This is a genomic window from Streptomyces typhae, from assembly GCF_009755605.1.
Classification (GTDB): domain Bacteria; phylum Actinomycetota; class Actinomycetes; order Streptomycetales; family Streptomycetaceae; genus Streptomyces; species Streptomyces typhae.
In genome coordinates this window covers 1-57671 of record NZ_WPNZ01000020.1, presented here as the reverse complement: position 1 = coordinate 57671, position 57671 = coordinate 1, and the positions used below count along the sequence as shown (strand labels likewise).

Sequence of the window (57671 nt, the reverse complement as noted above, 5' to 3'; positions counted from 1 at the left end):
ATCAGCATGCGGCTCCGCAACGGAGCCAGTCTCCGAAGGGAATCCCTCACCATGAAGAAGATGCTGGCAACCGCCGCCATCGCCGCCGCCGGAATGACCGCGTTCGCGGCGCCTACGGCGCTCGCCATCGGCGACGACACGGGCACCGCGTCCATGAGCGGCAACGGCGCGGAGCAGTCGTTCGGCAACTCCGGCACCAAGGGCAACATGAGCCCGCAGATGACGCTCGTTCAGGGCTCCCTGAACAAGCTCTGTGCCGGTATTCCGGTCGACGCCAACGTCGGCTCCCTCGTCGGCCTGGTCAACATCGCCGTCCAGGACGTCCCGATCCTGTCGGCGGAGCAGAAGCAGATCTGCACCGAGAACTCCACGCAGGCCAAGGGCGACGAGCCGCTGTCGCACATCCTGGACGACATCTCGGCCCTCTCGGGCAACGGCGTCAACAACCACTGACGCCCCCCCGGGGGCCCGCCCAGCCCCTGCCCCTCCCGGCTCCGCACCAGGTGGCCGCCACATCTCCTCGTGGCGGCCACCTCGCGCGTCCGGAGCCAGAGCCGGAACCGGAGCCAGGGCCGGAACCGGAGCCCGGATCGGGACCAGGGCCAGGACCGCACCGACCACTACTGAACAACGGTCAAGTAGCGTTAGCAAAGCTTTGATCGATCCGCAGGGCTCCGCCGGGGTGGCCAGAAGCGTACAGAGGCCCCGCGAGAGTACATCTGCAAACCAGTGGACACGGGCCTCGGCAACGCCGGCGCCACCCCCGCACAGGAGCGCTCCACCCCTCCGCACGGCCCCACCAGGTCGCCGCTTCAGGGATCCCGTTGAACCCCGCCCCCGACGGCCGGGCCCCCGGGACGCCACTGCCGACTCGACCACAGCCGCCCCCGGAACCTCCCGGGCCACATCACCACGGGGAACCCCGGGAACCCCGCACACCGCCCCGGACACCCACGAGGCCGCCCGGACCCCGCACGCCCCACACGCACGGCAAAAACCCCTCCACCCGGCGTTTACGCAGGTCGGAGGGGTTATGTGCAGTGGAGCCTAGGGGAGTCGAACCCCTGACATCTGCCATGCAAAGACAGCGCTCTACCAACTGAGCTAAGGCCCCGAGGACGACGATGCCGGTGCGTACGGATCACACCCCGGCAGGCGTCGCAGACCAGAGTACCGGGTCACCCCCCGGATCTCGCAAAAGGATTGGGGGTCCCCGTCCGCGACCACTCTCCGTAAGATGCTCGACGTGGTTCGCGGCAGCGAACCGCGGTCCTTTGGGGAAGCGATGGGGAGACGCAACATGGACGCTGCGCAACAAGAATCGACCGCAAGAGCACGGGAGCTCCAGCGGAATTGGTACGGGGAACCGCTGGGGGCACTCTTCCGTCGCCTCATCGACGACCTGGGCCTGAACCAGGCCCGGCTCGCCGGGGTGCTCGGCCTGTCCGCACCCATGCTGTCGCAGCTGATGAGCGGCCAGCGCGCCAAGATCGGCAATCCGGCCGTCGTCCAGCGCGTCCAGCTCCTTCAGGAGCTGGCGGGCCAGGTCGCGGACGGCAGTGTGAGCGCCGCCGAGGCGACCAACCGCATGGACGAGATCAAGAAATCTCAGGGGGGTTCCGTACTGACCAACACGGCCCAGTCCACCACGAGTTCGGGCGCGCCCACGGTGAAGCGTGTGGTGCGTGAGATCCAGTCGCTGCTGCGCTCCGTCGCGGCGGCGGGCGACATCATCGATGCGGCGGACACGCTCGCCCCGACCCACCCGGAGCTGGCAGAGTTCCTCCGGGTATACGGAGCGGGCCGCACCGCGGACGCCGTCGCCCACTACGAGGCGCACCAGAGCTGAGCCGCCGGCCGGGCCGCTGCCGGGCGGCCCGGAAGGGGAGCGGGGCACGACCATGGGTGAGGTCTTCGCCGGCCGGTACGAACTCGTCGACCCGGTCGGCCGCGGGGGAGTGGGCGCCGTATGGCGTGCCTGGGACCATCGCCGGCGCCGCTATGTGGCCGCCAAGGTCCTTCAGCAGCGGAACGCTCACACGCTGTTGCGTTTCGTGCGGGAGCAGGCGCTGCGGATCGACCATCCGCACGTGCTTGCTCCCGCCAGCTGGGCCGCCGACGACGACCAGGTCCTCTTCACCATGGACCTGATCACCGGCGGCTCCCTCGCACACGTCATCGGCGACTACGGGCCGCTGCCGGCCCGCTTCGCCTGCACCCTGCTGGACCAGCTCCTCGCCGGTCTCGCGGCCGTGCACGCCGAGGGTGTCGTGCACCGCGACATCAAGCCCGCCAACATCCTCCTCGAAGCCACCGGAACGGGACGGCCGCACCTGCGCGTCTCGGACTTCGGCATCTCCATGCGCAAGGGCGAGCCACGCCTCACCGAGACGGACTACGTGGTGGGCACGCCCGGCTACTTCGCGCCCGAGCAGATGATGGGCGCCGAACCGGACTTCACCGCCGACCTCTTCGCCGCCGGCCTGGTCGCGCTGTACCTCCTCCAGGGCGCCAAACCGGACGCCAAGGCCCTCATCGAGCACTTCGCGGCGCACGGCACCCCGGGGGCGCCCCTCGGCGTCCCTGAGCCGCTCTGGCAGGTTCTCGCCACGCTGTTGCAACCCGATCCGCAGGCGCGGTTCCGTACCGCCACGGGAGCGCGCAAGGCGCTCGCCTCCGCCGTCGAGATGCTGCCCGACGCCGGGCCCGACGACGAAGCCGTCGAGATCTTCGACCAACTCGCCCCGCTGCCCACGGGATTCGGCCCCGACGGCCCCCTCACGCGCGCGCCTCAGCCGGCGCCGCTGCGGCCGCCCCCGGCCCCACCGCGCACGACGGACCCCGCCACGCCCCAGCCGCACACACCCCCTCCCCTCACACCGCATACACCACAGCCCTTCACCCCCCACCCCTCCACAGCTCATCCCCCCACGCCTCACCCCGCCACGCCCCAGCCCTCCGCACCTCCGCCCTCCGCACCCCAGCCCTCCACGTCTCACCCGTCCACACCGCAGCCCTCCGCCCCACAGCCCTACGCAGGGCAACCGTCCGCGACACAGCCGCCCACCCCGGCGCGGATGGCACAGCCAGGCGGATCCAGCCGCCCAGGCGCCTCCCACGGCGTACCGTCACGCCCGCCGACCCCGCCCGCGCACCCTCCGACACCACACCCTCCGAACTCGCCGCAGGCCCTGGTGCCCCCTCCGTCACCGGTGTCCCCGCAAAGCCAGGCCTCGCCGCACCCAGCAGCACCACCCCATGCACCCGGCTCACCGGACTCACCGGTCCCGCCCGCGCCCCACCAGCCCACGGTCCTGTCGGAGTCCGGCAGCTTCCCGCTCCCCCCACCGGCCCTGCCGCCGCACACCCACACACCACCACCACAGCCGGTACAGCCACCCACTCCCCCCACACCGCTTCCGGCGCACCTCCCTGCACCGGCGCCGGGGCAGGGGCAGGGCCGCGGGCAGGTCACCGAGCCCGCCTACGCCTCCCCATACGCTTCGGTCTCCCCATACGCCTCCGTCTCCCCATACGCCTCCGTCTCTCCGAACACCGCCGTCTCTCCGTACGCCGCCCAGCCCGACAACGCGCTCCTCAACGGCGTCCCCGCGCCGGGAACGGCGGCGCCCACGCCCTCCCCGCTGCCGGAAGCCGGGCCCCCGGTCCGTCACCAGGCACGCCATGCCGCCGGTGCCGCCTCACCCGCGGCGCGCCCCGGGCCGCCCGTCAAGGTGGCGCTGCCGATGCTGCTCGCCGCCCTGGCCTGCTTCGCGGTCGGCTTCTGGGCCCTCGGTCAGATCTGAGGGCACCGAACGGAGGCGCCGTACGAAGACCCCGTACAGAGATCCCGTACGGAAGATCCGCACGAACAGCCGTACACAAACGCCGTACACAAACGCCGTACGGAAAAGCCGTACGAAGAAGCCGCCCTGACGGCCCCTCAGGCAGACGTCCGGGAGGTCCGGCGCCGCGACACCGCCCGCCACACCCCGAGGACCGCGAGCAGCACGGTCCCCGTACCGAAGCCCGCCGCCGCGAGCACCTTCATCGCCTTGTCCCCGCCCTCACCGGACGCGCCCGAGGCCCTGTCCCCGTCCGCCCCGGACCCGGCGGAACCGTCCCCACCGACCCCCTTCCGCGCAGCCGATTCATCACTCTCTGTAATGGTGAACGCGTCGGCGGGCCGCGGCGTTCCCGCGTACGCGGGTCCGGGGCGATATTCTCCGTCGACGTTCACGCGCAGTGTCAGGCCGACGGCATCCGTGCCGAACCGGGTGGCCACGTCGGGGTGGAGGTGCACCGCGAGGTAGTACCACCCGGCGAACCGCATCCCGGAGAACCGGTTGAGCGCGTCGTAGCGGTTCTCGTGGGCGACCGGCGGCAGCGGCGGCAAGGAAGCCGTCCGCTGTCGGCCGTCGTACGCGGCGTCGACGTCCTCGACCCGGCTCCGCACCGGGTTGAACAGCTCCATGACCAGCGCGGACGTCACGTAGTCACCGGTACGCGCACCGCTGCCGATCTCCAGGGTGGCGGACAGGCGCCGGCCCCAGCCGACGGGCACTCGGTAGTAGCGCGTCTGCCCGGCCCTGACACGGTCGGCCCACGCGCCCGCGCTCAGGGCCCTGGCAGTGGCGAAGCTGCTGCCGCCCTCCCTTGTCAGCGGCACCCCGGCGTGCGGCTCCGGCGGGGCCGAGTCCCAGGCCTGCGGCGGGGTCGTCGGGCCCGCCTTCGCCAGGGCGGGCTCCGAGGCGACGGACAGCTCCAGGTCCCAGTCCTCCGAGGATGACGGCTTCTCCGTGGGTGACGACTCCACCGGCGAACGGGATGAGGTGGTCCGCTCGACGACGACGTAATACGTACCGGCCGTCCCGCACCGCCTCTCCTGCGGCCCGCCCCTGCGGACCGCGGACGCGGTGAGCGGCCGCGGGTCGAGCGCCGCCCCGAACCGTGCGGAGCCGAAGTCGCAGGTGAAGCCGTCGGCGTCCTGTACGGACACCTTGATGCCGTCGGCGAAGACGACGCGGCTGCCGAGCGCGGGCAGCGCGGTGACGGAGACGTACACGGTGTCCCGCGCCCCGAGTTCGAGCCGGTAGTACAGCTCGCTCCCCCGAGCCACCCCCGCGGTCCTCGACGGCCTGGAAGACGCAGACCCGGCAGATCCAGAGGGCATAGAGGACCCACCGGACCCAGTAGACCCACCGGGCCCACCGGACCCACCAGACCCATTGGAACCGGACCCCGAAGCCGTCGGCCCCGGTCCCGGGTGCCCGATGGCGCTCTTGTACGTCGCCCCGGGCACGAGCATCCGGCTCCCCGCCGTGCTCGTCGCACCGGCGACGCTCTTCACGTCGTCGGCGAACGCATACGGATTCGGTCCGGGCCGAGCCACGGCCTCCGCCCTGTCGGACCGTGCCATCGCGCCGTCCACCAGCAACGTTGTCGCGCAGAGCACCCCTCCGAGCACCACCCCGACGAACCGCGCCGCCCGAGCGTGCGTGCCCCGACCCCCCACCCACACCCTCCACTGGATTCGCTCAAGCAAGGAATGAAATTACGCGAGTGAACTGTCCGGGTGACGTCGCGGCGGGCGAGCGGCGAGGGAGCGGCCCACGTGCACCGCGCTCACATCGTCAGTCCTTGTACACGCGGCGGAGGAACCCCGCCACCCGGGAGAAGAAGCGGGACAAAAAGGCCCCGGCACAGCACAGGGCCCCGACCGCTCAAGCGATCGGGGCCCTGTGACGAGACTGCTGTCGATGCTCACGAACCCGTGGGCACGGAGTCAGTCGCCTCCGTCCACAGATCCTGCTCGGCGCGATCCGCCTGGATCTGGCGGTACACGAGGAGCCCGCCGATGGCGGCCAGTGCGACCAGGAGAAGCTTCTTCACCGCGCGACCTCGTCTTTCCTTTGACGTAGGGGACTTCTGCCGCCCGACTATACACACCGACCGATACCGGTCGGTGACCTGGATCGGCCCGCCCGGCTGCCCTCAACTCCGGCTCCGAACACCGCAGTAGAAGCGGATCACGAGGCTCCGCGCCCGCATGCCCGACTGTGATGTTCGCCGCCCTTGCCCTGTTTCCTGGGCTTCTCGTGCCGCTTGCGCCCATCCGGGTGGTGTTCATCTGAACATCCACGGCGCGCGGGCGTCGGTCCCGCACTTCGGGCTCGACATACACATCATGAGGAAAGTACGCAAATCGCCCAACCTGAAAGTGAGGGGCCATGACCGCCTCCGCCTCCAAGGCCATGAAGCTGTGGACCGCACTCGTCACCGCCGTGCTCGCCCTGTTCGCGACGCTGGGACTCACGACGAACGCCACGGCGGCCGCCCCGGCAGAACGCGCCACGACGACGTGCGAGAGCCCCGCGAGCCCGACGGCGGCGATGGCGGCCCTGTGGACGGCGGCGTACGAACGGTCGCTGCCACCGACGATGAAGCAACGCATCCGCGCGGAGGCCCACGGCGCCACCCCGAGCTGCCGCCACCTGCCGACGACGGACACCGAGGCACAGGACGACACCCAGGTGCCCACGGAGGAACACCTCGCCCCGGAGCCGTAGAAACGGCGCACCACGCGCCACGCACCACGCACCACGTCAAGGACCTGCGAGGAAGCCCCCGGCCACACCGGCCGGGGGCTTCCTCGCGATGTAGATGTACGCGAGCGGTCGTATACGCGAGCAGTCGTATACGCGGGCAGTGATGTACGCGAGGGCACGATCGAACCCCCGCACCTGTCCGAGGACGCAGAATTCCCTGCCCCCCGCGGACCGACCGGGCCCACCTGGGACCGACGGGGACCGCCCCGGGGGCCGGCCGGGACCCCCGGGGACTTCCTGCATGCCGAGGCCCCCCATGCCGAAGATCCTCACACCAAAGACCCTCACGACAAAGACCCCCGATCGTAATCGACCGGGGGTCTTCTGGCTGGTGGGGCTAACAGGATTTGAACCTGTGGCCTCATCCTTATCAGGGATGCGCTCTAACCAACTGAGCTATAGCCCCGCCGCGCTCTGCGGGGTGGCCCCGCGCGCTGACCTCTGAAGATTAGCGCACGTGCGGGCCAGTCCCAAAATCGATGGGTTTCCCGGCGTTCGAGGGACCGCCCGGGACCGCCCGGGACCGTCCTACTCGTCCTCGGCGAGCGTCAGCTCAATGCCGCCCACGAAGCCCGCCGACAGGTTGTAGATGAACGCGCCGAGCGTCGCCAGGGCCGTCGCGAGGACGACGTCGATGACCGCGATGATCGAGGTGAAGATCAGCACGCGCGGCAGCGAGAGGAACGCCTGGAGGTCGAAGCCGTTGGACTCGTTCGACCCGGTGGCCTCGGAGATCGTGCCGCCCACCGTGGAGAAGACGCCCATCGCGTCCATGACCATCCACAGCACGGCCGCCGCGACGATCGTGCAGATGCCGAGCGCGATGGACAGCAGGAAGCTGACCTTCATCACCGACCACGGGTCGGCCTTGGCCACCCGCAGCCTGGCCTTGCGCGTGCGCGGGGTGGTGCGCGCCCCCGTGCGGGGACGCTTCACCGAGCCGGCGGGCGCGGCCTGGTACGCCTGCGGCGGGTGGTACGGCTGGCTGCTGGTCTGCTGCGGCTGCCGTTCGCCGGGCAGGGCACCGGAGGCGCCGCTGCCGGTGTCCGTACCGGCGCGGCCTCGGGTGTCTGTCACAGTCCCCCCCTGGGATCCATGAGACTCGTGCGAGTCGGGTGCATCGGTGGCTGAGCCACGGGCACCTTCCGTACCGGTTCCACTAGTTCCAGCGGCTCCGGCGCCCGTGGCTCCACTCACGATGACTCTCTCTCCTCGCGCTACTCGGCGGGGGACTCGGTGCCCTCGTCCGTACCGACGGCCGGCTCACCGTCGGACGATTCGTCGACGACGATGTCACCGTCGACTTCCTCGGCCTCGCGCCCGGCCTCGGCATTACGAGCGATACCGACCACGGCATCGCGCTTGCCCAGGTTGATCAGTTGGACGCCCATGGTGTCACGGCCCGTCTCCCTGACCTCGTTGACTCGCGTACGAATCACACCGCCGGAGAGGGTGATGGCGAGGATCTCGTCGGTCTCCTCGACCACCAGCGCGCCGACGAGCTCGCCGCGGTCCTCCACGATCTTGGCAGCCTTGATACCGAGGCCACCGCGGCCCTGGACGCGGTACTCGTCGACGGCGGTCCGCTTCGCGTACCCACCATCGGTGGCGGTGAAGACGAAAGTACCCGGCCGGACCACATTCATCGAGAGCAGCTGATCGCCGTCGCGGAAGCTCATGCCCTTCACGCCGGAGGTTGCGCGGCCCATCGGACGCAGTGCGTCGTCGGTCGCCGTGAAGCGGATCGACTGGGCCTTTTTGCTGATCAGGAGGAGATCGTCAGCGGCCGACACCAGTTCGGCGCCGATGAGTTCGTCGTCCGCGCCGTCGTCCGTCTCCCGCAGATTGATCGCGATGACGCCGCCGGAGCGAGGCGAATCGTAATCCTTCAGTGGCGTCTTCTTGACAAGACCGGCCTTGGTGGCGAGGACCAGGTACGGCACGGCCTCGTAGTCGCGGATCGCGAGGATCTCGGCGATCTGCTCGTCCGGCTGGAAGGCGAGCAAGTTCGCCACGTGCTGGCCGCGGGCGTCCCGGCCCGCGTCGGGCAGCTCGTAGGCCTTCGCGCGGTACACCCGGCCCTTGTTGGTGAAGAAGAGCAGCCAGTGGTGCGTGGTGGACACGAAGAAGTGGTCGACGATGTCGTCTTCCTTGAGCTTCGTGCCGCGCACGCCCTTGCCGCCGCGCTTCTGCGAGCGGTAGTCGTGCGTCTTGGTGCGCTTGATGTAGCCGCCGCGGGTGATCGTGACGACGATGTCCTCCTCGGCGATCAGGTCCTCGATGGACATGTCGCCGTCGAAGGGCACGAGGGTGGAGCGGCGGTCCTCGCCGAACTTGTCGACGATGGCGGCGAGTTCCTCGCTGACGATCGCCCGCTGCTTCTCGGGCGAGGCCAGGATCGCGTTGTACTCGTCGATCTTCGCCTGGAGGTCGTCGTGCTCGGCGACGATCTTCTGGCGCTCCAGGGCGGCCAGGCGGCGCAGCTGCATCTCCAGGATGGCGTTGGCCTGGATCTCGTCGATCTCCAGGAGGTCCATCAGGCCCCCGCGCGCGATCTCCACGGTGTCACTGCGCCGGATCAGCGCGATGACCTCGTCGATGGCGTCCAGGGCCTTCAGCAGGCCGCGCAGGATGTGGGCGCGCTCCTCGGCCTTGCGCAGCCGGAACTTGGTGCGCCGGACGATGACCTCGATCTGGTGGCCGACCCAGTGCCGGATGAACGCGTCGAGGGAGAGCGTGCGCGGGACGCCGTCGACGAGCGCCAGCATGTTGGCGCCGAAGTTCGTCTGGAGGTCCGTGTGCTTGTAGAGGTTGTTCAGGACGACCTTGGCGACCGCGTCGCGCTTGAGCACGATGACGAGGCGTTGACCGGTGCGCGAGGACGTCTCGTCGCGGACGTCCGCGATGCCGCCGACCTTGCCGTCCTTGACCAGGTCGGCAATCTTCTGAGCGAGATTGTCCGGGTTCGTCTGGTAGGGAAGCTCCGTGACCACCAGGCACTGGCGGTTCTGGATCTCCTCGACCTCGACGACCGCGCGCATCGTGATGGAGCCGCGTCCCGTGCGGTACGCCTCCTCGATGCCCTTGCGGCCGACGACGAGGGCGCCGGTCGGGAAGTCCGGGCCCTTGATGCGCTCGATGAGGGCGTCGAGCAGCTCCTCGTGGCTGGCCTCGGGGTGCTCCAGGGCCCACTGGGCGCCCGCGGCGACCTCGCGCAGGTTGTGCGGCGGGATGTTGGTCGCCATGCCGACCGCGATGCCCGCCGAGCCGTTGATCAGCAGGTTCGGGAAGCGGGACGGCAGGACGGTGGGCTCCTGGGAGCGGCCGTCGTAGTTGTCCGTGAAGTCGACGGTCTCCTCGTCGATGTCCCGGACCATCTCCATGGACAGCGGCGCCATCTTGCACTCGGTGTAGCGCATGGCGGCGGCGGGGTCGTTGCCCGGGGAGCCGAAGTTTCCGTTGGAGTCCACCAGCGGCATCCGCATCGACCACGGCTGGGCGAGACGGACGAGCGCGTCGTAGATCGAGGAGTCGCCGTGCGGGTGGTAGTTGCCCATGACGTCGCCGACGACGCGGGCGCACTTGTAGAAGCCCTTCTCGGGGCGGTAGCCGCCGTCGTACATCGCGTACAGGACGCGGCGGTGGACGGGCTTGAGGCCGTCGCGCACGTCGGGCAGCGCGCGGGACACGATGACGGACATCGCGTAGTCGAGGTACGAGCGCTGCATCTCCGTCTCGAGCCCGACGGGCTCGATCCGCAGCGTCTGGCCCTCGTCGTCCTCGGGCGTGGTGGGGTTGTTCTCGTCGGCCATGGCCGGTCAAGATCCTTTCGGTGCGGTCAGCAGTCAGTAGTCGGCAGTCGGCGACTTCGAGTGCCTGACCGGCTCAGATGTCGAGGAAGCGGACGTCCTTGGCGTTGCGCTGGATGAACGAGCGGCGCGCCTCGACGTCCTCGCCCATGAGGACGGAGAACAGGTCGTCGGCCTGGGCGGCGTCGTCGAGCGTGACCAGACCGAGCACGCGGTGCTCCTGATCCATGGTCGTGATGCGCAGCTCCTCGGCGTTCATCTCGCCGAGACCCTTGAAGCGCTGGACCGAGTCCTCGCGGATGCGCTTGCCCTGCTGGCGGCCCATCTCGATCAGCGCGTCGCGCTCCCGGTCCGAGTACGCGTACTGGAAGTCGTCCTTGGTCCACTTGATCTTGTAGAGCGGCGGCCGGGACAGATAGACGTGTCCGGCCTCGACGAGCGGGCGCATGAAGCGGAACAGGAACGTCAGGAGCAGGGTGTTGATGTGCTGGCCGTCGACGTCGGCGTCCGCCATCAAGATGATCTTGTGATAGCGGAGCTTCTCGATGTCGAAGTCCTCGTGGACCCCGGTGCCGAAGGCCGAGATCAGCGCCTGGATCTCCTGGTTCTGCAGGATCTTGTCGACGCGGGCCTTCTCGACGTTCAGGATCTTGCCGCGGATGGGCAGGATGGCCTGGTACTGCGGGTTCCGGCCGGACTTGGCCGAGCCGCCGGCGGAGTCGCCCTCGACGATGAAGATCTCGCACTTCGTCGGGTCGTTCGACTGGCAGTCGGAGAGCTTGCCCGGCAGCGACGCGGTCTCCAGGAGACCCTTGCGGCGCGTGAGGTCACGGGCCTTGCGGGCGGCCACGCGCGCGGTGGCTGCCTGGATGCCCTTGCGGATGATGTCCGCGGCCTCGTTGGGGTTGCGGTCGAACCAGTCCGTCAGGTTCTCGTGCACGACCTTCTGGACGAAGGTCTTGGCCTCCGTGTTGCCCAGCTTGGTCTTGGTCTGGCCCTCGAACTGGGGCTCGCCGAGCTTGACCGAGATGATCGCGGTCAGACCCTCGCGGATGTCCTCACCCGTGAGGTTGTCGTCCTTCTCGCGGAGCAGCTTCTTGTCGCGGGCGTACCGGTTCACCAGACCGGTCAGCGCGGCGCGGAAGCCCTCTTCGTGGGTGCCGCCCTCGTGCGTGTGGATGGTGTTGGCGAAGGAGTAGACACCTTCGGTGTACTGCGAGTTCCACTGCATCGCGATCTCGACCGAGAGCATGCGCTCCTTGTCCTCGGCCTCGACGTCGATGACGGTGGGGTGCACGACCTCACCCTTGCGGGAGTTGAGGTACGTCACGAAGTCGACGATGCCGCCTTCGTAGTGGTACGTGACCGTGCGGACCTCTTCGGCGGTGTCGTCGGTGGCCTCGGCGGAGTCGGCGCCCGCCGTGGCCTTGGCCGACTCGCGCTCGTCGGTGAGCCTGATCGTCAGGCCCTTGTTGAGGAACGCCATCTCCTGGAAGCGCCGCGACAGCGTCTCGAAGGAGTACTCGGTCGTCTCGAAGATCTCGCCGTCGGCCCAGAAGGTGACGGACGTGCCCGTCTCGTCGGTGGCCTCGTGCCGCTCCAGGGGTGCCGTCGGGGCGCCGCCCTTGTAGTCCTGCGTCCAGCGGTATCCGTCGGTCCTGATCTCCACGGCGAGCTTCGTGGAGAGCGCGTTCACCACGGAGACACCCACACCGTGCAGACCACCGGAGACCGCGTACCCGCCGCCGCCGAACTTGCCGCCCGCGTGCAGCACCGTGAGCACGACCTCGACGGCCGGCTTCTTCTCGACCGGGTGGATGCCCACCGGGATGCCGCGGCCGTTGTCGACGACGCGCACGCCGCCGTCCGCCAGGATCGTCACGTCGATGGTGTCCGCGTGCCCGGCCATGGCCTCGTCGACGGAGTTGTCGACGACTTCCTGGACCAGGTGATGCAGACCACGCTCACCGGTCGAGCCGATGTACATGCCGGGCCGCTTGCGGACCGCGTCCAGACCCTCGAGGACGGTGATGGCGCTGGCGTCGTACGCCGTACCCTCCGCCGCGGCCTCATGGGCCTCGGGAGGTAGGGCGCCGGGGTCGCCGGCGGCAGTGGACGGGATGTTCTCGTTGGGGTTGCCGGAATCGGCCACGAAGCGCCCTTTCTGGCACAGCACAAGCCAAGCTCCCGGCGCTGGCCGGAGCGGCTGCGGCGTGTTGCGTCAATAAGCCTGGTTCAGCTCTTGCTCAGCTTCTCCCGTCGCTCCCCACGCTTGGGGCGGGATTGGCTTCCAGTCTACCGGTAGCGCCGACAGTGATGGGGGTTTGCCGGTACCTGAGTCCTCATGTGCCGCCCTGAACCGGGCTCAGCCGACTCCCCATATGCGGCCCCGGGGTCCCAGAGGCTCACAGCGGCACTCAGCGCTTCGGGAGGTCAACCGCCAGCTACAACCCGGATCGGGTCATCCGTAGGTGTCGCCGGGGCCCCTGCTGCCGGGGGCGCGCAAGGGGCCGTAGCGGTGCCCGGGACCACCGGGACCGAGGACCTTGATGATGCGTACGGTGCCGTGGCCAAGGTCCTCGTTGAGGCGCGCGACCAGCTGCGGAGCGAGCAGGCGCAGGTTCGTCGCCCAGGCCGTGGAGTCGCACTGGACGGTCAGGACCCGCTCGTTCTCGTCGTACCGCTGCGGCACGCAGTGATTGGCCAGGTCGTCGCCGACGATCTGCGGCCAGCGGCCCATCACGCCGCCGACCGCGGCCGGGGTCTCCCAGCCGCGCTCGGTGATCAGCCGGTTGATGGCGGATCCCAGGGGCAGCGGGTCGCGCCCGTCCGCCCGCGCGCCCGAGCGCAGACCGCCGCGCCGGGCCTGCTTCCTCTGCTGCGTCGCGTCTCCACGCGCGCGTGCCTGCTCCTTCGCGGCGCGCAGGGCGACGCGGGCGAGATCGACGCCGGAGGGCTCCGGCGGCTTGGGGGGGTCGGGGGCGCCCGGCGCGCCAGGGGTGCCCAGGGGTCCTTCGTCGCCAGGGGTCGGTCCCGCGGCGGTCATACGCGCTCCACCGCGCCCTCCGCCACGGAGTACCGCGCGCCCGTGAGCACGCCCGGCACGTCGTCCTCCACCGCTGCCGTCACCAGGACCTGCTCGCCCGGGGCCACCAGCTCCGCCAGCCGCTCCCGGCGCCGGGCGTCCAGCTCGGCGAAGACGTCGTCGAGGACGAGGACCGGTTCGTTGCCCTCGGCCCGCAGCAGGTCGTAGGAGGCCAGGCGCAGGGCGAGGGCGTACGACCAGGACTCGCCGTGGCTCGCGTACCCCTTCGCGGGGAGCTGGCCGAGCTTGAGCAGCAGGTCGTCGCGGTGCGGGCCGATCAGCGTCACGCCGCGCTCGATCTCCTGCTTGCGGGCCTCCGCAAGGGCCGCCATCAGCTGTTCGTACAGCTCCTCGCGCGCGTGGCCGACGATGTCCGCGGCGGAGGGCTTGTATTCGAGGGCGAGCGGGCCGCCGCCGGGCGCCAGCTGCTCGTACGCCTTGTCGGCGAGCGGCTGCAGCGCGGCGATCAGGTCGAGGCGCTGGGCGAGCAGCTCGGCGCCCGCGCGGGCCAGGTGCTGGTCCCAGACGTCGAGTGTGGACAGGTCCATGGAGCGGCCGCCGTGGCGGCGCGCGAGCGCGGCCGACTTCAGGAGGGTGTTGCGCTGCTTCAGGACGCGGTCGTAGTCGGAGCGCACGCCCGCCATGCGCGGCGAGCGGGCGGTGATCAGCTCGTCCAGGAAGCGCCTGCGCTCCCCGGGGTCGCCCTTGACCAGCGCCAGGTCCTCGGGGGCGAACAGGACCGTCCGCACGATACCGAGTACGTCACGGGGCCTGACCTGCGAGGACCTGTTGATGCGGGCACGGTTCGCCTTGCCGGGGTTCAGTTCGAGCTCGATGAGCTGCTGGCGCTCGCCCTGCCGGACGTTGGCCCTGACGATCGCGCGGTCGGCGCCCATCCGTACCAGCGGGGCGTCCGAGGAGACCCGGTGGCTGCCGAGGGTGGCCAGATAGCCGACGGCCTCGACGAGATTGGTCTTGCCCTGGCCGTTGGGGCCGACGAACGCGGTGACGCCCGGGTCGAGCGGGACCTCGACCCGGGCGTAGGAGCGGAAGTCGGCCAGGGAAAGGTGCGTGACGTGCATGGTGTACGCCGACCTCCCCCGGCCTACTTCATCTTCTTCTCAGCGCTCCGCCCCGGCGCACAGGCTGTGGACGGCGGCCGGGCTCGATCAGTGCTCGCTCTTGGACTCGACCGCGTGGCCGCCGAACTGGTTGCGCAGGGCCGCGATCATCTTCATCTGCGGCGAGTCGTCCTGCCGCGAGGCGAACCGGGCGAACAGGGACGCGGTGATCGCGGGCAGCGGCACCGCGTTGTCGATCGCCGCCTCGACCGTCCAGCGGCCCTCGCCGGAGTCCTGCGCGAAGCCGCGCAGCTTGTCCAGGTGCTCGTCGTCGTCGAGGGCGTTGACCGCGAGGTCGAGCAGCCAGGAACGGATGACCGTGCCCTCCTGCCAGGAGCGGAAGACCTCACGGACGTCGGTGACCGAGTCCACGGCCTCCAGGAGCTCCCAGCCCTCGGCGTAGGCCTGCATCATCGCGTACTCGATGCCGTTGTGGACCATCTTCGCGAAGTGGCCCGCGCCGACCTTGCCCGCGTGCACCGAGCCGAAGTCGCCCTCGGGCTTGAGCGCGTCGAAGACCGGCTGCACCTTGGCGACGTTCTCCTTGTCGCCGCCGTACATCAGCGCGTAGCCGTTCTTCAGGCCCCAGACGCCGCCGGACACGCCGCAGTCGACGAAGCCGATGCCCTTGGCCTTCAGCTCCTCAGCGTGCTTCTCGTCGTCCGTCCAGCGCGAGTTGCCGCCGTCCACGACGACGTCGCCGGGCTCCAGGAGCTCGCCGAGCTCGTCGATGGTGGACTGGGTCGCGGCCCCGGCCGGCACCATCACCCACACCACGCGCGGGCCCTTGAGGCGGCCCACCAGCTCTTCGAGGCTGTCGACATCCGCGAGGTCCGGGTTGCGGTCGTATCCGATGACGGTGTGGCCTGCGCGGCGGATGCGCTCGCGCATGTTGCCGCCCATCTTGCCGAGACCGACGAGACCGAGCTCCATCAGTGCTTTCCTAACTAGCGACGTGGCGTGGGGGCACCTGCTGTACCCAGGGCACTTTCGTACCCGCGTCCGAGCCTACGCCCGGACGCGGCCACACACCTGTGGGCTCAGCCGCTCAGACGTACGGGCATGATCAGGTACTTGTACGCGTCGTCCGCCTCCGCGTCGAGAGCGGGCCTGCCGCTCAGGAGCGCGGGCTTGGTGGACGTCGTGAACGAGAGCTGGGCGACCGGGGAGTCGATCGCGCTCAGGCCGTCCAGCAGGAACGTCGGGTTGAAGGCGATCGAGATGTCGTCGCCCTCCAGCTGGGCGTCGACCCTTTCCACAGCCTGTGCGTCGTCGCTGGAGCCTGCTTCCAGGATGAGCACGCCCTGCTCGAAGCTGAGCCGCACCGGGGTGTTCCGCTCGGCGACGAGGGCCACGCGCTTGACGGCCTCCACGAAGGGGGGCGTCTCGATGACGGCGACCGAGTTGAACTCCGTCGGGAACAGCGTGCGGTACTTCGGCAGGTCGCCTTCGAGCAGCCGCGTGGTGGTGCGGCGGCCCGCGCCCTCGAAGCCGATCAGGCCCTCGCCCGCGCCGGAGCCGGAGAGCGCCAGGGTGACCGTGTCGCCGCTCGTGAGGGCCTTGGCGGTGTCCTGGAGGGTCTTGGCGGGCACCAGGGCGACCGCGGACGCCTCCGGGTCCTCCGGCTTCCACAGGAACTCGCGGACCGCGAAGCGGTAGCGGTCGGTGGACGCCAGGGTGACCTTGTCGCCCTCGATCTCGATGCGCACACCCGTGAGCACCGGGAGGGTGTCGTCGCGGCCCGCGGCGATCGCCACCTGGTTCGCGGCGGCGGCGAAGACCTCACCGGGGACCGTGCCCGTCGCCGTGGGCATCTGCGGCAGCGCCGGATACTCCTCCACAGGCAGGGTGTGGAGTGTGAACCGGGAGGAGCCGCAGACCACCGTCGCCCGTACACCGTCTGTGGAAATCTCCACCGGGCGGTTGGGCAGGGCTCGGCAGATGTCGGCGAGCAGCCGGCCGGACACGAGGACCGTGCCCTCTTCGTCGACCTCCGCGTCCACGGACACGCGCGCCGAGACCTCGTAGTCGAAGCTGGAAAGGGAGAGGGCGCCCTCCTCGGCCTTCAGCAGCAGGCCCGCGAGGACGGGCGCTGGCGGCCGAGCCGGGAGGCTGCGTGCCGCCCACGCCACCGCCTCCGCGAGTACGTCGCGTTCCACCCGGATCTTCACTTAGCCGCCCTCCTGCTGTTGCTGGCACTGGGGACCAGTCTGACGCACCGCACTGACAGCTGGTGCCCGTCAGGGTCAAGTCGTGCCGAGAGGCGGAGGCGGGCCGAGCGGCGAGTTGTGCACAGGCCCCACTTCGAAACGGATTCCCAGGTCACTCTAGGGGGCAGTAGTAGTAGGCCCTGTGGAAACCGTGGATAACCGCGAAAGCGCAGGTCAGCACCGGTTTTTTGTCCACCGGCCCTGTGGGCGGCCGCAGTGGACAACCGGTGGAATCTGTGGACGGGCGAAAGTTCTGCACACCCGATGCACAGGGAGGGGCCACTTCTCCCCAACCCTGTCCCCAGCTTTACCCAGCTTCCCCACAGGCCAACCCGGCACCTTGGTGTGACGCCTTTCACTCGTCACGGTGAGAGGGCGCGTCGCGTTGCCGAACAGTGGACAGCCCTGTGGGGAAGCTGTGCACAACCGGCCTCCGCCTGTGGGCCGCCGGTGGACAACCACGAGCAGGCCCTGTGGACACGATCTTCATCCACAGTCTGTGGAAAGCCTTCGTCCACGAATCCACAACCCACTGACCTGGTCTGATGAACATTCAGCAGGGTCCCCTGTGGACACGATCTGGACAACTCGCCTCTCCCCAGGGTGTGGAAGGTGCAAAGGCCACATCGCTGTGGAGAACTCGGCGCCGGTGACCCGGAATCGAACATCAGATGTCGGCGAGGTCGCGCCCACAGGCGTGTGGACAACGCGAAGGGCGCTCCGGAGGGGTTCCGGAGCGCCCTGGGGCCTGTCATCACGTGGCAGGAGGGAGTTTGCCGACAGGCCCGGGACCACGCGAGACCGGCGAGCGGGGTGAGAAAGCTTGCCCGCCCCCTTTGAGGACGAGCCCGCAGGACATTGAAAGCCCGTCCGGCGCTCTAGGACGACGAGGCCACAGGGCACTGAAAGCCCGTCCGGCGTTTGAGGACGAGGCCGCAGGCCGACGAACGGCACCCTGCGCAAGGGAAAAGTCGGCAAGGCCACAGGGCGAGGGAACAGCCCCGTACAGCCCAAGGCGCCCCCGCCAGCGCTTAGCCGTTCTTGATGCGGTTGGTCAGCTCGGTGACCTGGTTGTAGATGGAGCGGCGCTCGGCCATCAGCGCGCGGATCTTGCGGTCGGCGTGCATCACGGTCGTGTGGTCGCGGCCGCCGAACTGCGCGCCGATCTTCGGCAGCGAGAGGTCGGTGAGCTCCCGGCAGAGGTACATGGCGATCTGCCGTGCCGTGACCAGGACCCGGCTGCGCGAGGACCCGCACAGGTCGTCCACCGTGAGACCGAAGTAGTCCGCGGTCGCCGCCATGATGGCCGTCGCCGTGATCTCCGGCGCCGCGTCCTCGCCGCCGGGGATCAGGTCCTTCAGGACGATCTCCGTCAGGCCGAGGTCCACTGGCTGCCGGTTGAGCGAGGCGAACGCCGTCACCCGGATCAGCGCGCCCTCCAGCTCACGGATGTTCCGCGAGATGCGCGACGCGATGAACTCCAGGACCTCCGGCGGGGCGTTGAGCTGCTCCTGCACCGCCTTCTTACGGAGGATCGCGATACGCGTCTCCAGCTCGGGCGGCTGGACGTCGGTGATCAGGCCCCACTCGAAGCGGTTGCGCAGCCGGTCCTCCAGGGTCACCAGCTGCTTGGGCGGCCGGTCGCTGGAGAGCACGATCTGCTTGTTGGCGTTGTGGAGCGTGTTGAAGGTGTGGAAGAACTCCTCCTGCGTCGACTCCTTGTCCGCGAGGAACTGGATGTCGTCGACCAGGAGGATGTCCATCTCGCGGTAGCGCTTGCGGAAGCTGTCGCCCTTGCCGTCGCGGATGGAGTTGATGAACTCGTTGGTGAACTCCTCGGAGCTCACATAGCGCACGCGCGTGCCGGGGTAGAGGCTGCGGGCGTAGTGCCCGATCGCGTGCAGCAGATGCGTTTTGCCGAGTCCCGACTCCCCGTAGATGAACAGCGGGTTGTACGCCTTCGCCGGCGCCTCGGCCACGGCCACTGCGGCCGCGTGCGCGAACCGGTTCGACGCGCCGATGACGAAGGTGTCGAAGAGGTACTTCGGGTTCAGGCGCGCGGTGGGCTCGCCGGGCCCCGTCGCGGGTGCGGGCTGCGCGGCCAGCGGGCCGGGGGCGCCGCTCGACGCGGGCAGGGGGGTGCCGCCGCGGCCCATGGGGGGGCCGCCCGGTCCGCCTCGGCCGCCCTGCCCTCCCGGGCCGGAGTGGCCGGTGTGACTGGAGTGGCCAGTGTGGCTGCTGTGGCCGGAGGGGCCTGTGTGGCTGGAGTGCCCGCCGGTGCCCGCGCCGCCGGACTCGTTCCGATCGTGCCGCTCCCGGCGTTCGTGCCGGTCCTGCGACTGCCGGTCCTGCGACTGCCGGTCCTGGTGCTGGCGGTCCAGGTCGTACGGTCCGCGCTCCGGCGGCTGCGAGCGGTAGTCGTGCTGCGGCTGCTGCGGGTTCGCGTACGGGTCGCGGTCGGGGTAGCCGAGCCGGGGCTGCTGCCAGCCGTAGTCGTCCTGGGGCTGCTGCGGCCAGGCTCCGGGGCGCTGATAGCCCGGGTAGGCCGGGCGGGCGGTGGGGAGCTGGTCGTCCGCGGGGCGGCGGCCGTACCCGTCGTAGGCGTCGTGCGAGCCGTGCGGATCACGGGCGTCGCGAGGATCACGCGGATCGCGCGGGTCACGGGAATCATGGGCGTCGCGGCTGTCATGCCCCTGACCGGCAGAGGGCAGCTCCTGCTCCTCGTACCGCGGCGGGTGCTCGTCGTACTGGGAGGACCGCGAGGGCTGGCCGTCGTAGCGGGGCGGCTGTTCGTCGTACTGGGAGGAGCGGGAGGACTGCTCGTCGTAGCGGGACGGTTGCTCGTCGTACTGGGAGGGCCGGGGAGGCTGCTCGTCGTAGCGGGGCTGCTGCTGGACCGGCGGGGCCGGAGGCGTCGCAGGCTCGCCCATGGAGTCGTCGACCGTGATCGCGATGCGGATCGGACGGCCGCACTCCCGGCTCAGGGTCTCGCTGACGACAGGGGCGAGACGGCCCTCCAGGACCCCTTTGGCGAACTCGTTCGGCACGGCAAGGAGCGCGGTGTCGGCGACGAGCGCCAGCGGCTGGCACCGTTTGATCCAGTGCTCGTCCTTCGCCTCTACGCCCTGCCCCCGCCCCTCTCCCAGAAGTTGTTCCAGTACCCGTGGCCACACTGCGGCAAGATCGGCAGGTACGTCAGCCACAGGGCACGCTCTCTCACGGGTCCCACGAAGGTGTGGTTCTTGGGACGGGTAGTGACGGAAATCGGGAGGGGCAGGGGGAAGGGAACGAATCGGAGTTCAGCCACGGTAGTCAGGGCGACGGGTGCGGTTCAAGTTGTTGTCCACAGCCTGTGCACAGTGTCTCTCCAAGGCCGCTGGTTTGACCGGATGGCGTAGCCCCGCGTACCGTAACCAGGTCGAGTTGTCGATGGCTGCTGCCGCCTGCCTCCGATGGGCAAAGATCACGATCTGTGATTGTGAAGCGGTGCACTCGGTGCGTATACGCGAGCTTCTCGTGGGCGCACGGTGACAGCCAGGCGATGTCCCGCCACCACCACATCATTTCTGGAGCCCCCGAGTGAGCAAGCGCACCTTCCAGCCGAACAACCGTCGTCGCGCGAAGACCCACGGCTTCCGGCTGCGTATGCGCACCCGTGCCGGCCGCGCCGTCCTGGCGTCCCGCCGTAGCAAGGGTCGCGCCCGCCTGTCCGCCTAAGCGCATTAGGTCATGACGTCGTGCTGCCTACCGAGCATCGGCTGAGGCGGCGCGAAGATTTCGCGACCGCGGTACGACGGGGTCGTCGGGCCGGCCGCCCGCTTCTCGTCGTCCATCTACGCAGCGGTGCAACGGACCCGCACGTGCCGGGGGAGAGCCTTCCCCCGCCGCGTGCGGGTTTCGTCGTGAGCAAGGCCGTGGGTGGAGCCGTGGTCCGCAACAAGGTCAAGCGCAGACTTCGCCATCTCATGAGCGACCGGGCGGCCCAGCTGCCCCCCGGTAGCCTGGTAGTCGTACGAGCGTTGCCCGGAGCGGGTGACGCCGACCATGCACAGCTGGCCCGAGACCTGGACGCCGCTCTTGAGCGGCTGCTGGGAGGGGGCGCGCGATGAAGTACCCGCTGCTGGCGCTGATCAAGCTGTACCAGTGGACGATCAGTCCACTCCTCGGCCCCGTCTGCAAGTACTACCCATCGTGCTCCCACTACGGCTACCTGGCCATCGACCGCCACGGCGCGATCAAGGGAACGGCGCTCACTGCCTGGCGCATTCTGCGGTGCAATCCGTGGTCGCTCGGCGGTGTCGACCATGTCGCCCCGCGCAAGCGTCCGCGGTGGCACGAGACGCTGCGCACCGCCTGGCGCGAACGCAAGGGCGGGTCCTCCGCCGTCGGCGTGCCGTCCGGAGACCTGCCCCCGGCTCCCGCGAGCCCGGCCGCCGAGACCCCGTCCCATGCTCAAGGAGCCTGATTAGTGGACACGATTGCCGGTTTCTTCAGCTTCATCACGACACCCGTCTCCTGGGTCATCGTCCAGTTTCACAAGCTGTACGGTGCGATCTTCGGCCCTGACACGGGCTGGGCCTGGGGCCTGTCGATCGTGTCCCTGGTGATCCTGATCCGTATCTGCCTGATCCCGCTCTTCGTGAAGCAGATCAAGGCGACCCGGGCCATGCAGACGCTGCAGCCCGAGATGAAGAAGATCCAGGAACGCTACAAGAGCGACAAGCAGCGTCAGTCCGAAGAGATGATGAAGCTGTACAAGGAGACGGGCACCAACCCGCTCTCCTCGTGCCTTCCCATCCTGGCGCAGTCGCCGTTCTTCTTCGCGCTGTACCACGTGCTCAACGGCATCGCGTCCAACAAGAAGGTCGGCGTCATCGACCAGCAGCTGCTCGACAGCGCTCGTGACGCCCACATCTTCGGTGCCCCGCTCGCGGTGAAGTTCACGGACAGCGCCGACAAGGTCGCCTCCCTGGGCGCCTCGCTGACCGACGTGCGCGTCGTGACCGCGCTCATGATCATCCTGATGTCGGCGTCGCAGTTCTTCACCCAGCGCCAGCTGATGACGAAGAACGTCGACACCACGGTGAAGACGCCGTTCATGCAGCAGCAGAAGATGCTGATGTACGTCTTCCCGGTCATGTTCGCCGTCTTCGGCATCAACTTCCCCGTCGGTGTCCTCGTCTACTGGCTGACCACCAACGTGTGGACCATGGGCCAGCAGATGTACGTGATCCGTCAGAACCCGACGCCGGGCTCCAAGGCCCAGGCCGCGTACCTGGAGCGCCTGCAGAAGCACCTCACGGACGCCAAGAAGACCCGCAGCCGTGGCCAGACCCGTGCCGTCAAGGCGATCGTCGCCAAGGGCCGCGACCGCAACGAGTACGAGCGCAAGTTCATCAACGGCCTGAACAAGGCCGGCCTCGCCGCCCAGCCCGACGGCACGGTCATCGTCAGCGAGACCGCTGTCGCCACCGCCGAGGACGGCTCCCCCGCCGTCGGCGGCGCCCCCAAGCGGCAGCAGCCCAAGCGGCAGAGCAAGGCCAAGCGCCAGGCCGGTCCCGCAGCCGGGACCGGAGCCGGGGCCGCCAAGACGGACGCGGACACGGACACGGGCTCCGGCACGAAGCCCTCGCTGAGCAAGTCCGAGGACGGCGCTGCCACCACGGCCGAGGACAAGCCCGCCGCGGCGGCCAAGAACGCCAAGGCCAAGACCGGCTCCGGAAACCAGCAGCCCGGCCAGGGCACCCGCAGCAAAGCCAAGTCCGGGCAGCGCAAGGGCCAGCAGCGGCCCAAGCACCCGTCCAAGAAGTAGAAGGAGTCCATCCCGTGACGGAAGGCACCACCACCTCCGCAGCTGAGGCCGGCGACACCCTGACTCGCCTCGAGCAGGAGGGGGAGATCGCGGCGGACTACCTGGAGGGTCTGCTGGACATCGCCGACCTCGACGGCGACATCGACATGGACGTCGAGGCCGACCGCGCCGCCGTGTCGATCATCAGCGACAGCGGCAGCCGCGATCTGCAGAAGCTGGTCGGCCGCGACGGTGAGGTCCTGGAGGCACTGCAAGAGCTGACCCGCCTCGCCGTGCACCGAGAGACCGGTGACCGCAGCCGCCTGATGCTCGACGTCGCCGGCTACCGCGCGAAGAAGCGCGAGGAGCTCTCCCAGCTCGGCGCCCAGGCCGCTGCCGACGCCAAGAAGACCGGGGAGCCGGTCAAGCTCAATCCGATGACGCCCTTCGAGCGTAAGGTCGTGCACGACGCGGTCAAGGCCGCCGGTCTGAGCAGTGAGTCCGAGGGCGAGGAGCCGCAGCGCTTCGTCGTGGTCCTCCCGGCCTAGATCACACACGTTTTCCCCGGCCCCGTCTGTTCGCAGGCGGGGCCGGTCTTTGTCAGCCTGATACTCAGCGATCCAGCGATCCAGCGACCCAGTGCGGTACGGAAGGACGGTCCCCGTGACGGAGGCAGCGGAGCTCCCCCCGGCGCCGGAGGAGGCGCGGACGGTTTTCGGCGAGCGGTTCCCGGATGCGGTCCGGTATGCGGAGCTGTTGGCAGAAGCGGGAGTGCAGCGCGGCCTGATCGGCCCCCGTGAGGTCCCCCGGCTGTGGGAGCGGCACCTGCTGAACTGCGCGGTGCTGTCCGAGGTGGTGCCCGAGGGCGTGACGGTCTGCGACGTCGGGTCCGGCGCCGGACTTCCCGGTATTCCGCTCGCCCTCGTCCGCGAGGACCTGAAGATCACCCTTCTTGAGCCCCTGCTGCGGCGTACGAACTTCCTGAGCGAGGTCGTCGAGCTCCTGGGACTCGACCATGTCACGGTCGTCCGGGGCCGCGCCGAAGAGGTCCTCGGCAAACTGCAGCCCGTCCATGTCGTGACCGCACGAGCCGTGGCCCCGCTTGACCGGCTCGCGGGCTGGGGCGTCCCCCTGCTGCGTCCCTACGGACAGATGCTGGCCCTCAAGGGCGACACCGCGGAAGAAGAGGTCAAGGGAGCACGCGCCGCCCTGAACAAGCTCGGCGCGGAGTCCGTGTCCGTCCTGCACGTGGGCGAGGGAGTCGTGGATCCCCTGTCCACCGTGGTGAAGGTCGAGGTCGGCGAGAGCCCCGGCGGCGTACGGTTCGCTGCCAAGCGAGCCAAGGCCGCACGAGTCGGGCGCGCTCGGCGCCGACGCTGATCTCCACCTGAGTTCCGTCCTGAGATCCTTCCTGACGACGAGCCGTACTCCACAAAAGCTGCCAAACGTACGCATACCGGGGTGTCGCACCAGCGGCACCCCGGTCGCCGTGCATCGTGTTTCACGTGAAACGTCGCTCACTGCTGCATGGCATCATCAGTCGCGGCCGCGCTGCGGAACCTCGCGAACGTCGGCCGCTCGGTTCCCTCGACAAGGGCACGGAGTTGTCCACAGAGGGGGATTCGTCCACAGAAGACCGGGCCTCGCTGGTTCACGACCCCGAAAGCATGGGAGGCTCTGTTCATTGCGAGCCTGAAGTCGAGGAGAGTGAATCCTTGCGGTCCGACGCCAACATCGCGGGACCGATGACCGATCCGGTCCCCGGTCCCCGTACCGAGTCGGCGGGGGAGGATGTTTCACGTGAAACACCGAGCCCGATGGACGACACCCCCATCGGTCGTGCCGCCCAGCTGGCGGTGGAAGCTCTTGGCCGTGCCGGCGAGGGGCTGCCGCGACCGGAGCAGACCAGAGTCATGGTGGTCGCCAACCAGAAGGGCGGAGTGGGCAAGACGACGACGACCGTCAACCTTGCCGCTTCGCTCGCCCTGCACGGCGCACGCGTTCTGGTGATCGACCTCGATCCGCAGGGCAATGCCTCCACAGCCCTGGGCATCGACCACCACGCCGAAGTGCCCTCCATCTACGACGTGTTGGTCGAGAGCAAGCCTCTCTCCGAAGTCGTACAGCCGGTATCAGACGTCGAGGGGCTCTTCTGTGCCCCGGCGACTATTGATCTCGCCGGAGCCGAGATCGAGCTGGTGTCCCTGGTGGCACGAGAGAGCAGACTGCAGCGGGCCATTCAGGCCTATGAGCAGCCGCTGGACTACATCCTCATCGACTGCCCGCCGTCGCTGGGACTGCTCACGGTCAACGCCCTGGTGGCCGGTGCGGAGGTATTGATCCCGATCCAGTGCGAGTACTACGCACTGGAAGGTCTGGGTCAGCTCCTGCGCAACGTCGACCTGGTGCGGGGGCACCTCAACCCGCTGCTGAAGGTGTCGACCATCCTGCTCACCATGTACGACGGCCGGACCCGGCTGGCGTCGCAGGTGGCGGAGGAGGTGCGCAACCACTTCGGTGAAGAGGTGCTGAGAACGAGCATCCCGCGCTCGGTGCGCATCTCCGAGGCGCCCAGCTATGGGCAGACCGTCCTGACCTACGATCCAGGCTCCAGCGGTGCCCTGTCGTACTTCGAGGCGGCACGCGAGATCGCCCTGCGCGGCGTCGGTGTGCGGTACGACGTACAGCACGCCCACACGGGCAACCAGAACGAACAGCACAGCATGACGGAGGGGATCCAGTGAGCGAGCGACGGAGAGGGCTGGGCCGTGGCCTTGGCGCTCTGATCCCTGCGGCTCCCACAGAGAAGTCCGCCCCGGCTGCGGGCAGTGGGGCCTCCACCTCTCCCTCGTCCGTGCCGGTCCTCACCGCCGAGCGAGGCGTGGCGGCCGCCAAGGTGGCTGCTCTTCCGCAGAGCCCCCTTTCCCGTGAGCCTGGTTCCCGTGAGCCTGTTTCACGTGAAACGGAGGAGGAGCCGGTGAACGGCGTCTCCGCGCCGGAGCCGGCGAGTACGGCGGGCGCGCACTTCGCGGAGCTCCCGCTCGACTCCATCACGCCCAACCCGCGGCAGCCGCGTGAGGTGTTCGACGAGGACGCTCTCGCGGAGCTGGTGACCTCCATCAAGGAAGTCGGCCTTCTACAGCCGGTCGTCGTCCGGCAGCTGGGTCCGGCGCGCTATGAGCTCATCATGGGTGAGCGGCGCTGGCGGGCCTGCCGTGAGGCCGGCCTGGAGCGCATCCCGGCGATCGTCCGGGCGACGGAGGACGACAAGCTCCTCCTGGACGCGCTCCTGGAGAACCTGCACCGCGCCCAGCTGAACCCGCTGGAAGAAGCCGCGGCGTACGACCAGCTCCTGAAGGACTTCAACTGCACGCACGACCAGTTGGCGGACCGCATCGGACGCTCGCGCCCGCAGGTCTCCAACACCCTGCGGCTGCTGAAGCTTTCGGCGACAGTGCAGCGGAGGGTGGCCGCCGGTGTCCTCTCCGCGGGGCACGCCCGTGCGCTGCTGTCCGTGGAGGACTCGGAGGAGCAGGACCGGCTCGCGCACCGCATCGTGGCCGAGGGGCTCTCGGTGCGTGCCGTCGAGGAGATCGTGACCCTCATGGGGTCGCGGCCGCAGAGCAAGCCGAAGGCGAAGGGACCGCGGGCCGGTGCCCGGCTGTCCCCGGCTCTTTCCGGGCTCGCCAATCGGCTCTCCGACCGGTTCGAGACGCGGGTGCGCGTCGATCTGGGCCAGAAGAAGGGCAAGATCGTCGTCGACTTCGCCTCCCTGGAGGACCTGGAGCGCATCCTCTCCACGCTCGCTCCGGAGGAGGGGCCGGTGCTCAGGAACGGGATCGCCGAGGCCGAGGCCGCGGAGTCAGCTGAGGACGAGCGGGAGTAAGCAGTGCGGGGCCACGGGACATGCTCCCGTGGCCCTGGAGAGAGCAGGCCGTGTCCGGTGTATGCCGGAACACGGCCTGCTCTTTCCTTTCTTGCGGTATCGGCGCTATCGCTTCGTGGATACGATGCGATCAGGTATGGCGCAGTCACCTGACGGCACCTCTTAGGGGAGGCAGGGGCCATGCGATCGGTGAGCCGCACAGGACTGATGACGGCCGGGCTGGGGCTCGGAGCGGTCGGGGGTTTCGTGGGCAGCCTGCTCCGGGAGCGGAGCGCACTGTTAGCAGCTCGTGGCGCTGCGGGCGAAGGAAGTGAGGAACCGCCTTCATGGGGCGACGGCTCGTACCGCTCACGCTGGACAACCTTCCGGACCTTCCCAAGCGTTGCCGCACGTGTGTCTTCTGGGAGCTGGACCCGGTCAGCGGCCAGGCCGCGGTAAAGGCCGGCACTCCGGAGCTGGAGAAGGAAGCGTGGATCTCCGCCGTTCTCCTCGAATGGGGATCATGCGGCCGGGTCGTGTACGTCGACGACGTACCGGTGGGCTTTGTGCTGTACGCGCCGCCCGCCTATGTACCCCGCTCCACCGCCTTCCCCACGAGCCCCGTCTCGCCGGATGCCGTCCAGCTGATGACGGCCTGGATCATGCCGGGCTATCAGGGGCAGGGGCTCGGCCGCGTCATCGTGCAGACCGTCGCGAAGGATCTGCTGCGCCGAGGGTTCAAGGCCATCGAGGCGTTCGGCGATGCCCGTTGGGAGAAGCCGGCCTGTGTGCTGCCAGCCGACCATCTGCTCGCTGTGGGGTTCAAGACGGTCCGTCCCCACCCCGCCTACCCCCGGCTGCGGCTGGAGCTCCGGACGACCCTCTCCTGGAAGGAAGACGTCGAGCTTGCCCTGGACCGGCTCCTTGGCGCGGTGCAGAAGGAACCGGTGCTGCGGCCGCTGTAGCAGCGTATGGCCGCGGTAGCGGGCATGGTCGCAGAGCAGAGTATGGACGCTGTAGCAGAGTGCGGCCACCGTAGCGAGTGCGGTGGCGGTAGTAGCTGGTCCGGTCCGCACAGACAGCGAATGGGCCAACCCAGTTGGGTTGGCCCATTCGTGTTTCACGTGAAACATCGCGCCGATCGGCGCCGACGTTCTGCTCGCCGACGTGCTATTCGGCGATGAAGTCCGCCAGGTCGCGCTCCAGCGCGGCCTTCGGCTTGGCGCCGACGATGGTCTTGGTGACCTCGCCGTTCTGGTAGACGTTCAGCGTCGGGATGGACATGACGCCGTACTTGGCGGCCGTGCCCGGGTTCTGGTCGATGTTGAGCTTGACGATCTGGATCTTGTCGCCGTGCTCGGCCGCGATGGCCTCCAGGGACGGCGCGATCTGACGGCACGGGCCACACCACTCGGCCCAGAAGTCGACCAGTACGGGCTTGTCGCTCTTGAGCACGTCCTCTTCAAAGGAGGCGTCGGTGACGTGCTTCACTACTCCGGCCACGGTGGGCTCCTATCTTTGTGCTGTGAGGCTCAGGTGAGGTCAGGGGGTCAGACGGCGGCGGCAGCGGTGGTCGCCTCGCTGTCCACGGACGCGGCGAGGAAACGCTCGGCGTCGAGGGCGGCGGAGCAACCCGTGCCCGCCGCCGTGATCGCCTGGCGGTAGGTGTGGTCGACGACGTCACCGGCAGCGAAGACGCCGGGCACGTTCGTACGCGTCGACGGCGCGTCCACCTTCAGGTAGCCCTCGTCGTCGAGCGTCAGCTGGCCCTTGAACAGCTCGGTGCGAGGGTCGTGGCCGATCGCGATGAACAGGCCGGTCACCGGCAGCTCGGAGGTCTCGCCCGTCTTCACATTCCGCAGCGTGAGGCCGGAGAGCTTCGGGTCGCCGTGGATCTCGGCGATCTCGCTGTCCCAGACGAACTTGATCTTCGGGTCGGCGAAGGCACGCTCCTGCATGGCCTTGGAGGCGCGGAGGGTGTCGCGGCGGTGGACCACGGTCACGGATTTGGCGAAGCGGGAGAGGAAGGTGGCCTCCTCCATCGCCGTGTCGCCACCACCGATCACCGCGATGTCCTGGTCCTTGAAGAAGAAGCCGTCGCAGGTCGCGCACCAGGACACGCCACGGCCGGAGAGGGCGTCCTCGCGCGGGAGACCGAGCTTGCGGTGCTGGGAGCCCGTCGTGACGATGACCGTCTTGGCGCGGTGCACCGTGCCAGCGGTGTCGGTGACCGTCTTGATCTCGTTGGTGAGGTCCACGGAGACCACGTCGTCCGGAACGAGCTCGGCACCGAAGCGCTCGGCCTGGGCCCTCATGTTGTCCATGAGGTCGGGGCCCATGATGCCGTCCCGGAAGCCCGGGAAGTTCTCCACATCGGTGGTGTTCATCAGGGCACCGCCCGCGGTGACGGCGCCCTCGAACACCAGGGGCTTCAGCGAGGCGCGCGCGGTGTAGAGCGCCGCCGTGTAGCCGGCGGGCCCGGAGCCGATGATGATCACGTTACGGACGTCGGTCACGGCTTGATTCCTCGTCTCTGGGGACTGCTGTGTACTGCCGGGGGCCTGTTCAGGACTCTCACCCCACCCAACGGATCCTACGGGGCGAGCATTCCCGACGTGTCAGAGCACACGGAAGCGGCACGTGCCGAAGGGGCCGGGGGAAGGTCTGAAGGAGAGGAGTGACGCAGAGGACCGGCGGACGGAGCGTCCGAGTGGGATGAGTCTCCGGCCCGACAGTGGGCAGCGAGCGAGCGAGCGCCCGCCGACGGCCGTCACTGCCCGATGGCCGTCACTGCCGGGCGTAGGACGCGGTGAGCAGCACCTTGCCGGTGGCATCCGGTGCCGCCGAGGCACTGACGCAGGAGGCGTCGACGACGTAGGCGGAGACCTTAGCGCCGTCCGAGTCATGCGGCACGACGACGAGGTAGGCGTCCTCGCCCTCATAGGTGCCCTTGTCGGCGGCGAGCGGCGTACGACCACCGAGCCCCCGCTCGATGCAGGGGGGCACCTCGACATAGTCGTCGAGCACCGTGGAGCCCTTGGAGGGGCCGTCCCCCGGGCTGGACTTCACGTCGTACGACGGCTGTGAGGGGCCGGGCTTCCTGGATCCGTTCTTCTCCGCCGCCAGAAGCGCTGAGACCCGCCCTTCGAGCTTGTTCTTGGCGAACGTGCTGTCCGTACCCGTCGCCGTGCTCTTGGAGGGCTCCTTCGAGTCATTGCTCCAGGGCTGGACCAGCAGGGTTCCCAGTCCCAGGGCGGCCGCGGTGAAGACGGCGCCGAGGACCGCGGTGCGGCGGCGGTGACGACGCAGACGGCCGCCTCGGCCCGGCCCGGTGGCCGCGCGGGGGTGCCCGGCGGGGCCGCTGGTGGTGGAGCCGGTGGTCGATGTTTCACGTGAAACACGCGCGGTGGGTTCAGCGGCTGTCGCCGTGTCATCGGCGGTGGACACCGCGTCCAAGGTGACCGGCGCGTCCGGCCGGGACGGGGCGTCGGCGTCAAGGAGCGCCTCGGCAGCCAGGGCCGCGTCGATGCGCTCCGCGACGTCCGTGGGCATCCGTGGTGGTCCGGGCAGCGTGCCGAGCATGCCGCGGATCTCTTCGAGTGATTCATAGACGTCCGTGCAGAGCGGGCACCCGTCCAGATGGCGGCGCACATCGTGAGTGCGGGACGGGGAGAGCAGGCCTTCGGTGAGGTCGGAGATCTCGGCGACGTCCGGGTGCCCAGCCGAGTCTGTCGTCGTGATCACGCTCGCCCACCTCCGTTCTTCACTGCCGCTGAGTCGCTGGGTCCCGTATCCGGAGGAGATCCCGCGTCCTTTGGTTCCGCTGCGGGTGGGACGGTTGTCCCCTGCGTCCGGTTCCGTCCAGGGGCGGAGTTTCTGCTGTCGTCCTCGCTGCCGCTGTTTTCCTTGCCGTCATCCTTGCCCGTGACTCGGAGGTTCTCGCGCCGTGGCGGGGCCTCCGTACGCAGATGCGTGAGGAGGGGAAGGAGTCTGGCCCGGCCGCGCGCGCAGCGGCTTTTCACCGTGCCGGTCGGGACATCGAGCACCCGGGCGGCCTCGGCCACGGGGTAGCCCTGCATGTCCACCAGGACGAGGCAGGCGCGCTGGTCGTGCGGCAGGGTGCCGAGCGCCTCCAGGAGCTCGCGGTGCAGATCTCCCCGCTCGACGGGCGCGGCAGCCGACTCGTGCGGTTCCAGGAGCTGGTCCAGGCGTTCGGCGTCGTCGACGGGGGACGTCTTGCGGGACGCAGCCTTGCGTGCCCGGTCGAGGCAGGCGTTCACGGTGATGCGGTGCAACCAGGTCGTCACGGCGGACTGGCCGCGGAAGGTGTGGGCGGCGCGGTAGGCGGAGACCAGGGCGTCCTGGACGGCGTCCGCGGCCTCCTCGCGGTCCCCGAGGGTGCGCAGGGCGACGGCCCACAGCCGGTCGCGGTGACGGCGCACGATCTCACCGAACGCGTCCTTGTCGCCGTCCACGTGGCGCGCCAGGAGGTCCTGGTCGCTCAGCTCGCCGAGCTCGGTGCCGTCCACCGTGCAACCCCCTCCCTCGCCCCTCAGCGCCCGCCGGAACGGTCAGCCCTTGAACTTCACTTCCGTGATGCCCTGCTTGTAGCCCGCGCCGTAGTAGCCGTCCGTGCCGGACTGCGGCACGTGCGTCATCCACAGAAGCACGTATTGCGTCTTGACCGGCTTGTCGGCCTTGATCTTCAGGCTGTCGCCCGTGGTGGTCCCGTCACCGATTTTCTTCATCGAGCTGACAGGGCCTGAGGGCGACATCGATTCGGCGGCGTACAGCTCGACCGTCGTGCTGGGGCCCTCGTACTTGAGGCCGAGGGACGCGGAGGAGACGCTCTTGCCGGAGCCGAGGTCGTAGACGATGCCGACGCCCTGGCGGTACGGGGCCAGCCGCGGGCCGTCCACGTACGACTTGGTGCGCCAGAGCGTGGAGGCGTCGCCGTCGTACGTCTTCGGGACGTTCTCCGGGTCCTGCGCCTTCCCGCCGAGCAGGGTCTCCTGCGCGTTCTGGACGGCGATCGGCTGAACGGGCTTCGGCTGCTTCTTGTCCTCGCCGTCGGTCGTCCGGGTCGGACCGGAGTCCTTGGACTTGTCCTGGTCGAGCAGCGCGTCCGCGAGCTGCCAGCTGCCCAGGCCGAGGGCGGCGATGAGGAGCGCGGACACGGCCCACTTGAGGGCCTTCCCGGTGCGGCTCTGCAGGGGCGGCGGCGGGGCCGGGACGGCCTGAGTGACGCCGGGGGGCGGCATACCGCGACCGTAGTTCCCCTGCTGGTACGTCGTGCGCTGATACTCCGGCGGCGCCGTGAAGGCGGGCTCCGGCGGCCGGATGCGGGGGAGCTCGGCGATCGCCTTCACCAGGTCGTCCGGCGTGGTGCACGCGGGCTCCTGGCGGGACGCCGTCGCCCCGTCGTTGACGAGTGCGCGCATGGCGAGCTCGGACAGGCCGCGGTGCACGCCGGCCCGCACCTGGTCCGGGGGGATCAGGCCGATGTCCTTGGGCAGGCCCGACATCCCGTACGCGTCGTTGTCGTAGGGCCAGCGCTGAGTCAGCGAGGCGTACAACAGGGCGCCGATCGCCTCGGTGTCGGTGCGCTGGGGCGCCTCGGAGGTGATGCCGCGCAGCGCGGCGTTCACCGCGAGGCCGCGGATGCGGTACTGGCCGGAGGACGTGCGCAGGACCGCGCTCGGCGTCAGCCGCAGATGCGCGAGGCCTTCGCGGTGCGCTGCGGCCATGGCCTGTGTGACCTGGCTGACGAGCTGATAGGCGTCATGCGCCTCCAGCGGACCCGCCGCGAGCAGCGCCGTGAGTTCCGTGGCGTCGGGGAGCCACTCGTGCACGACATAGACGAGGTCGTTCTCCTCGACCGCGTCCAGAACCTGGACGAAGCGGGGATCGCCGAGGAGCGCCGCGGAACGGGCCGCGGCGAGCACCGAACGGGCCCGGGGGTGGTCGGCGGGGAGCAGGTGCACACCCACTGCCCGGCGCAGTTTCTCGTCGACCGCACGCCAGCTGCTGAATCCGTCCAGACGGGTGACGCACTCCTCGAGGCGATAGCGTCTGGCGAGTTTGTGGCCGCTGTGCAGTTCGGGGGGTGTGGTCACCCCGGACGGGCTGGTGGGCTCGTTCGTCTTGGCTGTGCCGTCGTCCGCCGTGTCCCGCTCCCGGGTCTGGGCCTCCCCGTCGGCCGTGGACTGCCCCGCCTGCGCGGTCAGCGGCTCGTCGCCGCTGTTGTCTGCCACGTCGACGGCAGCCGTGCTCCGTTCCGCCACCGTCGTTCCTGCCTCCCCATCCGTTGCGCTTCGTCAGACGCCAAAGCCAATTGTGCCCACAGTCTGGCGCTATGCACGACACACGGTGGCCGACGATGGTTGTGCGGACTCCTTCACATCAGCGTCCCAACCGTCCGCGCACCATACCCACCAGGGAGTTCAGCTCCTGGATCCGCATGCGCCGCGCGGCCACGAAGAAGACACCGAAGAGGACGGCGAGGCCGACGATCAGCGCGGCGAGGGAGCCGAAGACCCCCTGACCGAGCGCCTTCGTGACCGCGTACCCGACTGCCGCGCCGAGAATCGCCCCCGGAACGGAGGCCATGGCGAGCCGGGCGTACGTACGGATGACGTTGGCGCCGTCCAGATCGCCGCCGAGGCGCTTGCGCAGCCGCTGCCAGGCGACGCCCACACCGATCGCGTAGGCGACGCCGTAGGAGGCCGCCATGCCCGCCACGGCCCAGCGGGCGGGCAGCACCAGGTAGCAGGCTCCGGAGGCGGCGGCGTTGAAGGCGGCCACGATGACCGTGTTGTAGAAGGGGGTGCGGGTGTCCTCGTAGGCGTAGAAGGCGCGCAGGACGACGTACTGCACCGAGTACGGAATGAGACCGAGACCGAAGGCCATCAGCATGTAGCCCATGCGGGTGGCGGCGTTGACGCCGGACGAGCCGAACATGAGCGTGCACATCGGGATGCCGAGGGCGACGAAGCTGAAGGCGATCGGCACGATCGCGACGGCCGAGGTGCGCAGTCCCTGGGAGATGTCGTCGCGGACGGCGCCGTTGTCCCCCTCGTGCGCCGAGCGTGACAGCCTGGGCAGCAGGGCGGCCATCAGCGAGACAGTGATGATGGCTTGCGGCAGACCCCAGATGAGCTGGGCGTTCGAGTAGGCGGCGAAGCCGGTGCCGTCCATGCCGCTGTGCTTGACCGCCGCGGTGCCCAACTGGATCACGACGATCGCGCCCGCCTGGTTGGCGAGGACGAAGAGCATCGTCCACTTGGCCAGCTTGGCGGCCTTCCCGAGCCCCTGGCCCTTCCAGTCGAAGCGCAGCCGCAGCTTGAAGCCGGTCTCGCGCAGATAAGGGATCATCGCGAGCGACTGGACGACGAGTCCGAGCAGTACGCCGACACCGAGCAGTTGCACACCGTCATCGGGGATCGACGTGACGCGCATGCCCGACTTCTCGGACGTGCCGTACACCCACAGGAACATGCCGAGCGTCGCGATGATGACGATGTTGTTGAGGACCGGGGTCCACATCATCGCGCCGAACTTCCCGCGCGCGTTGAGGATCTGCCCCATCACGACGTGGACGCCCATGAAGAAGATCGAAGGCAGGAAGTAACGAACGAACGTGATGGCGACCTCGTTGGCGTCCGGGTCCTTGGCCACCGGCGTGGAGAGCAGGTGGACAAGTTGCGGCGCGGCGAACCAGCCGATCACCGTGAGCACGCCGAGCGCCACCATGACGAGTGTCAGGAGACGGTTGGCGTAGGCCTGGCCGCCGTCCGCGTCGTTCTTCTGGGCGCGCACGAGCTGCGGTACGAAGACCGAGTTGAGACCGCCGCCGACGGTGAGGATGTAGATCATCGTCGGCAGTTGGTAGGCGACCATGAAGGTGTCGCCGAGCAGGCCGATGCCGAGGGCCGAGACGATCATGGCCGAGCGGACGAAGCCGGTGAGGCGGGACACCATCGTGCCCGCGGCCATCACCGCGCTGGACTTCAGCAGCCCCGAGGCCCGGCCGCCGGACTTCCCCGCCGGGGCCGCGGGGGCGGGCGGCTTGGCCGGAGCAGGCACGGACGGCGCACCGGCCGGCTCCGCGGACGGACGGGCGACGCCGGCCTGCGGGTCCTGGGCGTAGCCGCCGTGGTTCGGGTCCGGATACTGGCCCGGGTCCTGGTAGTACCCGCCGCCCTGCTGGTCGGCGTACGGGGCGCCCTGCTGCGGGTGCGCGTACTGGGCGGCCTGCCGATGGCCGTAGGCGGCGTCGTTCTGCGCGTACGGCATGCCCTGCTGGTCGTATCCGGCGCCCTGCTGCTGACCGGCGTATCCGGCCTGCGGGTCGGCGTAGCCCGCCTGGCCCTGCCGCGGGTCCGCGTAGCTCTCCTGACCGGCCTGCGGCGGGCCGGGGAAGCTCGCCTGGCCGTGCTGGGGCGGGTAGCCGTAGCCGTCGCCCTGATGCTGGCCCTGGTAACCGCCGTGCTCCTGCTGGCCCTGGTAACCGCCGTGCTCTTGCTGACCCTGGTAACCGGCCTGCTGTCCCTCGTAGCCGGAGTGCTGCTGCTGTCCCTGGTAGCCGGGGTGGCCGCCGTGCTGGCCTTGGTAGGCGTCCTGCTGGGCCGGGTAGCCGCCCTGCTGGGGCTGGTGGCCGCCGTGGCCCTGCTGTCCCTGGTAGCCGGGCTGCTGTCCCTCGTAGCCGGAGTGCTGCTGCTGTCCCTGGTACCCGGAGGCCTGCTGGCGCGGGTCGCCGTAGGCCCCCGCGTTCGGGTCCTGGTAGCCGCCTGCCTGCTGGTCGCGGAAGAGGTGGGCGAAGGCGTCCGGCTGGTGCCGCTCCTCGCCGGCCTGCGTGACGAGGTCGTCCACGCCCACGTACTGCGTCGTGCGCGGGTCGTCGCCGTACGGCAAGTGGCGGGTCGTGCCGTCCGGCTCCGGCGGCGGGGGCTGGGCCCATACGCGCGGGTCGGGCTGGTACTGCGACGACGGCGGCTGGCCGTAGAGCTGCTGCGGGTCCGGGTAGCTGCCGGGCGCGGGCGGGGGGTGTGCCGAGCGGTCGTAGAGCGCCTCGGCCACCGGGTCCTGGGCCGAGAGGTCCTGGGCCCGGTAGGGGTCCTGAGCGTAGGCGTCCTGAAGATAGGCGTCCGGCGCGTGCTGCGGCGGCACCTGACCGTCCTCGGGATTGCCGGGTGGCGGGCCCCCGGCCGAGCCGGAGCTGCCCGCGCCTTGGCCGCGCTCACCGTCGTACGGCGCGTTCATGGTTTACCCCACCTCATGGTCCGCGGGCCCACCGGCCACGACATCGCTCAACGGTCCACTCTCTCACCCGTGTGCGACGGCTCGGCGCTTTCCGGAGCGGTGTCCGGGGTCGGGTCACTCGGCTGCTCGGGATCGTCCGTGCCGGGCTCGGGGTCGGGAGTGGTTCCTGAGGTGTCGTCGGCGTCCCCGTCGGGTCCGCCGTCCGGGCCCGCCTCCGCGCGCCGCTGCGCCGCGCGCTTGCGCTGCGTGTACATGCGGAACCCGGCGAGAACGAGGAGGAGTACGCCGCCACCGATGACCAGCATCACCGTGGCGGTGAACTCGGTGACGTTGACGTCGAAGCGGACGGCGGGGCCGTAGGGCTGCCCGTCCTCGGTGTAGAGCTGGGCCGAGACCGTGACGGGGCCGTTGGCGTTGGCCGTCGTGGTGAACTTCACGGACTGGGTGTGGCCACCACCGGTGATCTTGACCGGCTGTTCCTCGTAGAGGCCGTCGCCGACCTTCAAACGGGTGGGGTTGGTCGAGGTGAGGCGGAGGACGAGGTGGTCGACGCCCTGGACCAGGTTGTTCTGCACCGTGACCGGGATGGTCGCGCTGCGGCCCGACAGCTTCACGTCGGACTTGTTGATCAGCTTCACCTGACGGGTGAGGCTGGTCAGATAGCCCTGTACGCCCTTGCGGAAGCTCTGTGCCTGCGCCGGGCGCCCCCGCCACGACGTGGCGAGCTCACGGTCCATGGCCCGCCCGAACGGCGTGATGACGCGGTCGGGCTCGGAGAGGATCTGCTTGAAGCGGTCCAGCTTCCCCTGGGTGTCCTGGACCTCCTGGAAGGCCGAGCGGGGCAGCTCCTGCCTGCGCAGGTAGGACGGGTAGGCGCCGGTCGAGGGGACCTGTGTGGTGGCGTCCGGGTCCGGCTGGGCCTTCGCCGCCGCCTGCAGGTCCTGCGGCTGCGACCAGCGCTTGTCGTCGAGGGCGGTCAGCGCCCGCGCCATCGACTGCGCCTGGCTCGCGGTGGGCATGCGCTGCGGTGCCACCACGATGCTGCGCTGTCTGCCCGGGTCCTGCAGCGTGACCATGAGGCTCTGGGCCAGGAACTCCTGCACGGCGAGAGTGGAGTTCTCGGCGCCCGTCATGTCGCCGCTGAAGGCGGTGGAGAGCCGGGCGTCGGCGACGACCGCGGTCGTGCCGCCGCCGATGGGCCGCGCCGCGTTGGGCGTGTACGAGAGACCGGCCGTCTCGCGCAGGCTGTCGCTGCGGGCGATCACCGAGTGGGCGCCCGCGGACGTGGCGATGTCGACGACCGACGGGTCGACCGCGCCCTCGGCGGGCCAGGCGAAGTCCGTGCTGACCTTGGCGGTGAGGATGTCCTTCACCGACTGGGCGCCGACTTCGGTGGCCTCCTTGAGGTGGCCGAGGGAGCCGGTGACGGGCCTGCCGTTGTGGGCGAGCGAGGCGAGGTCGGGGTCCGCGAAGGGGAGCGCGACGACCTTCTTGCCCTTCACGGCCTTCTGCAACTGGTCGAGCCACTGCTTCGCGACGGCCTGGTTCCTGCCGGCGATCGGGGTGCCGTCGGCGCCCTGGACGTCGTAGCTCGTCGTCATCGCGTCGACCGAGACCAGCAGGTCGGGGTCCACGACCCAGGTGACGTCGAGCTGGGAGCCTAGCGCGAGGAGCTGCTGCAGGCGTCCGCCCGGCTGCAGCTCCTTGGCCAGGCTCTCGTCCTTGAAGAGGGGGGTCTGCTCCTCGTCAGAACGCGTCCGCGCGGTGAGGTGCGTGGACGAGATGAGCGGCCACAGGAACGTCGTCCTGGTCTTCGTGTCGGCCGCCCCGTCCTGCCAGGGCAGGAAGGTCCGCTCGATGCCGAGCACCTGCGGGTAGGGCTGTGCGGAGGTCTGGCCGGTGAGCGCGACCCCGAGCTGGTAGACCCCGTCCAGGCCCAGGTCCAGGGCGCTCACGGGCACGGAGATGCTGAAGTCCTGCCGGACGCCGGGAGCGAGCCGGGAGAACTTCTCTGCGTACTTCCCACCGACCTCGCTGCCGTCGGCGCCGGGCTGGTACGAGGTCCGCTTGGCGGCGCTGTCGATGGCCGTGCGGCCGCCCAGGGGAGAGCCGATGCGCAGGCCCACCTGCGCGTTGGTGATCGTCTGGAGGCCTTCGTTGGTGACCGTGCCGGAGACGGTGACGGTGTCGCCCTCGCGCGGCGCGCTCGGGGTGAGGGAGTTCAGGGACACATTGACGGTGCGGGAGCCGGTGGCGGCCGTCTTCGGCCGCGAGGCGGCCTTCTGGGCGTTCTTCGCGCCGCTGGCGGGGTGCGTGGCGGCCGTCGCGGCCAGGCCCGCTGAGGGTGCGGCGGCGGACGCCGTGGGGCTTGTCGGCACGTGGAGCAGACCGGCGAGCAGCGGTGCTCCGGCCAGCAGTGTCGCTGTGCGCCGGAACCACCGGCGGGCAGGTGAGGGGCTGGTCCCCGGGAAGTCTGCCGCCTCGGCCACGCGTCGCCCGTCCCTCGTCGTCGTCAGCTGTGTCGGTGCTTGTCGTTCGCTGCGTCCACGCATGGTAACGAGGTGCGCAGGGGCTAAGTGCCGCGGACTGCTCCACAAGATCGCAACAACGGTCCGCCGTACCCGCGACGGCCGTGGTGAGCAGTGTGGACGACCCTGACGGGGGCCGCGGAAATCCGGGCGGCCGCGGTCGCCCGGGGCACGTACCCTTTTCTGTTGTGCCGAACGCCAACGAAGACAATCCCCGTGCCCTGAGCCAGGCGCAGCAGCGCGCCGTGAGTGAGCTGCTGCGGGTCTCCCCCGTCGCCGACGACCTTGCCCGCCGTTTTCAGGAGGCCGGGTTCTCGCTCGCCCTGGTCGGCGGCTCGGTCCGGGACGCGCTCCTGGGCCGGCTCGGCAACGACCTGGACTTCACCACGGACGCCCGTCCCGAGGACGTACTGAAGATCGTCCGTCCGTGGGCGGACGCGGTCTGGGAGGTGGGTATCGCCTTCGGCACGGTGGGCTGCCAGAAGGACGCCCTGGTGGACGGCGCCGAGCAGCGCTTCCAGGTCGAAGTGACGACATATCGATCGGAGGCGTACGACAGGACCTCACGCAAGCCCGAGGTCTCGTACGGCGACTCCATCGAGCAGGATCTCGTCCGCCGGGACTTCACCGTGAACGCGATGGCCGTGGCGCTCCCGGAGAAGGAGTTCATCGACCCGCACGGTGGCCTGGACGACCTGTCCGAGCGCGCGCTGCGCACCCCTGGCACGCCCGAGGAGTCCTTCTCGGACGATCCGCTGCGGATGATGCGGGCCGCCCGCTTCGCCGCGCAGCTGGACTTCGAGGTGGCCCCGGAGGTCGTCGACGCCATGAAGGCGATGGCCGGGCGGATCGAGATCGTCTCCGCCGAGCGGGTCCGGGACGAGCTGAACAAGCTGATCCTGTCCGCCCACCCGGCCAAGGGGCTCGCGCTGCTCGTGGACACCGGGCTCGCCGGGCACGTCCTGCCGGAGCTGCCCGCACTGCGCCTCGAGCGCGACGAGCACCACCGCCACAAGGACGTCTACGACCACACCCTGATCGTCCTCGAACAGGCGATGGCGCTGGAGACGGAGGGCCCGGACCTGACGCTGCGGCTCGCGGCCCTGCTGCACGACATCGGCAAGCCGAGGACCCGCCGCTTCGAGAAGGACGGGCGGGTCTCCTTCCACCACCACGAGGTGGTCGGCGCAAAGATGACCAAGAAGCGCATGACGGCCCTGAAGTACTCGAACGAGCTCATCAAGGACGTCTCACGCCTGGTCGAGCTGCACCTGCGCTTCCACGGCTACGGCACGGGCGAATGGACGGACTCGGCAGTGCGTCGCTATGTACGCGACGCCGGCCCGCTCCTCGAACGCCTCCACAAGCTGACGCGCTCCGACTGCACGACCCGCAACAAGCGCAAGGCCACCGCTCTCTCGCGCGCGTACGACGGCCTGGAGGAGCGCATCGCCCGCCTCCAGGAGCAGGAGGAGCTGGACTCGATCCGCCCCGACCTCAACGGCAACGAGATCCAGGAGATCCTGGGCGTGGGCCCGGGGCCGGTGATCGGCAAGGCCTACAAGTTCCTCCTGGAGCTGCGCCTGGAGAACGGACCGATGGAGCGGGACGCGGCGGTGGCGGCACTCAAGGAGTGGTGGGCGGCCGAGGGCTGATCCGTGCGGGCGGATGCGGGGGCTGGCGCACGTCGTGAGGTGCGAGTGCTGCGTTTCACGTGAAACACAGCACCCTTCGCTGAGTGCGACACCCTTTGCTCCATACGCGAGGGGGGCGATGTTTCACGTGAAACATCGCCCCCGTCGGTGCCCGGGAGGACCTACGGCTGCTGCTTGAACGGCTTCAGGCACAGCGTGAAGTCATTGCTGCCACCGGTCTCCCGGTACGTGGCGTACTCCTTGATGTCGCAGGTGCCGCTGTCCTTCTTCTCGGCGACCTTGTACGCGGCATCCTTGTCGCCGCAGTCCACGATCTTCAGGTCCGGGTCCGTCGAGCTCTCCGGGTTGCCGACGCTCATGCAGTCGCCGACCTCGGCTGCGGCGGCCTCGTCCTGGCCCGCCCACACCGCGCCGCCCACGATCGCGGCGACGGCCACGACCGCCACGATGCCGAATATCAGCTTCTTCTTGCCCTTGCGGGGTGCCGCCGGGTCCGGGCCGCCCTGGTAGTAGGGGACGCCCTGCTGCGGAGCGCCGGGCTGGGGCGGGTAGGGCGCGCCGGGAGCCTGGCCGTACGGGGCACCGCCCTGCTGGGGCTGCCCGTACGGGGCTCCGCCCTGTGGCTGACCGTAGGGCTGCTGGCCCTGGGCGAACGGGTTCTCGCCCTGGGGCGGCGGAGTGGACACGGAAATCCCCCTAAAAAGAGTGCTCAGCACGCGAGTTGGTTGCGTGATGGCGCGAATTGACCTCCGTAAGCTATCGGGCTCACGCGCGTGGACTGAAGCTGGAAGAGCCTCTGTGGCATTGATGTGACACTTACTGGTCGTCAAACCTGGCCATAGCCACCGCAATCGCTGCGTAGATCAAGGCCACAGTGATGACCAGCGGGATCGACCTGCCGTCGGGGGGCAGCATCAGCGCCGCGGCCCCTGCCGCGCCGACAAAGGCGACATTGAACAACACGTCGTACAGAGAGAAGATCCGGCCGCGGAAGCCGTCGTTCACGGCCTCTTGGACGACCGTGTCCGTGGCGATCTTCGCGCCCTGGGTCGTAAGCCCCAGGACGAAGGCGGCGACGAACATCGGGACGGGCGCGAAGGGCAGGCCCAGCGCGGGTTCGAGGACGGCTGCGGCGCCCGCGCACAGCACGAGCCAGCCGTGCGGTCCGAACCGCCCCGCCGCCCAGGGGGTGATCAGCGCCGCCACGAAGAAGCCGGCGCCGGAGACGGCCACGGCGACCCCGAGCAGCGCGAGCCCGTCGTCCTCCGTGGCCCCCCACGCGTACCGGCACAGCATCAGGACCATGACGGTCAGCGCGCCGAAGCAGAACCGCATCAGTGTCATCGACACCAGGGCGAGCGCGGCCGGGCGGCGCGAGGCGAGATGGCGCACGCCTGCCAGCAGACCGCGTGCGGTTCCCGCGAGCGCCGTGCCCAAGCGCGGCTGCACCAACTCGGGATCGGGTCCGAGCAGCTCACGGGCGATGCGCAGCGACGCGAGCGCCGAGCACAGGTAGAGCGCGGCGCCGAGCAGGACGACGGCGGCGTCGGAGTCGGCCGCCACGATGCGCAGCAGGAAGGCGAGTCCGCCGCCCGCGGTGGCCGCGAGCGTCCCGGCGGTCGGGGAGAGGGAGTTGGCGAGGACCAGACGGTCGCCGTCGACGACGCGCGGCAGGGACGCCGAGAGCCCGGCGAGGACGAAGCGGTTGACGGCCGTGACGCACAGGGCGGACCCGTAGAAGAGCCAGTCCGGCGCCCCGACGAGCATCAGGACGGCGGTCGTACCGGCGAGCGCGGCCCGCAGCAGATTGCCGTGGAGGAGGACCTGACGGCGGCGCCAGCGGTCGAGCAGAACACCCGCGAACGGGCCGACCAGGGAGTAAGGCAGCAGCAGCACCGCCATGGCGGAGGCGATCGCGGCGGGCGACGTCTCCTTCTCCGGCGAGAAGACCACGTACGCGGCAAGCGCCACCTGATAGACGCCGTCCGCGCCCTGGGAGACGAGCCGTACGGCGAGCAGGCGCCGGAAGTCCCGCAGCCGCAGCAGCACACGCAGGTCACCGACGACAGACATGGGGCACAGCCTCACATACGCGAAGGCCCCCGGGTGCGTGTGCCCCGGAGGCCCTCAATGCCGTTCGCCGTGACCGGCCCAGGGGCCCGTCACGGCGAACGGCGCAGCACACGGTCCGGCGCGCGGCTCGCGCCGGGGGCGGGCCGATCTAGCGCTCGACCTCGCCCTTGATGAACTTCTCGACGTTCTCGTAGGCCTCGTCGTCGAAGTACTGCACCGGCGGGGACTTCATGAAGTACGAGGACGCCGACAGGATCGGGCCGCCGATGCCGCGGTCCTTAGCGATCTTCGCGGCGCGCAGGGCGTCGATGATGACACCCGCGGAGTTCGGGGAGTCCCAGACCTCGAGCTTGTACTCCAGGTTCAGCGGGACGTCACCGAAGGCGCGGCCCTCGAGGCGGACGTACGCCCACTTGCGGTCGTCGAGCCACGCGACGTAGTCCGACGGGCCGATGTGGACGTTCTTCTCGCCCAGCTCGCGGTCGGGGATCTGCGAGGTGACGGCCTGCGTCTTCGAGATCTTCTTGGACTCGAGGCGGTCGCGCTCCAGCATGTTCTTGAAGTCCATGTTGCCGCCGACGTTGAGCTGCATGGTGCGCTCGAGGCGGACACCGCGGTCCTCGAACAGCTTCGCCATGACGCGGTGCGTGATGGTGGCGCCGACCTGGGACTTGATGTCGTCACCGACGATCGGGACACCGGCCTCGGTGAACTTGTCGGCCCACTCCTTGGTGCCGGCGATGAAGACCGGGAGGGCGTTGACGAAGGCGACCTTGGCGTCGATGGCGCACTGCGCGTAGAACTTCGCGGCGTCCTCGGAACCGACCGGCAGGTAGCAGATGAGGACGTCGACCTGCTTGTCCTTGAGGATCTGGACGACGTCGACCGGGGCCTCGGCAGACTCCTCGATGGTCTGGCGGTAGTACTTGCCCAGGCCGTCGTGGGTGTGGCCACGCTGGACCTGCACGCCGGTGTTCGGCACGTCGCAGATCTTGATGGTGTTGTTCTCGCTGGCGCCGATGGCGTCCGCCAGGTCGAGGCCGACCTTCTTCGCGTCGACGTCGAAGGCGGCGACGAACTCGACGTCACCGACGTGGTAGTCGCCGAACTGGACGTGCATCAGGCCCGGGACCTTGGTGTCCGGGTCTGCGTCCTTGTAGTACTCGACGCCCTGGACCAGCGAGGCGGCGCAGTTGCCCACGCCGACGATGGCTACGCGAACCGAACCCATTCCGGTTGCTCCCTGTGTGATCTCGGTGTTCCGGATGAGACCCCGCCGACTGCGGGGCCTCACTTGGTGGTGTCGTCGGACGCATCCGGCGGCGGGGTGCTGCCCCGCCGCCGGGGCAGGACGCCCGACTCCCCAGATGTGCTGTTCTGCTGAGCGGAGCCTTCGGGGGCGGACCGTTGCTGGTCGCGTCCCGCGCGCTCGCTCTCGATGAGCTCGTTCAGCCAGCGCACTTCGCGCTCCACGGACTCCATGCCGTGCCGCTGCAGCTCAAGCGTGTAGTCGTCGAGGCGCTCCCGGGTGCGGGCCAGCGACGCGCGCATCTTCTCCAGGCGCTCCTCGAGCCGGCTGCGGCGGCCTTCGAGCACCCGCATCCGTACGTCCCGCGAGGTCTGCCCGAAGAAGGCGAAGCGGGCGGCGAAGTGCTCGTCCTCGTACGCATCGGGGCCGGTCTGCGAGAGCAGTTCCTCGAAGTGTTCCTTACCTTCTGCCGTCAATCGGTAGACGATCTTGGCGCGGCGGCCCGTGAGGGGGGTCGCCAGGGCCTCTCCGGTGGCGGTTCCCGACTCCTCGATCAACCAGCCGCTGGCGACCAGAGTCTTGAGACAGGGATAGAGAGTCCCGTAGCTGAAGGCGCGGAACACACCCAGTGAGGTGTTGAGCCGCTTGCGCAGCTCATAGCCGTGCATCGGTGACTCTCTGAGCAGGCCGAGGACGGCGAACTCGAGGATGCCGGAGCGTCTGCTCATCGCCGCCTCCCCTCTGTCCCAGTCTGCCGTACACCGACCGCTTATGCCGAGCTGATGTATCGGCTCGATACATCTCGACGATAGAACGGTGTTCCGCCTGCGACAAGAGGGGGCACGGTGAACGGCGTCACATCACCGATTCGTAGGAAGTAACTTGCCTGTTTTGGGGTGAACTTCGGTCCTAAGAGGGTTTTGACGGTGCGTAGTCTGTGCGCCATGAATACCGCCGGGAACCAAGTGACGCATGGTGGCGTCGTCGTCCCCGGTGCAGTGCGGATGCGTGCCGGTACGGCCGCCTCCGTGCGTCGGGGGGTCCGGAAGCCAGCCGCCGTTTCCAGGTGCGGAGATCCGCGCCTGCCCGAGGAGTAGTCGTTCGATGAGCGAGCACCGTCGCAAACCGCCGCAGCCGCAGGGCGGCGGACGTGCCGCGGCCAGGCGTGGCGCATCCGGCGCGCCGTCGGGTCGCCGCGCAGCACCGCGTGGCGCCACTGGATCACCGGCCTCGCCGCCGGCGCACGGGCCGGGGGCCCCCGAGGGTGAGGAGCGTCCTTACGGCGGGCGCGCCGAGGCCCGGCGCGCTGCCCGAAACGGGTCCGTGGGGGGTGGCGGTGGCCGCCGCAGGGCCGCCGAGGGCGGCGCCGGCCGGGGTCGCGGCAAAGGGCGTGGCCATGATCCCGCCAAGAAGCGCTTCATCGACTACCCGCGTGCGGGCAAGTACGGGGCCAAGCGCTGGATCCCGTCGTGGCGACTGGTCACCGGCCTGTTCATCGGGTTCTTCGGCAGTCTGTTGGCGGTCGCGGGCATCGCGTACGCCCTCGTCGAGGTCCCGGAGGTCGCCAAGGCCGCGAGGGCGCAGAACAACGTCTACTACTGGGCCGACGGCTCGCAGATGGTCGCGACGGGTGGTGAGACCAACCGCCAGATCATCAAGTACGCGGACATCCCCAAGGCCATGCGCAACGCCGTCATCTCGGCGGAGAACAAGTCCTTCAACAAGGACAAGGGCGTCGACCCGATGGGCATCGCCCGCGCTTTCGTCAACATGGCGAAGGGCGGTCAGACCCAGGGCGGCTCGACCATCACGCAGCAGTACGTGAAGAACGCCCGCCTCGACGACCAGTCGCAGACGTTCAGCCGTAAGTTCAAGGAACTGTTCATCTCCATAAAGGTCGGCCGGGAGGTGAGCAAGGAAGAGATCATGGCGGGGTACCTGAACACCGCCTACTACGGCCGCAACGCCTACGGCATCCAGGCCGCCGCGCGCGCCTACTTCGGCAAGGACGCGGAGAAGCTGAACCCGAGCGAGTGCGCCCTCCTGGCGACGGTGCTCAAGGGCGCCACGTACTACGACCCGGCCGGCTACCCGGAGATCGATCCCGCGGCCAACCCGAAGGCCAACAAGGAGCGCGCCGAGAAGCGCTGGAAGTGGGTCCTCGACGAGGAGGTCAAGGACGGCCGTCTGAGCGCCGAGGTCCGCAACAAGTACACCGAGTTCCCGAAGCTGCAGAGTCCGCGCTCCAACGTGAAGCTGAGCGGTCAGGTCGGCTATCTGGTCTCGCTGGCCAAGGCGTACGTCATAAACACCAGTGACGGGAAGATCACGGCCAGCCAGCTCGAACAGGGCGGCTACGAGATCCACACGACCTTCGACAAGAAGAAGGTCGCGCAGCTGGAGAAGGCCGTGCAGAAGGTCCGCAAGGCCAACCTCGATCCCAAGCAGCGCCCGGACAAGGACACGCACGTTCAGTTCGGTGGCGCCTCGGTGAACCCGAAGACCGGCGCGATCGAGGCCATCTACGGCGGTGAGGACGCCACCAAGCACTTCACCAACAACGCGGACATCACCGGTGCCCAGGTCGGTTCGACGTACAAGCCCTTCGTGCTCGCGGCGGCCTTCAAGAACGGCATCCGCAAGGAGACCGGCGGCGATGTGCAGAGCGACGGCGAACGCACCATCGTCAACCCGAAGAGCCTGTACAGCGGCAAGAACAAGATCAAGATCAAGAAGTACGACGGCACGGTCTGGCAGGACAAGGACGGCAAGGAATGGCTGCAGACCAACGACGGCCAGAAGGACTACAACCCGCCGACCTACAAGATCGACCTGCGTGAGGCGATGCGGGAGTCGGTCAACTCGGCCTATGTCCAGCTCGGCATGGACGTCGGGCTCGACAAGGTGAAGCGCGCGGCCATGGACGCCGGCCTCAGGGACGACCGGACCATGGCGGGCGCGACCTATCCGTCCTTCTCCCTCGGCACCTCGTCACCGAGCGCCATCCGTATGGCCGGTTCGTACGCCACGTTCGCCGCCAGCGGCAAGCAGCGGGACCCCTTCTCTGTCGAGGAGGTCGAGAAGGAGGGCGAGACGATCTTCAAGCAGGACGTCGAGACCAAGAGCCCCTTCTCCCCCGAGGTGGCGGACAACGTCACCGACGTGCTCCGGACCGTCGTCGAGAAGGGCACCGGCACGGCGGCGAAGCTCCCCGGTCGTCAGGTGGCGGGAAAGACCGGTACGACCGACGGCAACAAGTCCGCCTGGTTCGTCGGCTACACCCCACAGCTGTCGACGGCGATCAGCATGTACCGGCTGGACGACGACGAGAACAACAGCAAGCGCGAGTTCCTGGAGATGTTCGGCACGGGTGGCCAGAAGAAGATCCACGGTGCCTCGTTCCCCGCGGAGATCTGGCGCGACTACATGAGTGCCGCACTTGAGGGCGAGCCGGTCATGCGGTTCCCGGTGCCGCAGCCCATCGGTGAGATCGTCGGCTACACCCCGCCGCCGCCCTCTCCGACGCCGACCAAGGAGACCAAGGAGCCGAGCCACTCTCCGACGCCGACCAAGGAGACCAAGGAGCCGTCCGAGACCCCGACGACGCCGTCGGATTCGCCCGATCCCACCGAGACCTGCAACGACTGGGACCTCGGCTGCGGCGACGACGGTGGAAACAACAACGGCGGTGTCGAGAACGGCGGAGTCAACGGTGGACCGGGTGGCGGAGAGCCCACACCGACCACCGGCCCGACGGACGGTGGCAATGGCAACGGCGGACCCAGGGGCAACGACAACGAAGGTGGATGGTTCGGCTCGGACTGACATGAGCTGCATGCACGTTTCACGTGAAACGACGTGTTCCACGTGAAACAAGGCCCCCGTACCCGGCGAGGTACGGGGGCCTTGTGCGTCCCGCACGGTGCGGTACAGGGACGGTGAAGGAGGCATTCTCGTGGCCTCCGACCTGCCAGTCGGGGTGGTACCGGACTTCTCGGGCACGTTCAGCCGGAGTTCTCAAGCCTGTACGGCAGGATGTGCGCCATGCCCAGCGCAGAGAAGATGCCCCCCACACGCGCGCATCAGCCAGCCACCGAGCAGGCGCCGCAGCCTGTGCTGCCCACGAAACACGACGAGATCGCCGCGGCAGGCAGCGAGCTGTTCGGCGGACCGATCGGCCGCAGAGCTCTGCTGGCGACGAGTCGGCTGACTCCTGTGCGCGTCATCGCACTGGTCGCCATCGGGATGTTCGCGCTCGGGATGGTGCAGAAGGCGCCGTGCTACAACGGCGGCTGGTTCGTGGGCGCGAGCTCGCAGTACACGCACGCGTGCTACTCCGACATCCCGCACCTCTACCAGGGCCGGGGCTTCGCCGACGGCTTGGTGCCGTACTTCGACCGGCTGCCGGACGACGTCGGCATGGAGTACCTGGAGTATCCGGTACTGACCGGCCTGTTCATGCAGGTGGCGGCCTGGCTGACGCCGGACGGCGGGAGCATCCAGCACCAGGAGAAGTTCTACTGGATGGTCAACGCCGGAATGCTGATGATCTGTGCGGTGATCATCGCTGTCTGTGTGGCCCGCATCCACCGCCGCCGTCCCTGGGACGCCCTGCTCGTCGCCCTGGCCCCCGCCTTCGCGCTGACGGCCACCATCAACTGGGACCTGTTCGCGGTCGCCCTCACGGCCCTGGCCATGCTGATGTGGTCGCGGGAGCGGCCGGTCTCCGCGGGAATCCTGATCGGTCTCGCGGCCGCCGCGAAGCTGTATCCCGCGCTTCTGCTGGGGCCCCTGCTCGTGCTGTGCTGGCGTGCGGGGCGCCGGCGGGCCTTCTGGGCCACCGCCGCGGCCGCGGTGGGCGCCTGGCTCGCGGTGAACCTGCCGGTGATGATCAGCCATGACGCGGCGGGCTTCCACATCCGCGAGGGCTGGGCGAAGTTCTACACCTTCAGCCAGGAACGCGGCGTCGACTTCGGATCGTTCTGGCTGATCCTCTCGCAGCGCATGGACGACCCGCTGACTACGGAAACGGTCAACTCCCTCGCGACCGCCCTGATGCTGCTCTGCTGCCTGGGAGTGGCCGCGCTCGGGCTGACCGCCCCCCGCCGACCGCGGCTCGCGCAACTGGTCTTCCTGGTCGTCGCCGCCTTCGTCCTCACCAACAAGGTCTACTCGCCGCAGTACGTGCTGTGGCTGATTCCGCTCGCCGCGCTGGCCCGGCCGCGCTGGCGGGACTTCCTCATCTGGCAGGTCTGCGAAGTCGCGTACTTCCTCGGGATCTGGATGTACCTCGCATACACGACGAGTGGTGACGCCCACAAGGGGCTGCCCACCGAGGGCTACCAACTGGCCATCGCCATCCATCTGTTGGGCACGCTCTACCTGTGTGCCGTGGTCGTCCGCGACATCTACAGGCCGGACCGGGACGTGGTGCGCAGAACCGGGGAGGACGACCCCTCCGGAGGGGTCCTCGACGGTGCCCCCGACGTGTTCGTGCTCGGCCCGGCGGCTCGCCCGCGACAGGGTACGCACGAGGGCGCGGGGACCTACGTGACGTGGGGAACGGCTTCCGACGCGGCGCCATGAGCGTGCGGAAGCGGGGCAGGGCCGAGGGGGCCGCTGCGCGGTGAGACAAGAGGGCCGGTACGCGCGCGTCGCGCGTACCGGCCCTCCGTCTTTGCTCTGGGCCTCCGCGGGCCTCCGCGGGCCTCCGCGGGCCATCGGGGACCTCTGCGGGCCACCGTGAACCTCTGCGGCCGCTCAGCTGCTCAGGCGCACGGCTGCGTGGCCGCCCGGTCGTCCCGGGCGGCTCAGTGGTCGAGGATGCGGTCGAACTGTGTGGTCGTGTGCCGCAGGTGCGCCACGAGTTCCTCGCCCACCTGGGGCTCCGGCGCGTCCGACGGCACGAAGAGCAGCGACACCTGCATGTGCGGCGGCTCGGCGAACCAGCGCTGCTTGCCGCCCCAGACGAACGGCGACAGATTGCGGTTGACGGTCGCGAGTCCGGCCCGTGCGACGCCCTTGGCCCGCGGCATCATGCCGTGCAGCGCCTTCGGCGCCTCCAGACCGACACCGTGCGACGTGCCACCCGCGACGACGACCAGCCAGCCGTCGGACGCCGCCTTCTGCTGGCGGTAGCCGAAACGGTCCCCCTTGGCGACCTGCGTGACGTCCAGGACGGCACCGCGGTACTCGGTCGCGTGGTGGTCACCGAGCCACAGCTTCGTTCCGATGCGCGCGCGGAAGCGGGTCTGCGGGAACTGCTGCTGGAGCCGGGCGAGCTCGTCCGCCTTGAGGTGGCTGACGAACATGGTGTGCAGCGGCAGGCGAGCGGCACGCAGCCGGTCCATCCAGCCGATGACCTCCTCGACGGCGTCCGAGCCGTCGGCGCGGTCGAGCGGCAGGTGGATCGCGAAGCCTTCGAGGCGCACGTCCTCGATGGCGGCGTGCAGATGGGGCAGGTCCTGCTCGCTGACGCCGTGGCGCTTCATGGAGGACATGACCTCGATGACGACACGGGCACCCACGAGGCCGTGCACGCCGTCGAGCGACGACACGGAGCGGATGACGCGGTCGGGCAGCGGCACCGGCTCCTCGCCGCGCCTGAACGGCGTCAGGACCAGCAGGTCACCGCTGAACCAGTCCTTGATCCGGGCGGCTTCGTAGGTCGTGCCGACGGCGAGCACATCGGACCCGAAGCGGGTGGCCTCCTCTGCGAGCCGCTCGTGACCGAAGCCGTAGCCGTTGCCCTTGCAGACCGGGACGATACCCGGGAACTGCTCCAGCATGTGCTTCTGGTGTGCCCGCCAGCGCGCGGTGTCGACATAGAGCGTGAGCGCCATGGCTGGTCCCGGAACCTTTCTGGTGTCTGCGGTAACAGAGGTGTGGAAGGAAATGCGGAAGGAAATGCGGAAGGGGACTGCGCGGGGAAGCGGCGCGGATCAGCGACGCGACCTGCGGATGCGGATGCGGATCAGCGACGCGACATGTAGATGTCGAGTGCCTTGTGCAGCAGCTTGTTCAGCGGGAAGTCCCACTCGCCGACGTACTCCACGGCTTCGCCGCCGGTGCCGACCTTGAACTGGATCAGGCCGAAGAGGTGGTCGGTCTCGTCCAGCGAGTCGGAGATGCCCCGCAGGTCGTAGACGGACGCACCCAGTGCGTAGGCGTCACGCAGCATCCGCCACTGCATGGCGTTGGAGGGCCGGACCTCGCGGCCGATGTTGTCGGACGCCCCGTAGGAGTACCAGACGTGCCCGCCCACGACCAGCATGGTCGCTGCCGAAAGGTTCACGCCGTTGTGGCGTGCGAAGTACAGCCGCATGCGGTTGGGGTCCTCGGAGTTGAGGGCCCGCCACTGCTGCTGGAAGTAGCTCAGCGGCCGCGGCCGGAACTTGTCGCGGATCGCCGTGATCTCGTACAGGCGCTGCCACTCGGCGAGGTCCTGGTAACCGCCCTGGACGACCTCGACACCGGCCTTCTCGGCCTTCTTGATGTTGCGGCGCCACAGCTGGTTGAAGTTCTTGAGCACGTCCTCCAGGGCGCGGTTGGCCAGCGGCACCTGGAACACATAGCGGGGCTGCACGTCACCGAATCCGGCGCCGCCGTCCTCGCCCTGCTGCCAGCCCATCCGGCGCAGCTTGTCCGAGACCTCGAAGGCACGCGGCTCGATGGTTGTGGGCTCGACGTCGCGCAGCCGCTTCACGTCCGGGTTCTGGATGCCGGCCTTGATCGCGGGAGCGTTCCAGCGGCGGATGACGACCGGCGGGCCCATCTTCACGGAGAAGGCGCCCTGCTTCTTCAGGTGCGCCAGCATCGGCTGGAGCCACTCGTCCAGATTCGGGGCGTACCAGTTGATGACCGGACCCTCGGGCAGATACGCGAGATAGCGCTTGACCTTGGGCAACTGGCGGTACAGCACAAGACCCGCACCGACCAGCTGACCGGTGCGGTCGTCGAACCAGCCCAGGTTCTCCGAGCGCCATTCGCTCTTCACATCTGCCCATGCGGGGACCTGGCAATGGCTGGCCGAGGGCAGGCTCTGGATGTACGCCAGATGTTGCTCTCGGCTGATGGTCCTCAGGGTCAGGCTCATTCGCGGCGCTCCTCGGGCTGGTGTGTCCCCATGGGTACAGGGGCTCCGGCTCTCGCGCCGAAGCCTACTGCGCCCTGTGAGCGCCCCGTCTGGGCGTATGGATCCTTCGCGGCCCGCCTGCCCCTGACCGGCGGCCGCGGCGCCCCTCAGCGACCGGACCGGCCCCGGGTGGGGGCCGGACCGGAGCCGGGCGGGGGCGGGGTCACCAGAGCCCGCCGAAGAGCCCTCCGTGCGCCATGCCCAGGAAGAAGCCGACCGCCGCGGCGCCGAGACCGACGATCAGGAAGAACCGCTCGCGGGTCGTCACCGAGATGAACTGGCCGTAGGCCCCGGTGAAGATCCCCACCAGGCCGGTCCAGGAACTCAGCAGATGCAGGTGGTGGAACATCGCGGTCACGAACGCGATGGCCCCGAGCACCAGCGTCACACCGAGCAGGGTGTCCTGGAGGGGATGAGGTCTGCCGTCGGTGGCGAAGAGAGAGCCTGCGGTGTTGCGTCGCATTGCTTGTGCCATGGAGGCACCTCCTGCGGAAGGCGGCGCATCGTAGCGCCATACACACCCGATGTGTACAGATTCTGCCCGTCCGCCGCCGGATTTCAACCGGAAGCCCACGTGCAGGTACTCTGTACCGTCTGCACCGGTGTCTGCCCAGGCCACAGTACGAGCCCCCGTTCGCGGGAGCCGATTGTCAGTGGCTGCCGATACCGTTGCGTACGCATCACGACCCTCCTGCCACGGAACGACCGTGGCCGCTGAGTCCAAAGGAGGTGGGTTCCACATGCGTCACTACGAAGTGATGGTCATCCTCGACCCCGATCTCGAGGAGCGCGCTGTCTCCCCGCTGATCGAGAACTTCCTCTCCGTCGTCCGTGAGGGCAACGGAAAGGTCGAGAAGGTCGACACCTGGGGCCGTCGTCGTCTCTCGTACGAGATCAAGAAGAAGCCCGAGGGCATCTACTCGGTCATCGACCTGCAGGCCGAGCCTGCGGTCGTCAAGGAGCTCGACCGCCAGATGAACCTGAACGAGTCGGTCCTCCGGACCAAGGTCCTCCGTCCCGAGACCCACTGAGCCCCCTGGCTCAGACCCGTTGAGCCGCACCGCTCGACGGCACTCGGGATCCGAGTAGCAGCAACACAAGCAGCCAGCAGCAAACCCGCCGAGAGGTTCCCCCAATGGCAGGCGAGACCGTCATCACGGTCGTCGGCAATCTTGTCGACGACCCCGAGCTGCGCTTCACCCCTTCCGGTGCGGCGGTCGCGAAGTTCCGTGTCGCGTCCACCCCCCGCACCTTCGACCGGCAGACCAATGAGTGGAAGGACGGCGAGAGCCTCTTCCTGACCTGCTCGGTCTGGCGTCAGGCGGCGGAGAACGTCGCCGAGTCGCTCCAGCGAGGCATGCGCGTCATCGTGCAGGGCCGGCTGAAGCAGCGGTCCTACGAGGACCGTGAGGGCATCAAGCGCACGGTCTACGAGCTGGACGTCGAGGAAGTCGGCGCCAGCTTGAAGAACGCCACGGCCAAGGTCACCAAGACCACCGGTCGCGGCGGCCAGGGTGGGTACGGCGGCGGTGGCGGCGGCCAGCAGGGCGGCGGCTGGGGCGGTGGCCCCGGTGGCGGTCAGCAGCAGGGCGGCGGCGGTGCTCCCGCCGACGACCCCTGGGCGACCGGTGCGCCGGCCGGCGGCGGCCAGCAGGGCGGCGGCAACGGTGGCGGCGGTGGCGGCTGGGGCGGAAGCTCCGGCGGCTCCGGCGGCGGCTACTCGGACGAGCCCCCCTTCTAAGCCCTGGACCCCCGGGTCCGGGACGAGAAGGCGGGTCGTACCCACACTTCTTGATCACACAGGAGAAACACCATGGCGAAGCCGCCTGTGCGCAAGCCTAAGAAGAAGGTCTGCGCTTTCTGCAAGGACAAGGTCACGTACGTGGACTACAAGGACACGAACATGCTGCGGAAGTTCATTTCCGACCGCGGCAAGATCCGTGCCCGCCGCGTGACCGGCAACTGCACGCAGCACCAGCGTGACGTCGCCACGGCCGTGAAGAACAGCCGTGAGATGGCGCTGCTGCCCTACACGTCCACCGCGCGATAAGGGAAGGGTGACCGACACATGAAGATCATCCTCACCCACGAGGTCTCCGGCCTCGGCGCCGCCGGCGAGGTCGTAGACGTCAAGGACGGCTACGCCCGCAACTACCTGATCCCGCGGAAGTTCGCGATCCGCTGGACCAAGGGTGGCGAGAAGGACGTCGCGCAGATCCGTCGTGCGCGCAAGATCCACGAGATCGCGACCATCGAGCAGGCCAACGAGATCAAGGCCCAGCTCGAGGCCGTCAAGGTCCGCCTGGCCGTCCGCTCCGGCGACGCCGGTCGACTCTTCGGCTCCGTCACCCCGGCCGACGTCGCTTCGGCGATCAAGGCTGCCGGTGGCCCCGAGGTCGACAAGCGCCGCATCGAGCTGGGCTCGCCGATCAAGACGCTGGGCGCCCACGCGACGTCCGTGCGTCTGCACCCCGAGGTGGCCGCGAAGGTCAACGTCGAGGTCGTCTCTGCCTGAGCGGCACCATCGCGCTCGCAGGACTGAGTGAAGGGGCCGCACCCACAGGGTGCGGCCCCTTTGCCGTGCTTCATCGTCTGGCGTCGTCGCCGTGGTTCACGGTCTGACGTCGTCACCGTGCTTCATGACCCGGCGTTGTCGTCTGCTTCGTGACCGACCTGGTCTCGTGGCCGTGCTTCGAGACCGACTGTGCCGTCGCTGTGGTTCACATGTGCCGTGTCGCACGCTTGCCGTGTCGCACGTTTGCGGTGTTTCACGTGAAACACCGCGTCCGAAACGTCAGCGGGTCGCGCCCGTGACGATCCACCTGCCCGAGCGCGACCGCCCCCACAGCGTCAGTGCGCGCACGGCCATCATGAGGGTCATCGCGGCCCACAGAGCGGTGAGCCCACCGCCGAGCGTGGGGACGAGAAGCGCCGCGGGAGCGAACACCGCGAGCGTGACCAGCATCGCCCAGGCGAGATAGGGGCCGTCCCCCGCGCCCATCAGGACGCCGTCAAGGACGTAGACGATGCCGCAGATGGGCTGGGCGAGCGCGATCACGACGAGGGCGGGCAGGGCCGCGTCCTGGACGGCGGTGTCACCGGAGAACAACGGCACGAACACCGGCCGTGCCGCGACGACCAGCAGACCGAGAACGATCCCGGAGACGAACCCCCACTGGATCATGCGACGGCAGGCGTCACGCGCGCCCTGGGCATCGTCCGCCCCCAGATAGCGGGCGATGATGGCTTGCCCGGCTATCGCGATGGCGTCGAGGGCGAAGGAGAGCAGGCTCCAGAGCGACAGGACGATCTGGTGGGCGGCGACATCGGCATCACCGAGACGGGCGGCCACGGCGGTGGCGATGAGCGCGATGGCGCGCAGTGCGAGGGTGCGGGCCAGCAGGGGGACGCCGGCCTGGGCACAGGCTCTGATGCCGGCCGCGTCGGGTCGCAAGGAAGCGCCGTGACGCTTGGCGCCGCGGATGACGACGTACAGGTAGATGGCCGCCATGCCGCACTGGGCGAGCACGGTGCCCCAGGCGGATCCGGCGATGCCGAAGTCGAAACCGTAGACGAGGAGCACGTTCAGGGCGCCATTGGCCACGAAGCCGCCGATGGCGACGTACAGCGGGGTCTTGGTGTCCTGGAGGCCGCGCAGCACTCCGGTGGCGGCGAGGACGACGAGCATCGCGGGGATGCCGAGGATGGAGACGCGCAGATAGGTGACCGCGTACGGGGATGCCGACGGAGAGCCGCCGAAGAGATCGACGAGTGCGGGAGCGGTGGGCAGGGCCACGGCGATGACGGCGACCCCGAGGAGCAGGGCGAGCCAGATGCCGTCCATGCCCTGGCGGATGGCGGCCTGCAGATCTCCGGCGCCGACGCGGCGGGCGACGGCGGCCGTGGTGGCGTAGGCGAGGAAGACGAAGATGCTGACGGCTGTTCCCAGGAGGGCCGAGGCGATGCCGAGACCGGCGAGCTGGGCCGTGCCGAGATGGCCGACGATGGCGCTGTCGGCCATCAGGAAGAGAGGCTCGGCCACGAGTGCGCCGAAGGCGGGAACGGCGAGGGCGACGATCTCTCGGTCGTGCCGTCGACGGGCGGCCTTGGGCGCCGCGGGAGCCTGTGTCATGAGCACCAATCTAATCTTCCACAGGTAAGAGATGCAACCGCCTTAGGACCCTTACTTTGACTCAGGGTGCGCATTGGTCGGGGCGCCGTTCGACAAGATCTTGGGCCGACTGGGAAAGTTTTTCTTCTGCACAGCCGGTGGACGGGAAAAGTGCAGGTCAAAGCAGGTGTGGAAAGTGGCCTGAGGGCTTGTTCACAGGGCTGTCCACCGAGCCGTGCACAGGTTTGGCGGAGTTCTCCACAGCATCGGGCCCGTCATCCACAGCGCCTGTGGATAACCAGATTGGCTGACGGTGCCCGCAGGCCTACCGTGGTCCGGCGCCCGCCTCGTCCTGCCATCGCGGAAACCCCGCAAATCCGACGCGTCAGAACCGGAGCTGGGCCCCCTTATTTGTCAGTGTCGTGCCCTAGGAAAGAGGTGCACGGCGAGGTCCGCGCGGCGGACGGGAGGAGGTGGCCCGGTGAGTATTTCCGAGCCCTTGGACGACCCGTGGGCCGACAGCGGTCCTGGTGACCGTCTGCCCGTCTCCCGGCCGCGCCGTGACGGAGGCCGCGGGCGCGAGGAGCAGCACGAGCGGGGTCGTGAGAGCTCCTGGGACGGCGGGGGCACGTCTTTCGAGCGGGTGCCGCCGCAGGACCTCGACGCCGAGCAGTCCGTGCTCGGCGGCATGCTGCTGTCCAAGGACGCCATCGCGGACGTCGTCGAGGTGATCAAGGGTCACGACTTCTATCGCCCGGCGCACGAGACGATCTTCACGGCGATCCTCGACCTGTACGCGCGGGGCGAGCCGGCCGACCCCATCACCGTGGCCGCCGAGCTCACCAAGCGCGGTGAGATCACCAAGATCGGTGGCGCCTCGTATCTCCACTCGCTCGTCCAGACCGTCCCGACGGCCGCGAACGCCGAGTACTACGCGGAGATCGTCCACGAGCGCGCCGTCCTGCGCCGCCTGGTCGAGGCGGGCACACGCATCACGCAGATGGGGTACGCGGCGGACGGCGACGTCGACGAGATCGTCAACAGCGCCCAGGCCGAGATCTACGCCGTCACCGAACAGCGCACGAGCGAGGACTATCTGCCGCTCGGCGACATCATGGAGGGCGCGCTCGACGAGATCGAGGCGATCGGGTCGCGCAGCGGCGAGATGACGGGTGTGCCCACGGGCTTCACCGACTTCGACTCGCTCACCAACGGTCTGCACCCGGGCCAGATGATCGTCATCGCCGCCCGCCCCGCGATGGGCAAGTCCACGCTGGCCCTCGACTTCGCTCGGGCCGCCTCCATCAAGCACAACCTACCCAGCGTCATCTTCTCCCTGGAAATGGGGCGCAACGAGATCGCGATGCGCTTGTTGTCCGCGGAGGCACGGGTGGCACTGCACCACATGCGTTCCGGCACGATGACGGACGAGGACTGGACGCGGCTCGCACGCCGGATGCCCGAGGTGTCGGCGGCCCCGCTCTACATCGACGACTCCCCGAACCTGTCGATGATGGAGATCCGCGCCAAGTGCCGCCGGCTCAAGCAGCGGAACGACATCAAGCTCGTGATCATCGACTATCTGCAGCTGATGCAGTCGGGTGGCTCGAAGCGCGCCGAGAGCCGTCAGCAGGAGGTCTCGGACATGTCGCGAAACCTGAAACTCCTCGCCAAGGAGCTCGAGGTCCCGGTCATCGCGCTCTCGCAGCTGAACCGTGGCCCCGAGCAGCGCACGGACAAGAAGCCGATGGTGTCCGACCTGCGTGAGTCCGGATCCATCGAGCAGGACGCCGACATGGTCATCCTGCTGCACCGCGAGGACGCGTACGAGAAGGAGTCCCCGCGCGCGGGCGAAGCCGACATCATCGTCGGCAAGCACCGTAACGGCCCGACCGCGACGATCACCGTCGCGTTCCAGGGCCACTATTCGCGGTTCGTGGACATGGCCCAGACCTGAGGTCCGCTCCTGTAGGGCCTCATTTTCCGTGTCGGAATCTCACAGTCGATGTCGGATTGATGTCGGATACGACATCGCTGTGATACTGGCTAGAGATCATTAATGGTGGGTGTTCTCGGCTTGGTGACGGGTGAGTGCGGGTTCGCTATGCCGTAGGTATGAGGTATCCGGATGGTGGCGGTCTCACCGCCGAGGAGCGGGCTCGACGGGAGCG

General features: G+C 69.1%; 46 protein-coding genes and 2 tRNA genes. 21 read left to right on the top strand and 27 right to left on the bottom strand.

The window, feature by feature from the left end; translation table 11 throughout:
* Positions 1–51: 51 nt before the first annotated feature.
* A complete protein-coding gene (locus GPA10_RS30125) occupies positions 52–453 on the top strand; it encodes a rodlin (RefSeq protein ID WP_157168246.1) in 402 nt (133 codons plus the stop codon).
* Positions 454–1041: 588 nt separating this feature from the next.
* Here the strand turns inward: GPA10_RS30125 and GPA10_RS30115 are convergent.
* Positions 1042–1114: transfer RNA gene (locus tag GPA10_RS30115), tRNA-Ala, on the bottom strand.
* A 186-nt stretch (positions 1115–1300) separates the two neighbouring features.
* Here GPA10_RS30115 and GPA10_RS30110 point away from each other — a divergent pair.
* Both GPA10_RS30110 and GPA10_RS30105 read left to right on the top strand, forming a co-directional pair.
* Positions 1301–1849, top strand: a complete 549-nt coding sequence (locus GPA10_RS30110; RefSeq protein ID WP_030559663.1) for a helix-turn-helix domain-containing protein — start codon at positions 1301–1303, stop codon at positions 1847–1849.
* A gap of 52 nt (positions 1850–1901) precedes the next feature.
* Positions 1902–3806, top strand: coding sequence for a serine/threonine-protein kinase (locus tag GPA10_RS30105; RefSeq protein WP_157168245.1), 1905 nt, complete (start codon positions 1902–1904; stop codon positions 3804–3806).
* A 137-nt stretch (positions 3807–3943) separates the two neighbouring features.
* Here GPA10_RS30105 and GPA10_RS30100 read toward each other — a convergent pair whose 3' ends face one another.
* Positions 3944–5119 carry a hypothetical protein gene (locus tag GPA10_RS30100; protein ID WP_157168244.1) on the bottom strand — a complete coding sequence of 392 codons (1176 nt, stop codon included), beginning with the start codon at positions 5117–5119 and terminating at the stop codon, positions 3944–3946.
* A gap of 644 nt (positions 5120–5763) precedes the next feature.
* Positions 5764–5892 carry a DLW-39 family protein gene (locus GPA10_RS42085; RefSeq protein WP_003999697.1) on the bottom strand — a complete coding sequence of 43 codons (129 nt, stop codon included), beginning with the start codon at positions 5890–5892 and terminating at the stop codon, positions 5764–5766.
* 338 nt (positions 5893–6230) lie between these two features.
* Between GPA10_RS42085 and GPA10_RS30090 the strand changes: the two genes are divergently transcribed.
* Complete coding sequence (locus GPA10_RS30090; RefSeq protein WP_058850047.1) at positions 6231–6569, top strand: DUF6344 domain-containing protein; 339 nt, start codon at positions 6231–6233, stop codon at positions 6567–6569.
* Positions 6570–6937: 368 nt separating this feature from the next.
* Here the strand turns inward: GPA10_RS30090 and GPA10_RS30085 are convergent.
* The 9 genes from GPA10_RS30085 to dnaA form a co-directional block, all read right to left on the bottom strand.
* A tRNA-Ile gene (locus GPA10_RS30085) sits at positions 6938–7014 on the bottom strand.
* Positions 7015–7136: 122 nt separating this feature from the next.
* Positions 7137–7805, bottom strand: coding sequence for a DUF3566 domain-containing protein (locus GPA10_RS30080; protein WP_343041476.1), 669 nt, complete (start codon positions 7803–7805; stop codon positions 7137–7139).
* Positions 7806–7825: 20 nt separating this feature from the next.
* Positions 7826–10420: a DNA gyrase subunit A gene (gyrA, locus tag GPA10_RS30075; protein ID WP_058850045.1), complete on the bottom strand. Its 2595-nt coding sequence runs from the start codon at positions 10418–10420 to the stop codon at positions 7826–7828.
* A gap of 73 nt (positions 10421–10493) precedes the next feature.
* On the bottom strand, positions 10494–12593 hold the full coding sequence (gene gyrB / locus GPA10_RS30070; protein WP_343041475.1) for a DNA topoisomerase (ATP-hydrolyzing) subunit B: 2100 nt from the start codon (positions 12591–12593) through the stop codon (positions 10494–10496).
* A 285-nt stretch (positions 12594–12878) separates the two neighbouring features.
* Positions 12879–13463, bottom strand: a complete 585-nt coding sequence (locus GPA10_RS30065) for a DciA family protein (RefSeq protein WP_246260060.1) — start codon at positions 13461–13463, stop codon at positions 12879–12881.
* Positions 13460–14584: a DNA replication/repair protein RecF gene (gene recF / locus GPA10_RS30060; RefSeq protein WP_157168243.1), complete on the bottom strand. Its 1125-nt coding sequence runs from the start codon at positions 14582–14584 to the stop codon at positions 13460–13462. Before recF ends, GPA10_RS30065 begins: the two co-directional genes overlap by 4 nt.
* Positions 14585–14671: 87 nt before the next feature.
* Positions 14672–15556: a phosphogluconate dehydrogenase (NAD(+)-dependent, decarboxylating) gene (gnd, locus tag GPA10_RS30055; protein ID WP_058850041.1), complete on the bottom strand. Its 885-nt coding sequence runs from the start codon at positions 15554–15556 to the stop codon at positions 14672–14674.
* Between the two features lie 107 nt (positions 15557–15663).
* Entirely contained in the window at positions 15664–16794 is a 1131-nt protein-coding gene (gene dnaN, locus GPA10_RS30050; RefSeq protein ID WP_058850040.1) for a DNA polymerase III subunit beta, read from the bottom strand.
* Positions 16795–17864: 1070 nt separating this feature from the next.
* Positions 17865–20036, bottom strand: a complete 2172-nt coding sequence (gene dnaA, locus GPA10_RS30045; RefSeq protein ID WP_343041474.1) for a chromosomal replication initiator protein DnaA — start codon at positions 20034–20036, stop codon at positions 17865–17867.
* A 376-nt stretch (positions 20037–20412) separates the two neighbouring features.
* On the opposite strand from dnaA, the gene rpmH reads away from it, so the two are divergent.
* The 9 genes from rpmH to GPA10_RS30000 all read left to right on the top strand — a co-directional run bounded on the left by rpmH (position 20413) and on the right by GPA10_RS30000 (position 27454).
* A complete protein-coding gene (gene rpmH, locus GPA10_RS30040; protein WP_016644655.1) occupies positions 20413–20550 on the top strand; it encodes a 50S ribosomal protein L34 in 138 nt (45 codons plus the stop codon).
* Positions 20551–20570: 20 nt separating this feature from the next.
* Positions 20571–20942, top strand: a complete 372-nt coding sequence (rnpA, locus tag GPA10_RS30035) for a ribonuclease P protein component (RefSeq protein WP_343041473.1) — start codon at positions 20571–20573, stop codon at positions 20940–20942.
* Positions 20939–21298, top strand: a complete 360-nt coding sequence (yidD, locus tag GPA10_RS30030; protein ID WP_157168242.1) for a membrane protein insertion efficiency factor YidD — start codon at positions 20939–20941, stop codon at positions 21296–21298. Before rnpA ends, yidD begins: the two co-directional genes overlap by 4 nt.
* Positions 21299–21301: 3 nt before the next feature.
* Positions 21302–22645: a membrane protein insertase YidC gene (gene yidC, locus GPA10_RS30025; RefSeq protein ID WP_343041472.1), complete on the top strand. Its 1344-nt coding sequence runs from the start codon at positions 21302–21304 to the stop codon at positions 22643–22645.
* Positions 22646–22659: 14 nt separating this feature from the next.
* Positions 22660–23172: a Jag family protein gene (locus tag GPA10_RS30020; RefSeq protein WP_058850035.1), complete on the top strand. Its 513-nt coding sequence runs from the start codon at positions 22660–22662 to the stop codon at positions 23170–23172.
* A gap of 115 nt (positions 23173–23287) precedes the next feature.
* Positions 23288–24004 carry a 16S rRNA (guanine(527)-N(7))-methyltransferase RsmG gene (gene rsmG / locus GPA10_RS30015; RefSeq protein WP_058850034.1) on the top strand — a complete coding sequence of 239 codons (717 nt, stop codon included), beginning with the start codon at positions 23288–23290 and terminating at the stop codon, positions 24002–24004.
* Between the two features lie 287 nt (positions 24005–24291).
* On the top strand, positions 24292–25368 hold the full coding sequence (locus GPA10_RS30010) for a ParA family protein (RefSeq protein WP_157168307.1): 1077 nt from the start codon (positions 24292–24294) through the stop codon (positions 25366–25368).
* The gene (locus GPA10_RS30005; RefSeq protein ID WP_343041471.1) at positions 25365–26510 is read left to right on the top strand and encodes a ParB/RepB/Spo0J family partition protein; all 1146 of its coding nucleotides are present in this window, start codon (positions 25365–25367) and stop codon (positions 26508–26510) included. Before GPA10_RS30010 ends, GPA10_RS30005 begins: the two co-directional genes overlap by 4 nt.
* 326 nt (positions 26511–26836) lie before the next feature.
* On the top strand, positions 26837–27454 hold the full coding sequence (locus tag GPA10_RS30000; RefSeq protein ID WP_030559692.1) for a GNAT family N-acetyltransferase: 618 nt from the start codon (positions 26837–26839) through the stop codon (positions 27452–27454).
* Positions 27455–27659: 205 nt separating this feature from the next.
* Here the strand turns inward: GPA10_RS30000 and trxA are convergent, their stop codons facing one another.
* From trxA to GPA10_RS29965, 7 genes are all read right to left on the bottom strand, one after another.
* Entirely contained in the window at positions 27660–27992 is a 333-nt protein-coding gene (gene trxA / locus GPA10_RS42910) for a thioredoxin (RefSeq protein ID WP_058850030.1), read from the bottom strand.
* Between the two features lie 47 nt (positions 27993–28039).
* Entirely contained in the window at positions 28040–29005 is a 966-nt protein-coding gene (trxB, locus tag GPA10_RS29990; protein WP_058850029.1) for a thioredoxin-disulfide reductase, read from the bottom strand.
* 271 nt (positions 29006–29276) lie between these two features.
* Complete coding sequence (locus tag GPA10_RS29985; protein ID WP_343041470.1) at positions 29277–30233, bottom strand: anti-sigma factor family protein; 957 nt, start codon at positions 30231–30233, stop codon at positions 29277–29279.
* A complete protein-coding gene (gene sigM, locus GPA10_RS29980) occupies positions 30230–31018 on the bottom strand; it encodes an RNA polymerase sigma factor SigM (protein ID WP_343041469.1) in 789 nt (262 codons plus the stop codon). Before sigM ends, GPA10_RS29985 begins: the two co-directional genes overlap by 4 nt.
* Before the next feature lie 42 nt (positions 31019–31060).
* Entirely contained in the window at positions 31061–32773 is a 1713-nt protein-coding gene (locus tag GPA10_RS29975; protein WP_343041468.1) for a protein kinase family protein, read from the bottom strand.
* Positions 32774–32891: 118 nt separating this feature from the next.
* The gene (gene murJ / locus GPA10_RS29970) at positions 32892–35750 is read right to left on the bottom strand and encodes a murein biosynthesis integral membrane protein MurJ (RefSeq protein ID WP_157168241.1); all 2859 of its coding nucleotides are present in this window, start codon (positions 35748–35750) and stop codon (positions 32892–32894) included.
* Positions 35751–35797: 47 nt separating this feature from the next.
* Positions 35798–38239 (bottom strand): DUF6049 family protein, encoded by a 2442-nt coding sequence (locus tag GPA10_RS29965; RefSeq protein WP_343041467.1) that lies wholly within the window; start codon positions 38237–38239, stop codon positions 35798–35800.
* A 227-nt stretch (positions 38240–38466) separates the two neighbouring features.
* Here GPA10_RS29965 and GPA10_RS29960 point away from each other — a divergent pair, with 227 nt between their 5' ends.
* Positions 38467–39933: a CCA tRNA nucleotidyltransferase gene (locus GPA10_RS29960; protein ID WP_058850024.1), complete on the top strand. Its 1467-nt coding sequence runs from the start codon at positions 38467–38469 to the stop codon at positions 39931–39933.
* Positions 39934–40094: 161 nt separating this feature from the next.
* On the opposite strand, the gene GPA10_RS29955 is transcribed toward GPA10_RS29960, so the two are convergent.
* From GPA10_RS29955 to GPA10_RS29940, 4 genes are all read right to left on the bottom strand, one after another.
* Positions 40095–40619, bottom strand: coding sequence for an LppU/SCO3897 family protein (locus GPA10_RS29955; RefSeq protein WP_343041466.1), 525 nt, complete (start codon positions 40617–40619; stop codon positions 40095–40097).
* Between the two features lie 130 nt (positions 40620–40749).
* On the bottom strand, positions 40750–42006 hold the full coding sequence (locus GPA10_RS29950; RefSeq protein ID WP_157168240.1) for an MFS transporter: 1257 nt from the start codon (positions 42004–42006) through the stop codon (positions 40750–40752).
* A gap of 148 nt (positions 42007–42154) precedes the next feature.
* Positions 42155–43237, bottom strand: coding sequence for an inositol-3-phosphate synthase (locus GPA10_RS29945; protein WP_157168239.1), 1083 nt, complete (start codon positions 43235–43237; stop codon positions 42155–42157).
* A gap of 59 nt (positions 43238–43296) precedes the next feature.
* Entirely contained in the window at positions 43297–43983 is a 687-nt protein-coding gene (locus GPA10_RS29940; protein WP_157168238.1) for a PadR family transcriptional regulator, read from the bottom strand.
* 376 nt (positions 43984–44359) lie between these two features.
* Between GPA10_RS29940 and GPA10_RS29935 the strand changes: the two genes are divergently transcribed.
* Together GPA10_RS29935 and GPA10_RS29930 are read left to right on the top strand one after the other, a co-directional pair.
* On the top strand, positions 44360–47080 hold the full coding sequence (locus tag GPA10_RS29935; RefSeq protein WP_157168237.1) for a transglycosylase domain-containing protein: 2721 nt from the start codon (positions 44360–44362) through the stop codon (positions 47078–47080).
* Between the two features lie 219 nt (positions 47081–47299).
* Positions 47300–48841: a glycosyltransferase family 87 protein gene (locus GPA10_RS29930; protein WP_246260058.1), complete on the top strand. Its 1542-nt coding sequence runs from the start codon at positions 47300–47302 to the stop codon at positions 48839–48841.
* 224 nt (positions 48842–49065) lie between these two features.
* On the opposite strand, the gene GPA10_RS29925 is transcribed toward GPA10_RS29930, so the two are convergent.
* From GPA10_RS29925 to GPA10_RS29915, 3 genes are all read right to left on the bottom strand, one after another.
* Positions 49066–50097, bottom strand: a complete 1032-nt coding sequence (locus GPA10_RS29925; protein ID WP_157168236.1) for an alanine racemase — start codon at positions 50095–50097, stop codon at positions 49066–49068.
* Positions 50098–50228: 131 nt separating this feature from the next.
* Positions 50229–51350 carry a lipid II:glycine glycyltransferase FemX gene (locus tag GPA10_RS29920; protein ID WP_058850016.1) on the bottom strand — a complete coding sequence of 374 codons (1122 nt, stop codon included), beginning with the start codon at positions 51348–51350 and terminating at the stop codon, positions 50229–50231.
* 202 nt (positions 51351–51552) lie between these two features.
* Positions 51553–51864: a hypothetical protein gene (locus tag GPA10_RS29915; RefSeq protein WP_058850015.1), complete on the bottom strand. Its 312-nt coding sequence runs from the start codon at positions 51862–51864 to the stop codon at positions 51553–51555.
* Between the two features lie 265 nt (positions 51865–52129).
* Here GPA10_RS29915 and rpsF point away from each other — a divergent pair, with 265 nt between their 5' ends.
* The 4 genes from rpsF to rplI all read left to right on the top strand — a co-directional run bounded on the left by rpsF (position 52130) and on the right by rplI (position 53904).
* Positions 52130–52420, top strand: a complete 291-nt coding sequence (rpsF, locus tag GPA10_RS29910; RefSeq protein ID WP_006604399.1) for a 30S ribosomal protein S6 — start codon at positions 52130–52132, stop codon at positions 52418–52420.
* Positions 52421–52524: 104 nt separating this feature from the next.
* Complete coding sequence (locus tag GPA10_RS29905) at positions 52525–53130, top strand: single-stranded DNA-binding protein (protein WP_058850014.1); 606 nt, start codon at positions 52525–52527, stop codon at positions 53128–53130.
* 72 nt (positions 53131–53202) lie between these two features.
* A complete protein-coding gene (gene rpsR / locus GPA10_RS29900; RefSeq protein ID WP_003949403.1) occupies positions 53203–53439 on the top strand; it encodes a 30S ribosomal protein S18 in 237 nt (78 codons plus the stop codon).
* 18 nt (positions 53440–53457) lie between these two features.
* Positions 53458–53904: a 50S ribosomal protein L9 gene (rplI, locus tag GPA10_RS29895; RefSeq protein WP_058850013.1), complete on the top strand. Its 447-nt coding sequence runs from the start codon at positions 53458–53460 to the stop codon at positions 53902–53904.
* Positions 53905–54183: 279 nt separating this feature from the next.
* Here the strand turns inward: rplI and GPA10_RS29890 are convergent, their stop codons facing one another.
* Complete coding sequence (locus GPA10_RS29890) at positions 54184–55521, bottom strand: MATE family efflux transporter (RefSeq protein WP_157168235.1); 1338 nt, start codon at positions 55519–55521, stop codon at positions 54184–54186.
* Positions 55522–55981: 460 nt separating this feature from the next.
* Here GPA10_RS29890 and dnaB point away from each other — a divergent pair, with 460 nt between their 5' ends.
* Positions 55982–57457, top strand: a complete 1476-nt coding sequence (dnaB, locus tag GPA10_RS29885; protein ID WP_058850012.1) for a replicative DNA helicase — start codon at positions 55982–55984, stop codon at positions 57455–57457.
* The last annotated feature ends 214 nt before the right edge of the window (positions 57458–57671 follow it).

What these genes read in the sequence shown, in the direction of transcription:
- GPA10_RS30125 (WP_157168246.1), top strand. Translation starts at nt 52, where the DNA reads ATGAAGAAGATGCTGGCAACCGCCGCCATCGCCGCCGCCGGAATGACC.
- GPA10_RS30110 (WP_030559663.1), top strand. Translation starts at nt 1,301, where the DNA reads ATGGACGCTGCGCAACAAGAATCGACCGCAAGAGCACGGGAGCTCCAG.
- GPA10_RS30105 (WP_157168245.1), top strand. Translation starts at nt 1,902, where the DNA reads ATGGGTGAGGTCTTCGCCGGCCGGTACGAACTCGTCGACCCGGTCGGC.
- GPA10_RS30090 (WP_058850047.1), top strand. Translation starts at nt 6,231, where the DNA reads ATGACCGCCTCCGCCTCCAAGGCCATGAAGCTGTGGACCGCACTCGTC.
- gyrA (WP_058850045.1), bottom strand. Translation starts at nt 10,420, where the DNA reads ATGGCCGACGAGAACAACCCCACCACGCCCGAGGACGACGAGGGCCAG.
- GPA10_RS30065 (WP_246260060.1), bottom strand. Translation starts at nt 13,463, where the DNA reads ATGACCGCCGCGGGACCGACCCCTGGCGACGAAGGACCCCTGGGCACC.
- recF (WP_157168243.1), bottom strand. Translation starts at nt 14,584, where the DNA reads ATGCACGTCACGCACCTTTCCCTGGCCGACTTCCGCTCCTACGCCCGG.
- gnd (WP_058850041.1), bottom strand. Translation starts at nt 15,556, where the DNA reads ATGGAGCTCGGTCTCGTCGGTCTCGGCAAGATGGGCGGCAACATGCGC.
- yidD (WP_157168242.1), top strand. Translation starts at nt 20,939, where the DNA reads ATGAAGTACCCGCTGCTGGCGCTGATCAAGCTGTACCAGTGGACGATC.
- GPA10_RS30010 (WP_157168307.1), top strand. Translation starts at nt 24,292, where the DNA reads ATGGGAGGCTCTGTTCATTGCGAGCCTGAAGTCGAGGAGAGTGAATCC.
- GPA10_RS30000 (WP_030559692.1), top strand. Translation starts at nt 26,837, where the DNA reads ATGGGGCGACGGCTCGTACCGCTCACGCTGGACAACCTTCCGGACCTT.
- murJ (WP_157168241.1), bottom strand. Translation starts at nt 35,750, where the DNA reads ATGAACGCGCCGTACGACGGTGAGCGCGGCCAAGGCGCGGGCAGCTCC.
- GPA10_RS29950 (WP_157168240.1), bottom strand. Translation starts at nt 42,006, where the DNA reads ATGTCTGTCGTCGGTGACCTGCGTGTGCTGCTGCGGCTGCGGGACTTC.
- GPA10_RS29945 (WP_157168239.1), bottom strand. Translation starts at nt 43,237, where the DNA reads ATGGGTTCGGTTCGCGTAGCCATCGTCGGCGTGGGCAACTGCGCCGCC.
- GPA10_RS29940 (WP_157168238.1), bottom strand. Translation starts at nt 43,983, where the DNA reads ATGAGCAGACGCTCCGGCATCCTCGAGTTCGCCGTCCTCGGCCTGCTC.
- GPA10_RS29935 (WP_157168237.1), top strand. Translation starts at nt 44,360, where the DNA reads ATGAGCGAGCACCGTCGCAAACCGCCGCAGCCGCAGGGCGGCGGACGT.
- GPA10_RS29930 (WP_246260058.1), top strand. Translation starts at nt 47,300, where the DNA reads ATGCCCAGCGCAGAGAAGATGCCCCCCACACGCGCGCATCAGCCAGCC.
- GPA10_RS29925 (WP_157168236.1), bottom strand. Translation starts at nt 50,097, where the DNA reads ATGGCGCTCACGCTCTATGTCGACACCGCGCGCTGGCGGGCACACCAG.
- GPA10_RS29920 (WP_058850016.1), bottom strand. Translation starts at nt 51,350, where the DNA reads ATGAGCCTGACCCTGAGGACCATCAGCCGAGAGCAACATCTGGCGTAC.
- GPA10_RS29915 (WP_058850015.1), bottom strand. Translation starts at nt 51,864, where the DNA reads ATGGCACAAGCAATGCGACGCAACACCGCAGGCTCTCTCTTCGCCACC.
- rpsF (WP_006604399.1), top strand. Translation starts at nt 52,130, where the DNA reads ATGCGTCACTACGAAGTGATGGTCATCCTCGACCCCGATCTCGAGGAG.
- GPA10_RS29905 (WP_058850014.1), top strand. Translation starts at nt 52,525, where the DNA reads ATGGCAGGCGAGACCGTCATCACGGTCGTCGGCAATCTTGTCGACGAC.
- rpsR (WP_003949403.1), top strand. Translation starts at nt 53,203, where the DNA reads ATGGCGAAGCCGCCTGTGCGCAAGCCTAAGAAGAAGGTCTGCGCTTTC.
- rplI (WP_058850013.1), top strand. Translation starts at nt 53,458, where the DNA reads ATGAAGATCATCCTCACCCACGAGGTCTCCGGCCTCGGCGCCGCCGGC.
- GPA10_RS29890 (WP_157168235.1), bottom strand. Translation starts at nt 55,521, where the DNA reads ATGACACAGGCTCCCGCGGCGCCCAAGGCCGCCCGTCGACGGCACGAC.